This window comes from Rhodanobacter soli (assembly GCF_039523495.1).
Taxonomy (GTDB): Bacteria; Pseudomonadota; Gammaproteobacteria; order Xanthomonadales; family Rhodanobacteraceae; genus Rhodanobacter; species Rhodanobacter soli.
Genome location: NZ_BAAAFK010000001.1, coordinates 2148738 through 2205379 on the forward strand (window position 1 = coordinate 2148738; position 56642 = coordinate 2205379).

The following is a 56642-nucleotide window of genomic DNA, read 5'->3' on the forward strand; positions in this document are numbered from 1 at the left end:
CGCAAGAAATCCGGCTGATTCCAGCCCGGCCGACGGCGCGCATCGACGCGCCGTTCGTTTGTTTCCCACCGATCCGATCGCTGCAGCACAACACGTGCTGCCCTGCGGCATGATCAAGCCTCTGGAAGAACCGCCATGAGCCAATCCGCTCTGCCCAAGCGTGTCGCACTGGTCACCGGCGGCATCGGTGGCCTCGGTACGGAAATCTGCCGCCAGCTGGCCCAGGCCGGCCGCCGGGTGATCGCGCTGGACCTCGCTTCACGCGAAGACCGCGTGGCCGCATTCCACGCTGAAACCTCCGATTTCGGCGATGCCATCGCGTTCGAGCCGGCCGACGTCAGCGACTTCGACAGCTGCCAGCAACTGGTCGAACGCATCGAGCAACGTCACGGCAGCATCGACGTGCTGGTCAATGCCGCCGGCATCACCCGCGACGCCAGCCTGCGCAAGATGACGCCGCGGCAATGGCACGAACTGATGCGGGTGAACCTGGACGGCGTGTTCAACATGTGCCGCAACGTGGTCGAGGGCATGACCGCGCGCGGCTTCGGCCGCATCGTCAACATCAGCTCGGTCAACGGCCAGACCGGTCAGTTCGGCCAGACCAACTACTCCGCCGCCAAGGCCGGTGTGCACGCCTTCGGCATGGCGCTGGCACGCGAGACCGCGCGCAAGGGCGTCACCGTCAACACCGTTTCGCCCGGTTACTGCGACACCCCGATGGTCGCCGCCGTCTCCGCCGAAATCCGCGCCCAGATCGTTGCCGACATCCCGATCGGCCGGCTCGGTTCGCCCGCCGACATCGCCCGCGCCGTCGCCTTCCTCAGCGCCGATGACGCCGGCTACATCACCGGTGCCAACCTGCCGGTCAACGGCGGCTATTTCATGAGCTTCTGAGTACCGCGCCGCCCGTGCGGCAGCAGCCGGCCCGCAAACCGGAAACCCCAAACAGCGCACGTGGCCCCACGCCAGCGACCGACGGGTCAATGCACCAGCTGGTTGATTTCCATGATCGGCAGCAGTATGGCCATGACGATCACCAGCACGACGCCACCCATGACCAGGATCATGACCGGCTCGAGCAAGGTCAGCAGCACCGCCAGGCGTCGTTCGAGCGTCTGTGTTTCGAGTTGCGCCGCGCGTTCGAGCATGTGCTCGAGCTTGCCGCTGGCTTCGCCGCTACCCACCAGGTGAATCATCAGCGGCGGAAAGATGTGCGTCGTACCCAACGCCCGTGCCAGGGTGTCGCCTTCGCGCACGCGTTCGATGGCGGCCTTGATGCCGGTTTGCATGACCAGGTTGGACATCGCGTTGGCGCCGTAATCAAGCGCCGCCAGCAGTGGCACGCCACCGCCGACGAGGATGGCCAGCGTACTGGCGAAGCGTGAGGTGTTCAGACCCCGGATGACCAGCCCGAGCCACGGCAGGCGCAGCACGCAAGCGTGCCAGCGGCGCCGGTAGCGATCGTGCCGGAGCGCGGCGCGCGCACCGATCGCGGCGCAGATGCCGGCGGCGACCAGGTAAAGCCCGGCGCCGCGCAGGAAATCGGAGACCGCGATCAGGGCACGAGTGAGCAGCGGCAGGCTTTGTCGCGACTGCTGAAAAACCTGCACGATCTGCGGCACGACATAAACCAGCAACCCGGTCACCACGCAGATGGCCACGAAGGTCACCAAGCCCGGATACAGCAACGCGAGGCTGGTCTTCTGATGCAGCGACTGGCGTGCATCCAGATAGTCGGCCAGATGCTGCAGCACGTTCGGCAAGGCCCCCGATTCCTCGCCACCACGCACCAGTGCCCGGTAATAGTCGGGGAAGTTGCGGCCGTACACGCCCAGCGCGGCGGCAAGCGACAGCCCGGTGGTGACTTCGGATTTGACGCCACCCAGCACCTCCCGCGTTTTCGGGGCCGAGACTTCCTCGATCAACGCGGTCAGTGCGTGCTCCATGGTCAGACCGGATGCCAGCAGGGTCGCCAGCTGGCGCGTCAACAGGCTCAGCTCGGCCGCGGGGATACCGCGTGACCAGAGTTGCGTCGCACGTTCCCGGTTGCGGACGCGGTCGACGCGCTCCGGGTACAAGCCACGCGCGCGCAACTGCGTGCGCGCCTGACGTGGCGAATCAGCCTGCACTACGCCGGACTTGGCGCGTCCCGCGAGGTCGAGTGCCTGGTAGCGGAATGCCTCCATCACATCACCGCGCGCGGGTGACGCGCAGCACTTCTTCGAGACCCACCACGCCCTTGGCGGCCAGCCGCATGCCGTCCTCGCGCAACGACCCCATGCCACAGGCACTGGCGTGCTCGCGCAGCGTCTGTTCGTCGACGCGGTCATGAATGAGCCGGCGCAAATCATCATTGACCATGAGCAATTCGTAGATGCCGGTGCGCCCCTTGTAGCCGGAGCGGTTGCAGGCGGGGCATCCGCGCGATGCATGGAAGCTGCCCGCAGCGGACGTCAGTCCGAGGCTGTGCAGTTGCATGGCGTCGGCAGCGAGTGGCGTGCGACATGCCAGACACAGTTTGCGCACCAGTCGCTGCGCGCCGATGCCGATCAGGCTGGACGCCAGCAGAAAGGGTTCAACGCCCATGTCGACCAGGCGGGTAACGGCGCTCACCGCGTCGTTGGTGTGCAGCGTAGTGAGCACCAGATGGCCGGTAAGACTGGCCTGGATGGCGATCTGCGCGCTCTCCAGGTCGCGGATCTCGCCAATCATGATCACGTCCGGGTCCTGCCGCAGGATGGTGCGCAAGGCCCGCGCGAACGTCATGTCGATGCGGCTGTTGGTCTGCGTCTGGTTGATGCCGTCGAGGTCGTATTCGATCGGGTCCTCGACCGTCATGATGTTGAGCGCCTTGGGGTCCAGTCGCGACAGCGCGGCGTACAACGTGGTGGTCTTGCCGGAGCCGGTAGGGCCGGTCATCAGGATGATGCCGTGCGGCTCGCGGATCAGCGTATCCATCTGCGCCAGGGCGGCGGGATCCATGCCCAGGGCCGACAGATCAAGCCGTCCGGCCTGCTTGTCCAGCAGGCGCAGCACCACACGCTCGCCGTGCCCGGTGGGAATCGTCGACACGCGAACGTCGATCGGCTTGCCGGCCGCACGCAGCGCAATGCGGCCGTCCTGCGGCAGGCGTTTTTCCGCTATGTCGAGCTGCGCCATGATTTTCACGCGCGACACGATGGCTGTGTGCAGCGCGCGCGCCGGCTCGATCAGGTCGCGCAGCACGCCGTCGATGCGCAGGCGCACCACCGAGCGCGATTCGAACGGCTCGATATGAATGTCCGACGCCCCCTCGCGCAGCGCCTGGGTCAGCAGCGCGTTGATCAGCCGGATCAGCGGCGCGTCGTTCTGGCTGTCCAGCAGATCCTCGACTCGCGGAATTTCCTGCAGCAAACGGGACAGGTCCAGGTCTTGCGCCAGGTCATCCGCCAGCGCAGCCGCGCCTTCGCCAGCGCCGTTGTACAGCGTGGCGATGCGCTCGTCGAACTCGCCGGAACTGACGCGTTGCGCGCGAACCGGCACGCCCAGAATGCGGCGAAGCTCGGCCAGCGCGGCCGCCGACGCGCCGTTGCGCACGACGGCTTCGGCGACGCCTTCGCCCAGTCCGATGACCGCTACGCCATTGGCTTTCGCAAACGCGTACGGCACGGGTGGTTTGCTCAGCACGGCGAGATCACTGCCGGCTGCCGGCCGCAGCCGGCGGAGCCGGAAGGCTCGGCAACAGCGGCAGCGGATCGCTGCCATGGACCGCGCCACGCACCGGCTCGGCGTGGATCTGCTGGCCACGAATATAGTCGTAGCGTTCGCTGCTCACCGCATCGGCACGCTGCGCGTCACTCAAGACCGTCGGGCGCAGGAACACCATCAGATTGGTCTTGGTGCGCGAGTGGTTGTTGTAACGGAAAAGCCCACCCAGCAGCGGGAGATTCCCCAGCACCGGTACCTTGGAAACGCCACCATTGACGGCATCCTGGATCAGGCCACCCAGCACGATGATCTGCCCGTCGTTGACGAGGACGGTGGATTCGATCGAGCGCGTGTTGGTGATCACCCCGGCGGGGTTGGCGGTGTCGGCAACACTCGACACTTCCTGGTAGATCTGCAGCCGCACGACGCCGCCTTCGGAGATTTGCGGACGGATTTTCAGGGTCAGTCCGACATCCTTGCGCTCGATGGTCTGGAACGGCGATGGCGTGGTCGCCGAGCCCGAGACCGCGTACTGGCCGGTGATGAACGGCACGTTCTGGCCCACCACGATCTTCGCCTCCTCGTTGTCGAGGGTGAGCAGCGTCGGCGTCGACAGGATGTTGGCGTTGCTGTCCGTTTCCAGCGCACGCGCGAGCAGGCCCAGGTTCAGGATCTGCACCCCACCGATCGTCACGGTGCCGCGCATCGTGCCGATGTTCAGGCCGGGGCCGGCGCTGGCCGGGTTTTGCGCAATCCCGATGATGTTCTGCCCGGCGCCGCCGAAGTTGGTGCCGCCGAATACCTGCGTGCCCGCCTTGCCGATGCCGCCGAGGTCCTGCCACTGGATACCGAACTCGCCCGCCTTGCTCGCGGTGAGTTCGACGATCAGCGCCTCGACGTAGACTTGCAAGCGTCGCGCGTCGAGCTTTTCCACGACAGCGCGCAGGTTGTTGTAGAGCGCATCGGGCGCCGTGATGATGATCGAGTTGGTGGCCGCATCCGCCTGGATGATGCCTGGCACAGTCTCGGTGGCGGACTGTGCCGTTGCGTCGCCCAGCATCGGCTCCCTGCCGCTCCCTGCCGCCGTCTGCGTTCCGCTGCCGGTGTTGGCCATCGGACTCGATGCCGTCGTCTCTGCTGGCGCGCTCGCACCGAATGCCTGCGCCGACGACGCTGCGCTACCCGAATGGATGCCGCGCAAGGTTGCGGCGAGCTTCACCGCCTCCGCATTCTTCAAATAGATCACGTGCACGTTGCCGGCGGCACTGGTCGGTGAGTCGAGCATGGCCGCAAATTGCCGAATCTGTGCCAGCCGTGCGGGGTCTTCTGCGCGCACCAGCAGGCTGTTGGAACGCGCATCGGCGATCACGACCAGGCGCTGGGTCGGGTCGGCTCCCTGCAGCGTCTGCACCGCTTGCGGCGGCGCCGCGAACAGCCGATTGATGGTCTGTGCTGCATCCAGCGCAGAAGCGTAATGCAGGACGATCATCGCCGAACCGGCACCGTCCGGCTGATCGATTGCCGCGATGATACCCGCCAGCCGCTGCAGGTTGCTGGCGTAGTCGGTGACGATCAGCGTGTTGCTGTTCTGCAGCGCGGTGATCGTGTTGTTCGGTGCCACCAGCGGGCGCAACGTCGGCACCAGTTGTACTGCCGACTGGTGGGTCAGCGTGAATACCCGCGTCTGTATTCCGTCGCTGCCCGCGCGCTGGCCGTCCACGTCGTTGCGATGCAGCTTCGCGTCCGCTTCCGGCAGGATCTTGACCAGGCCGTGGCCCTCGACTGCCGTGAAACCTTGCAGGCGCAGCGCCGACAGAAAGACGTCATACACGTTGGCGCGCGCCACCGGTTGCGCCGAGATGATGTTGACGGTGCCCTTGACGCGCGGATCGATCACGAAATTCTTGCCGGTGATCTGCGCCATCGCCTTCACCACGCCCTCGATATCCGCGTTGACGAAGTTGAGCGTGACCGTGTTGTCCGCTGCCGAATTTTCCGTTGCCGGCACAGCAGCCAGCGACTGCGGCACATACATGCAAAACAGTGCGGCAGCGACGCAGGCAACCTGCAGCCAGTGATGTTTCATGCGTGTCGGCATGGAGAAAAAGATGGCCTGTGAATATTCATCGGGCTGGATTGTCCGGTGTAGTGGCGGGAGTCTGGGCCGGGTGCGGCCAGACCAGCGTTTCACGCGATCCATTGCGTTGCAGGATCACTCGTTGCGGAAGCACTCTTTCGACATGTATGCCGGGTGCGAGGTCTCCGCCAGCGCGCACCACACGGGTTTCCCTGGCGTCGAGTTGCAACAGCGCGTAACCGGAGCCTTCCGGCTGGCCGGCGATGACACCCAGCAACTTGACCGCCAGCCCGGTCGGCGCATCAGCATGCGCATCACCCTGCACCACGCCGAACAAGTTGCCCGCGGCGGCCAGATGAGCGGGCGGCGCGGGGATCTCCATGGCCCGCGGCAGCGGTGAGGGTGCACACCACGCCCAGGTCCAGTACGCCAGCACGAAACCAAGCAATGACAACGCGATGGCTTTCGACGCGGAAGCGATCACCGTTTGCGCAATGTCCGATCGTCCCGACGACATGTCTCTATTCCCTCTCTGTGCATGGGTTGGATGGTCGCGGGAAGAGCCGGGTTCCCGCGTCGATGGTTGGTCAGGGCTCTTTCAGCCCTCCAGGGGACAAGGCGCCGCCAAGTGGCGGGCCGAGCTGAAGCACAAAGTCACCGTCGCCACGTTCGACGGCAATCAGGCTCAACAGCGGTGTCAATTGCGATCGATAGCGAGCATCGACCCGCGCGGTGGCAGAAAGCCCCAGCGCGCCGCTGCCGCGCCACGAGCCATGACCATCCAGGCGCAATGGGCCGTTGAGGGTGCGCAGCGTCGCGCTCAATGCACCGGCAACGCTGTTGAAACGAAGTTCGTAGCTGCCCAGCGGCGCAACCGCGGTCACCGCAGAGCTGGCGTCCTTCCATGTCACCACGGCGTCGGCCGAGAGGGCTTCACCAACGCGCGAGAACTTCGCGATGTGGAAGACGAGCTCGCCACGCGGGCCGAGCGCTGCCATCTGGGGCATCGCCACACCGAGGGCACTGGCGGGCAACGAGAAGTCGGCACCGGACAGCTCGATCCCGCGCATCGACAGGCGCACCGGGAAAGCTTCTCCGGCGTGGTCGATGGCGACGGCGAAGTCGAGACGTCCACGCCACAGCGCATGCGTCTGCAGAGACCAGGACAGATCCTTGCCGACGGCGTGACCGGTCTCGTCACGAACCTCCAGCACCCCATCGCCGGACCACAACGTGCCGCGCGCCTGCGCCAGACGCAGTCGTCCCTCGGTGGCGTGTCGCAGGCCGACATCGAGCAACGTTGCCGGCGCCAGCGCAATCAGGAACAGCACGCCGGCACCGAGCACCACGCAGGTGCCGGCGATGATGCCTCGCCATGTGCGCCCGCGCTTCACCGCTGTGGCCGCTCGAGAGTAGTGGTCACGCTGACCTGCCCGTCTGCGGACTGCGCTTCGATCCGTACTGCGGCCAGGCGCAGGTGCTGGGCCTGCATGCTGTCCGCCCACGTCAGCCAGTCGGCGAACGCGACACTGCCGAATACGAGCTTCACATGGTCCGCGTCCACAAGCTCCACGCTCACCAGCGCGCGAGTCAGCCCGCCGGCGTCCACCTGCAGTTGCACAAGCTGACGCAGGTCCGTCGCCGACGACGGCGGCTTCGGCATCGCACGCAGACGGATGATCTCGTCTGCTTGCCCACTCTGATGGGTTGCTTGCTCGCGCAGCTGGGTAACCGCCGGGATCAGCTGACGGCGCGCATGCGTGGTTACCTGCAGCAGCCATGCGTAAAGCACGAGGCCAAGCCCAAGCGCCACCACGACGATCACCCGGCGCTCCTGCGGGGAACGCGATGCCCACCACTGGCGAAACACGTGCTTCATGGCGACCTCAGCGTCAGCGTGAGCGTGTCGTGACCGGGACGGCGCGCGGTTTGCGGAACTTCGAAGTCGAATCCGGCCTGGCTCAGGCGACCTTCGATCTGGCGCGCGAGCGTGTTGCCCGGATCCATGAACTCCAGCGTCAGGCGTCCGTCCTCGTACGACAGTGCGTGCAGCTTCGCGCCCTGCACGCCGGACAGTGCGGCAACGGCCTTGCCGAGCATGACCGGAAAATCACCGGCGTCCGATTGGCCGGCGGCGTGCCGCGCGTGGGCCAGTTGGCGACGCGTTTGCAGAACCGGATCGGCCACCGCGACGGCGACCGGGAACAGCGCGCGAAAGCGCGCCTCCATCTGCGCGTGCAACTGGCGCTGCTCGCCCCCCAACCGCACGCGATCAGTCAGCAGCGCGATCGAGTGCAACGCCAGCGCGGCCAGCAGAATCCAGCCGACGGAACGCCAGCGCGCGACTGCGGCAGGCGACGGACGCCAGTGGTGCTGGCCGCCCTGACTGACCCGGGGCCCGGTCATCGCCGGCGCGATGCGCCAGTCGTGCGCCGGCGCGAGGCGGAGATTGACGCCCAGACTGCGTTCCCATGCGTCGAGGTCGGGCTGGGCGGCGGGAGTGGCTGGATGAAGGGCGATCGACGTGGGCACCGCATCGCGTGTCCGCGCCTCTTCAAGCAGCAGTTGCAGCGCCAGCGGCGGTGTCTGCCGATCGCCGCAATCGGTGGCGCCGCCTTCGAACTCGCCGGTGCGCACATAACCGTCCTGCCCGTTCCAGGCCAGACTCCATTCGCCGCGTCGGATCGGCAGGGTCAGCGTCTCGCAGTACACGCCGTCGACGTGGAGGCCGATGGCGCCCAGCGCGTCGATCCAGCCCCGCAGCTGCTGCCGGTTGAAGGCCACAAGCACGTCGTCGCCATCCACCTGGCTCAGCCAGCCGACCTGATTGGCGTCCGGGTCGGAGGCCATCTTCTCTTCGGCCGCATAGGCCAGCAGCGCCGTGGACCGACGCTTGCCTGCCGCCGGCAGTTGCGCCCGCACGAGCAGCACCTGACTGGCGGCAAGCACCAACTGGACGCGTGTGGCACCTTGCGGCAATTGTGCCAGCGCGCCCTCACCCGGCTGGATACCGCCATGGTCATCGAGCAGCACCCACCCGCATGTCGTGGGTGCCGTGGCCAGCGGGCAGAAAATGCGCAGCACGCTCATCGGGTTTTCCGCCACACCACTTCGGGCCAGTGCGTCGCGTCGGTCCGCGCCAGCAGCAGCTGGCCGCGGGCCAGCGTCTTGCCGTAGGTCACCCGCAAGGTGACCAGAAAGTAGTCGCTGCCAACCCGGATGTCCGACTCGGGCACGGTCGCGTTCCGGCCGAGCTGACTCAGGAAGTCGGCGTTGTTGCGATAGAACATGCCACTGCGGGCCGCGACCAGCAGTCGTGCCGAGTCGAGATCCAGACCGTCGACCACGGCAGCGAGAACCTCGGCGGAAGCCGTGTTCACGTTGAGTGCGGTGGTTGTCGGCAACGCCGTCACGAAAGGCGCCAGTCGCGCGCGAACGTCCGGGTCGAACCCGCGCACCAGCGCCAGCTCATCCAGATCAATCAGCGGCCGGTTCGCGGTGAGATAGGGATGACCGAGTGCAGCGTAGTACGCATCCTCCGCTCCGCCCGCCGGTTGCGCCACGCCATCGGCGTCGATCCAGTCGGCGAGCGCATCCGCCAACGCCGCAGGCAGACCGAGGATCGACAACAGGCGTTGGAAATGCGCGTACTGCACGACGTCAAGCTTGCCGTTCTGCACCAGATTATTGAGATTGAAGAGGCCTTGCTGATCGTCGATGTGACCTGCGAGCTCGCCGTTCTCGAACGGCATCGGGGGCAGACGCAACGCCCAGGGTTCACCGGGATAGTCAACCTCGCCGCTGGCACGGCGGTCGTCGTAAAGCATGGCGCGGGTCCAGTCGCCGCCGGCGATAACCAACTCCTCCGCCTGGACGTGGTCGGCGGTCAGTCCGGACTGGCGCGACCACGTGCTCAACGCCACCAGCATCGCTGCGGCCGCCACCGCCGCAAACGCCATGATGGCCATCGCCATCAGCAAGGCTGCGCCGTGCGCATGGCGATTCACGAGTGCACCGCAAAGACGCGCACCACGGTTTCGCCCGAATCGAGGATCAATTCCAGACGCACGGCCAGCGGCAGCGGTGGATCACTCGACGCCATCGGCCAGGCGCTGTTCCAGGTGAGCGCGGGGCCAAGGTATTGCAGGCGCAGACGCTTCACGCCATCGAGCACCACGTAACGGGCTGCCAGCGTGCTGGCGGTGCGGTCGAGCGCCGGCCAGATCCACAATTCAATCTGGTGAGCGCCATTGATGCCGTAGCCGACACGATACGGCGTGTCGGCTTCGCCCGTTCCGGCAAAGCGGGTGAACTCCAGCAACGGCGCCTGCACCGCGTCGGGTTGGCCGAGCCAGGCCGGCAAGCTGACGGGCTGGCCACGCACGCGACGTGGCACCGCAAGTCGCACGTCGCGTTCGAAACGCGTGAAGAACGACGCCGCATGCCGCCACTGCGCAGATTCGGTCTGGATGCGGTCACGCGACGCCATGACCACGCCGAGTCCGCGATAGGCCATCAGGGAGAGCAGCGAAAGCACCAGTAGCGCCGTCAGCAATTCGATCAAGGTGAACCCGTCGGCTGGGCGAAATCGACCGGTGTTCACGGCGCGTGCCCCGCAGGATTCACCACGAAGCCCGCGACATGGGCGAGGAAATGCGCTGGTTGCGGCGGCGCGAATACATAGACGTCAACGCGGCGAAAGGCCGGGTTCGGCGTGCTGGATACTTCCTCGCGCCAACCGAGTTCGATACTCCCCTGACGCTGGGTGCCCGTCAGTACACCGACCGCCAGCCAGTCACCGCGTGCGTGATGTTCGGCCAGACGATCCGCCGCGACCCAGCCGGCAAACAGCCGCACACGCAGTTCATCGACATGGCTCGTGCTCTGCGTCGCGACCCGGAGCGCGGCGAGCAGCGACACCGCGACGATCGTCATCGCGACGAGCACCTCGACCAGGGTGAATCCGATCGACTTATCGCGCGGCCATGTCGTCACGGGCTTCCCCCTGCCTGGGCGCTATCCGCAGATCGCCGATCGGTGAGGCAGCGATGCCGTAGCCGTCCGAACCGAGCGCCAGATCCATCGAGAATGCCGCCATCAAACCGTCGGACGGAAACTCCAGACGCAAATCCGGCTGCGTCCTTCCGGCCTCGTTGCGCAGCTGCGAGATCACGATGCCGTCTGACAGAGTGCGCGCGCGCAACAGATCATCATCGCGGATCTCCGACCAGGCCTGGTCACGGCCCTGACGCCAGAACCGATACCGATGACCATCGGACGTCCACGCGATGGCGGTGCCGGTGATCTGCGCTTCCTGCGCCGCAAGTTCCATGAGTTGCGCCAGCCGCCCGGCCTCGACGCGCAACAGGTCGCGATTGCGCGGCTGCAACCTGGCGCTCACCGTTCCGACCAGGATGCCGATGATCAAAACCACGACCAGCATCTCCATCAGTGTGAAGCCGCCGGCATGCGCCGGGTGATCGCCTCGTATCCGGGCGCAGGCCTCTCTCACAACATCCACGAACCAATGTCGGCAGCGTTGCCTTCGCCGCCTGCCGCACCATCGGCGCCCAGCCCGTAGACATCAATTTCCCCATGCACACCCGGGTTCAGATACTGATAGGGGTGGCCCCAGGGGTCCTTGGGCAGACGTCCGACATAGCCCTCGGGCTTCCAGTTCGGCGGGATCGGATCGGACTCCGGCCGGGTCACCAACGCCTGCAATCCCTGTTCGGTCGTCGGGTAGCGCTGGTTGTCCAGCCGATACAGCTGCAAGGCCTGCATCAAGCTGGCCACGTCCTGTCGTGACGCGGTCGCCCGCGCCTCGTCCGGTCGGCTCATCACTTTCGGCACAACCAACGCCGCAAGGATGCCGAGTATGACCACAACCACCATCACTTCGAGCAGGGTGAAACCACGTTGAGATGAAACGCGAAATGGCATGGTGGCATCACCCAGGAATGTGCGCGGCGAAGAAAATCAGGTACCGCTGCGCAATGCGGATCGGTTGATTGCGGCGTCGATACCGTCGGAGCGGCCAACACGAGCGGGCCTTCGAAGTTGAGATGCAAGTCGGTGCTCGCAGGTTCCGCCTGCTTCGTGCGAACACCTCGACTCGGCTCACGAACGTTTCGTCGGCCGCATGAATTTTCTCGTCGATCGCCGCGACGACGGGAACCTTCCGCAAGCTGTTGCGTCGGTTGATGGACGGGCGCTGATATCCGGCATCCGGTCAAGTCAGGTGCCGTTATCGCGCATCGGGCAACGCGTTCGTCGACACGTCAAGAGGGATTCGAGTGTGGGTTTGTGCCGGCTGGCAGGGAGACCTGTGGCCGTAAAAATCAGACCGGCAGAAAAATCAGACCGGCAGAGCGTTTCGTTTTGACTTTCGGCATTCAACGAAGAGGAAAACACATGAGCACGTTCATACGCAGAAAATGGTTGCCAGTCACCGTGTCCCTTGCGCTCGGCGTGAGCCTCGCCGGTTGCGGCAGTTCCGGTCACAATAACGCGCCCGCCCCGCCGCAGGCAGCACCGGCCCCGACCGTGGTCTCCACCACGCCAGCCAACGCCGCCACCGGCGTCTTGAACACTGCGGAGGTCAGCGCAACATTCGATCAGGCGATGGATCCGGCAACGCTGAAGAGCGCCAACTTCAGCGTGAACTGCCCCACCGGCGCGGAGCCCTTTGGATCGGTCACCTATGACGCGACCACCAAAAAAGCCACGTTCGTGCGCATCGCCGAATCGCCCACCAACCCTGCACAGTCCGAGGTCGCCGAGCCGATGCCGGCAAACGTCACCTGCACGGCGACGATCAGCACGGCCGTCAAGGGTTCCGCGGGAGTGGCCCTGGCCAAGGATGTCGTATGGACGTTCTCGACCGTCACCGACACTGCGTTTCTTGATGAGGGCAAAAACATCTTCCGGTTCGACACGTTCGGCGACGAGACAACGTGGACCGACACGTTGAAAATGAACGATGTCATCGCTGCGGCCGTCGATCCGACCACGGCCTTGTCCGTTGGCCTGAAGGTGGACGCCGAAGCGCTGCCACCGGCTGTGGTGGCGGGCATCCAGGATGGCAGCATCAGCTTGACCAGCCCCGACACGACGCTGGCGCTGATCAGCCTCGACGCCGTGGTGGGCATCAAGGGCACGGTGGAGACGGTCAATGGCAAGAGCACGCTGACCCGCGTCGGCATCACCTGCGCGTTGTGCCACTCCACCGTCGACAATTCCTTTGCGCCCGGCATCGGCAAGCGACTCGACGGATGGCCCAACCGCGACCTGAACCCGGGCGCGATCATTGCCCTGTCGCCTGCGTTGACAACGGCGCAAAAAGCGGTCTACAACTCGTGGGGTCCGGGCATGTATGACCCGCGCTACAACCAGGATGGCATCAATGGGCCGCAGGTGATTTCGCCAGCGTACGGGTTGCAGAACATCCATAAAATCATCGCGACCGGCGACGGCGACGATCTGGCCTACTGGAACCGGTACGTCAGCGTGACCCAGATGGGTGGGCACGGCAATTTCACCGATACACGCATTGGCAGCAATGGCATCGACATCACCAATGGCACTGACGACCTGGTGACCGCAAAGCTGCCGGCGCTGCAGGCTTATCAGCTATCGATCGCGGCACCGGCAGCACCGGCCGGCAGCTTCGACACGGCGGCCGCAGCGCGCGGCAAAGTGCTCTTCGAAGGCAAGGCGGGATGCACCAGCTGCCACAGTGGTCCGGAGTTCACCGACGCCAACACGCGCCTGCACGACCCGAGCGAAGTCGCCAGCGAGCCGGAGGCTGCCGGCGTGCCGAGTTATGCCTCGCGCACCGCGACCAAAAAGTACCGCACAGCTCCGCTGAAGGGCGTCTGGCAGCACCCGCCGTACTTCCACAACGGCTCGGCGGCCACGCTCGAAGACGTGGTGGCGAAGTACAACACGAAGAAGTCGCTGGGGCTGACCAGTGCGGAGATCACCGACGTGGCGCAGTACGTGAAGTCGCTGTAGTGCATCTGTGATGGGTGAAGCGAGGCAGCGGCAACCTGCACGCAGGTTGCCGCTGCCATCGACGCTCGCCGCTACCGGCAACACGTCAGGTCAATCGTTCGTGTCGCTGCTTTCTTCCACGGCAAGCCAGGCCATCAGCACCGCCGTCATCCCTGCGCAGCGCATGCCCAGGAACGGAAAGGTGTCGCTCAGCATGGTACCCAGGGTTTCGTCGAGCGATTGGCGCAGCAGACGACGCGCGCGGTGCAGCCGGGTCTTCACGGTCTGCGGCTTGAGAGCGAGGCGAGCAGCAGTTTCTTCCACACTGCACTCTTCAAGTTCACGCAAGCGGTAGACCGCGCGATACGCGCCCGGCAACCGCTCGATGGCGCCTGCGAGCAGCCGATGGATTTCGGCGCGGGCGGCGAGCGACACCGGGTCGCCAGCGCCGACATCGGAGCGCGTCTGGCTCGCCCAGTACGGATCCAGCACCGACGAATCGATCTGGTCCAGCCGAACCATCAGGTGCCGCTTGCGCAACTGGCTGCGTGCCTCGTTGAGCAGGATGCTGAGCAGCCAGGTCCGCAACGGTGCGTCACCACGGAAGGTATCGAGCTTGCGATACGCCCGCAGGAAGGTTTCCTGCACGATGTCCTCGGCTTCCGCGTCGTCGTCGACCACCCCGCGGGCAACCCGGAACAGGAGTCGGCCGAAGCGCTGCATGATGTGCCGGAATGCCTCGTGGTCACCCCGTCCGACCAGCCCGACCAATGCGTTGTCGTCCAGCACGGCATAGTCGATCAACACCGCAATGGCAGACGGAGGCATGGGACCTTGCATGCCCTTTGGATGCAAAAGCGGCCCGGCGGTTCCTAGGTCGACCCTTGCTGCTACCCGCAACCGGCCAGTTTCGTCGGCCGCTCCAGTGCATCCTGCGTCCGCGGCACTCGTCCATCCATGGACAGCGCTGGCTAAGAAATATGGGCATTGACCCGGACTAGGTGTGGCCGTAGTTTCCTGCGATCCGGTCGCCCATCTGTCCTGGGGGGGACTTCTCGCGCGCCGGACCGCAAGACGCACCCAGCCGGGGAAACCGGCCGGAGCGTCTTTCCAATTCACGAGGAGGGGAAACACTGATGATGCACAAACCACTTGCCGCTGCGCTGCTGGGCGCCATCGGCCTGGCTGCCATGTCCGACGCCGGTGCCGCCACGCACACGCGCGTCCAGGCTCAATCCATGGGCAAGATCGCGCCCGCAGCCCTCGCCAGCCGCATCGGCCTGGACGCCGATGCCTCGCTGTCGCCACGCCTGCAGGCACACACCGCCCACGGGACCCTGAAAACCCGTGAGCAGCAGACATTCCGCGGCGTGCCCGTGTACGGCCGCCATGTCGTGGTGGAGCACGACGGCAGCGGCAACGTACTCGGCGTCAGCGGCGAAATTTCCCGCGGGATCGGCCATGACATCGCCTCGGTCGCTCCCGCCATCAGCGGCGCCCGCGCCACCGCCCTGCTGCGTGCTCACGCCGGCCTGCTGCCGTTCGGCATCGGCGTCAACGGCATCCAGGACAGCGACATCCAGAACGCGAAGAGCGATCTGTACGTCTACGCCGAGGGCAACCGCGCGCGTCTTGCCTACGTCACCTCATTCTTCGTCGACCGCAATGGCGCGCCGACACGCCCGATGGCCATCATCGACGCCAATTCCGGGGAAGTGATCCAGTCCTGGGAGGGCCTCACCACCAAGGGCAAGCCGGGTGGCGGCGGCACGACCGGCACCCCCGCCCTCGCCACCGGCGCCGGCGGCAACCTGAAGACCGGCCAGTACTTCTACGGTACCGACTATGCGGCGCTCGCCGTCACCCAGTCCGGCTCCACCTGCACCATGCAGAATCCGGACGTGAAGACCAACAACATGGCCGGCAGCACGCGCCGGGGCACGCTGTGGAGCTTCATCTGCCCGACCAGCAGCGGCGACGCCGCGAACGGTGCCTATTCGCCGATCAATGACGCACACCACTTCGGCAGCGTCGTGCACGACATGTACAACAACTGGCTCGGTGCGCCACCGCTGAGCTTTTCGCTGGTGATGAACGTGCACTACGGCCGCAACTACGAGAACGCGTTCTGGAACGGCTCGTCGATGAACTTCGGCGACGGCGCCAGCTACTTCTATCCGCTGACCTCGCTGGACGTCACCAGCCACGAGATCAGCCATGGCTTCACCGAACAGAACTCCAACCTGCAGTACTCCGGCCAGTCCGGCGGCATGAACGAGGCGTTCTCGGACATGGCCGGCGAAGCGGCCGAGTACTTCGACCGCGGCCACAACGACTGGCTGGTGGGTGCCGAGATCATCAAGAACGGCACCGCGCTGCGCTGGATGTGCACGCCGACACTGGACGGCGGCTCGATCGACAACGCGGCGAACTACACCAGTTCGCTGGACGTGCACTATTCCAGCGGTGTCTACAACAAGGCGTTCTGCACGCTGGCGAAGTCGTCGAACTGGAACACGAAGAAGGCCTTCGAGGTCTTCGCGCGCGCCAACGCGATGTACTGGACGGCCACTTCCACGTTCAACGCCGGCGCCTGCGGCGTGGAAACCGCGGCGGACGACTACGGCTACTCGCGCAGTGACGTGGTGGCGGCATTCAACGCCGTCGGCGTGACCTGCCAGTAAGCAACAAGGAAGTACGTGGTCAGGAAGGGCCGGCCCGCCAGGGTCGGCCCTTCTTGTTGCCTTCGAGAGACCGCGGCACCCATGCCGACTTCATCGGCGCCGCACGCGAACACCTTGCACGGCGACGCCTTTGCAGCACGAAATGGGCCGCCCGGGATTGCAGTCCCGCTTCGCTTGCGGAACAGTGGGCGGATTCCTTTCACGGATCGCAGCATGGCGCAGCAACCCATCACCCTCATCGGCGGCGGCCTGGTCGGCGCGCTGCTGGCGCAGCAGCTGGCGCAACGCGGCTTCGCCGTCGAGGTTTTCGAGAAACGACCTGATCCGCGGCTGGCTGGTTTCCTTGGTGGCCGCTCGATCAACCTGGCACTGGCCGAGCGCGGACTGCAGGCGTTGCGCACGGCCGGTCTGGCCGACGACGTGTTGCAGCGCGCGGTGATGATGCGCGGGCGCATGGTGCACGACCGTGACGGCAACAGCGGCCTGCAGCGCTACGGCGTGGACGACAGCGAGGTGATCTGGTCGGTTTCGCGCGGCGCGCTGAACATGCTGCTGCTGGATGCGGCCGAGGCGGTCGGCGTGCGTTTTCATTTCGGCCAGTCGCTGGTCGGCGCCGACTTCGGGCGGCAGCGCATCCGGCTCGCCGACGAGGCGGGCGTGCAGCGCGAACTGGATGCCGGGCTGCTGATCGGCGCCGACGGCGCCGGCTCCGCGGTGCGTGCGGCGATGAACGCGCATGCGCCGCTGGGCGAGCGGATCGAATCGCTCGGCCACGGCTACAAGGAACTGGAGATTCCGCCGGCCGGTGCATTGCCCGCTGCCGTGCTGCGGCTCAGCGGCGGTCGCGACCAGTTCGCGCTGGAGCCGCACGCGCTGCACATCTGGCCGCGCGGCGGCTACATGTGCATTGCACTGCCGAATACCGAGGGCAGCTTCACGGTGACCTTGTTCCTGCCGGCACAGGGCGCCGCGCCGAGCTTCGCCAGCCTGCCCGACGCCACGGCCGCGGCCGCGTTCTTCCGCGAACAGTTCCCGGGCCTGCTGCCGCTGATCCCGCGTTTCGACGAGGATTTCGACAGCCATCCGGTCGGCACGCTGTCCACGCTGTACCTCGACCGTTGGCACCTGGACGGCCGCGCGCTGCTGCTTGGCGACGCGGCGCACGCAATCGTGCCGTTCCACGGCCAAGGCATGAACTGCGGCTTCGAGGACACCGTGGTGCTGGCGAACCTGCTGGCCGAGGCGCCGGACGACAGCGCCGAAGTGTTCGCCGAATTCCAGCGCGTGCGCCAGCCGAACGCCGACGCGATCGCCACGATGGCGCTGGAAAACTACGTGGAGATGCGCGATTCGGTGGCCGACCCGCACTACCTGGCCAAGCGCGAACTGGGCGCCTTGCTGGCTGAACGCATCCCCGGCCATTACATGGCACGCTATCGCCTGGTGACGTTCACCCACGTGCCCTATGCCTACGCGCTCGAACGCGGTCGTGCGCAGGACCGACTGCTGGAACAGCTGCTGCGCGACACGCCGAACGTGGCGGATATCGACATCGAAGCCGCCGCGCGGCTGTTCCAGTCGAAGCTGGCGCCACTGCCGGGACTGCGCCATGGATGAGGCCCTGCTCGAGGCGTTTCACGCCACCGCCTACCATGTCTGCCTGGACACCGTGACCTGGGCAACGATACGCGTGGATCTGCCCTTGCCGGCCCAGCTTGCAGGCGCGGTCGGCTCGCGCCCGTGGGCTTTCATCACGGCATGGAACCCGCACGCGCGCCGACGCCCGCCGGCAGAGAACCTGGCCGCACAACGCGAACTGCTGGCCGCGCTGCAGAACCAGCCCGGTGTCACCGTCCATCCGGCCCTCGGGGTGGGTACTTCCGGCTGGAGCGAGCCCAGCCTGTTCGTCGTGGGAGCGGGCATCCAGGCGCTGGACAAGCTGGCCAGAATCCATGGGCAACTGGCCTACGTGCACGGCGAAGCTGACGGCGCCGCCCTGCTGCGGGTGCTGGACTGACCCGCTCAGCGGCAGCGCGCCGCATGGACAAGCGCCACCGGCATTGCGGACAATCAGGGCAATGACTGCCAGCCGCACCGCCACGCCCCTGCTCGAAGCGCGGGCCTTGAGTTTCCATCGCCAGGACGAACCGGTGTTTGCGCCGCTGGATTTCCAGTTGCATGCGGGCGAACTGGCCCTGGTCGAGGGCGACAACGGCAGCGGCAAGACCACCTTGCTGCGCATGCTGGCCGGCCTGCTCCACATCGACGCCGGCGAACTGCACTGGCGCGGCGAGCCGCTGCAGCGCGACCGCTGCGCCGGCGAGATCCTGTTTCTGGGCCATCAGCTCGGCCTCAAGGCGGATCTCAGCTCACGCGAGAACCTGCGCATCGCCGCCGGCCTGCACGGCTACCGCGACGACGCCCGCGTGGCGACGGTGCTGGCCCGGATCGGCCTGCGCGGTTACGAGGACGAGCCGGTGCGCCGGCTGTCCGCCGGCCAGAAGAAGCGCGCCGCGCTGGCCCGCCTGCTGTTGCTGCCGGCCACCCTGTGGCTGCTCGACGAGCCGTACGCGAACCTCGACCGCATCGGTATCGCGCTGGTGAACGACTTGCTGGAAAGCCACACCGACGCCGGTGGCGCAGCCATGGTCACCAGTCACGGCACGGTGAGTTTCCACGGCGGCGAACCGCGACGGATCCGCATGCATGACTGACGCACAACACCTCATGCATGGGCTCCTCTTCCTGCCGGCGGGAGCAAAGCCATGAGCCGTCCGGACCTCGCCACCGCCTGCGCCGCGATGCTGCGGCGCGACCTCACCCTCGCCTGGCGGCGGCGTGGCGACATCGCGATGCCGGTGCTGTACGCGCTGATCGTGACCATGCTGTTCCCGTTCGCGCTGGGGCCGGAGGACACTCTGCTGCAACGGATCGCCGGCGGCGTGGTGCTGGTCACCGTGTTGCTGGCGATGCTGCTGGCGCTGGACGCGATGTTCTCCAGCGACATCGAGGACGGCTCGCTGGAACAGCTGGTGCTGGCGCCACAGCCGCTGGCGCTGCTGCTGGGCATGAAGATCCTCGCCCACTGGATCACCACGGCGTTGCCGCTGATCGTGATCGCGCCGTTGATGGCCGCGATGCTGCACCTGCCCGGCGCGGTGATCCCGGTGCTGTTGCTGGCGCTGCTGCTGGCCACGCCGCTGCTCAGCCTGCTCGGCGCGGTGCTGGTGGCGCTGACGGCCGGCACCCGGCGCTCTGGTATGCTGCTCGCTTTGATGTTGCTGCCGCTTTGCGTGCCAGCCGTGATCTTCGCCGCCGGCGCTGTCGCGGCCGCCCAACAGGGTTTGCCATGGCTCGCACCGATCGCCTGGCTCGCTGCCGCGCTGGTGCTGGCCGTGGTACTGGCGCCACTGGCCTGCGCGGCAGCTCTTCGTATTGCCCTGGACGCATGACTGATCATGGCTGACTGGATCCCGCTCTGGTTGCACAAGCTCGGCTCGCCGCCGACGTTCTACCGCTTCGCCGGCACGCTGCAGCCATGGGCGATGACGCTGGCGTTGCTGCTCGGCGCGGTCGCGCTGTACGGCGGCCTGGTGCTGGCACCGGCCGACTACCAGCAAGGCGATGCCTACCGCATCATCTACATCCACGTGCCCAGCGCCGAGATGAGCATGTTCATCTACGCGGTCATGGGCGTGGCCTCGTTCATCGCGCTGGTGTGGCGGATCAAGCTGGCCGAGGTGGTGGCGATGGAATCGGCGCCGATCGGCGCGGCATTCACCTTCATCACTTTGGTCACCGGCTCGCTGTGGGGCAAACCGATGTGGGGCACCTGGTGGACCTGGGACGCGCGGCTCACTTCCGAGCTGGTGCTGCTGTTCCTGTTCCTGGGCGTGATCGGGCTGTACCACGCGTTCGAGGATCGCCGCCAGGGCGCGCGCGCCGCGGCGTTCCTGGCGATCATCGGCATCATCAACGTGCCGATCGTGCACTTCTCGGTGAACTGGTGGAACACCTTGCACCAGGGCAGCACGGTCAACGTGTTCGGCCAGTCCAAGATGTCCTGGGACATGCTGTGGCCGCTGCTGACCATGATGCTGGCCACCAAGTTCTATTACGCCGCCAGCCTGTTCCGCCGCGTGCGCAGCGACCTGCTGGCGCTGGAAGGCGGCAAGGACTGGGTGCGCAAGATCGCCGAAGACGAGGCCTACCGATGAGCGCCCTGCAGCACTTTTTTGCGATGGGCGGTTATGCCGCCTATGTATGGCCGGCCTACGCGGTGTTCTTCATCGTGCTGATCGCCGACACTGTCGCGCCGCGCGTGCGCCGTCACCGCGTGCTGCGGGAACTCCGCGCACGGCTGGCACGTCAACAAGTACGCCAGGATCGCGCCGGCAGCACCTCCATCCCCACTCCACCATCCCCTTGAGGGGGCGGCTCCCGACATGCCCATGAACCCCACCCGCAAACGCCGACTCACCATCGTGCTGTCGATCCTCGCCGCGGCCGCCGTCGCGGCCGTGCTGGTCGTGCTGGCGCTGCAGAACAACATGAACTACCTGCTCACCCCGAGCCAGGTGCAGTCGGGCGAGGCGGCCAGCTACAACACGTTCCGGCTCGGCGGCATGGTCAAGGCCGGTTCGATCCAGCGCTCGAGCGACTCGCTCAAGGTCACCTTCACCGTGGTCGACGCCGGTGGCGCGATGCCGGTGGAGTACACCGGCATCCTGCCCGACCTGTTCCGCGACAACCAGTCGGTGATCGCCACCGGCCACATGGACGGCGCCCGCTTCGTCGCCACCGAAGTGCTGGCCAAGCATGACGAGACCTACATGCCGAAGGAGCTGAAGGACGCCATGGCGAAGGCGCACGAAGGGAAGCAGGTTGAAGAAGCCGCCGCGGCGCAGGACAAGATGCCATGACCCCCGAACTCGGCCAACTCGCGTTGATCCTCGCCATGCTGCTGGCGCTGGCGCAGAGCGTCCTGCCGCTGGTCGGCGCGTGGCGCGGCAATCGCGCGCTGATGGCAGTGGCGCGCCCGGCTGCGGCCGGTCAGGCGGTGTTCGTCGCCATGGCCTTCGGCATCCTGGCCTGGGCGTTCCTGCGCTTCGACTTCTCCGTGCAGTACGTGGCCGACAACTCGAACCTGGCATTGCCCTGGTACTACCGCATCGCCGCGGTGTGGGGCGCGCACGAGGGTTCGTTGCTGCTGTGGATCCTGATCCTCAACGTGTGGACGGTGGCGCTGGCCGCGTTCAGCCAGAAGCTGCCCGAGGTGTTCGCCTCGCGCGTGATCGCGGTGATGGGCCTGATCGCGGTGGGCTTCCTCGCCTTCATCATCTTCACTTCCAACCCGTTCGGGCGGCTGCTGCCGATGCCGGGCGACGGCGCGGATCTCAACCCGGTGCTGCAGGACCCGGGCATGACCTTCCATCCGCCGATGCTGTACATGGGTTACGTCGGTTTCTCGGTGGCGTTCGCGTTCTCGATCGCCGCCCTGCTCGGCGGCGAGCTGGAGCAGGCGTGGGTGCGCTGGGCGCGGCCGTGGACGAACGTCGCCTGGGCCTTCCTCACCTGCGGCATCGTTGCCGGCAGCTGGTGGGCGTATGCCGAACTGGGCTGGGGCGGCTGGTGGTTCTGGGATCCGGTCGAGAACGCCAGCTTCATGCCGTGGCTGGTCGGCGTGGCGCTGATCCACGCGCAGGCGGTCACCGAGAAGCGCGGCTCGCTGCGCGCGTGGACGATCCTGCTGTCGATCTTCGCGTTCTCGCTGTCCCTGCTCGGTACCTTCCTGGTGCGCTCGGGCGTGCTCACCTCGGTGCATGCGTTCGCCTCCGATCCGCGCCGCGGCGTGTTCATCCTGGCCTTCCTGACCATCGTGGTCGGCGGCTCGCTGCTGCTGTACGCGCTGCGCGCACCGAAGGTGCTCGGCGGCAAGTCGTTCAAGGTGGTATCGCGTGAAACCGCGCTGCTGATCAGCAACCTGATGTTCGCAGTGGCCGCGGCGATGGTGCTGCTGGGCACGCTGTTCCCGCTGATCGGCGATGCGCTGAACCTGGGCCGGATCTCGGTCGGGCCGCCCTATTTCGGCTTCCTGTTCCCGCTGCTCATGCTGCCGGTGGTGCTGTTGCTGCCGTTCGGCCCGTTCCTGCGCTGGGGCAAGGGTGACACGCCGGTGCTGAAGCAATTGCTGCTGCGTGCCGGCATCGCCGCGGCAGCCTGCGCGATCGTGGCGGCGTTCTTCGTCGACGGCCAGCCCAAGGCGATTGCCGGCGTGGCAGCGCTGGTCTGGCTCACCGTCGGCGTGCTGCTGTACGCGCTCAAGCGCTGGCGCGAGATGCCGCGCGGCCGCCGTTACCCGGCCGAGATGGCCGGCATGCTGCTGGCGCACCTGGGCGTAGGCGTGTTCGTGGCCGGCGTGCTGTTGTCCGAGTCGCTCAGCGTGACCCGCGACGTGCGCATGGCGCCGGGCGAGACCCAGCACATCGGCAACTACGACTTCCGCTTCGACGGCGTGCACCACACGACCGGGCCGAACTGGACCGCCGACCAGGGCGTGGTTACGGTCACCCGCAACGGCAATGAGACCACCGTGATGCACCCGCAGAAGCGCACCTACCCGCGCGGCCAGGTGCAGACCGAATCCGCGGTGGACGCCGGCATCACCCGCGACCTCTACGTGGCGCTGGGCGAGCCGATGGACGCGAACGACATCGAGGGCGCCTGGGCGCTGCGGCTGTACTACAAGCCGTTCATCCGCTGGATCTGGGCCGGCGGCCTGCTGATGATGCTGGGCGGCCTGGTCTGCGCCACCGACAAGCGCTTCCGCATCAAGCGCAGCGCCAGGGCCGAAGCCGGCGCCGAAGCTGCCGACGGCCTGCAGATACAGGAAACGCGCGCATGAGTCGCCTGCTTCCGTTCATCGGTTTCATGCTGCTGGTGGGACTATTCGGCTTCGGCATCTGGTGGAACACCCAGCACGACCCGAATGCGATCCCGACGCCGCTGCTGGACAAGCCGGCGCCCGCGTTCAACCTGCCCAAGCTGTATGAGCCGACCCAGATGGTCAGCAAGGCCGACTTGCTGGGCAAGCCCTACCTGCTCAACGTGTTCGCCAGCTGGTGCATCGAATGCGGTGTGGAACACCCGGTGCTGACCGCCGAAGGCCCGACCCTGGGCGTGCAGCTGGTTGGTTACAACTACAAGGACGCGCCGGACGACGCCAAGGGCTGGCTGGCGAAACACGGCAATCCGTACGACCTGCTGATCGCCGACGAGCCGGGTCAGACCGCCATCGACTTCGGCGTGTACGGCGCGCCGGAGAGCTTCCTGATCGATGCCAAGGGCGTGATCCGCTACAAGCACATCGGCCCGTTGACGCCCGACGTGATGGCGAAGGAACTGAAACCGGCGATCGCGGCGATGCTGAAGGAGGCGCCGTGATGCGGCTGCTCCTGCAGGTGCTGTTCGTGGCATTGCTCACGTTTGCCGGCGTCGCGCACGCACAGGCGATCGAGCCGATGCCGTTCAAGGACCACGCCCAGGAGTTGCGCTTCCAGCAGCTCACCCACCAGCTGCGTTGCCCGATGTGCCAGAACGAGACGCTGGCCGATTCCAACGCGCCGATCGCGCGCGACCTGCGCAACCAGATCTTCCAGATGATGCAGCAAGGCAAGAGCGACGAGGAGATCAAGCAGTACCTGGTCGCGCGCTATTCCAAATTCGTGCTGTACGACCCGCCGCTGACGCCGGGTACCTGGCTGCTATGGTTCGGCCCGCTGCTGATCCTGCTCGGCGGCGCCGGCGTGGTGCTCGTGGCGATCCGCAAGCGCAGCCGCATCGGCAGTACCGCCACTGAAGCACCGACCGACAACGGGGACGACTGGTGAAGACCGCTTTTTTGATTGCCGCCGCCGCGATGGTCGCGGTAGCGCTGGCCGTGCTGTTGCTGCCGCTGGTGCGCCAGGGCCGCAAGTCCGGCCGCTCGCGTGGCGTATTCGCCGTGACCCTGCTGATCGCGCTCGTGCTGCCGCTGGGCACCGGCGCGCTGTATCTGCTGGTGGGCACGCCGGCCGCATTGAACGGGGTGACCGCCGCGGCCGCTGCGCCGATCAGCATGCAGCAGGCACTCGCCGAATTGCGCACGCATCTGCAACAGCAACCGGACGACCTGCAGGGCTGGATGCTGCTGGCCCAGACCAGCAGCATGCTGCGCCAGCCGGCCGAGGCACGCGACGCGTTCGACCACGCGCTGAAGCTCGCCCCGAACAACGCCGAAGCGATGATCGGCTGGGCCGAGAACGACTCGATGACGCGCGGCGACCATCGCATCGAGGGTCGCGGACTGGAGCTGCTCAAGCGCGCCGTGCAATTGCATCCGGACAGCCAGCGTGGCCTGTGGCTGCTCGGCATCGGCAACTTCCAGCGCGGCGAGTACCGCGAGGCCGCCGCCACCTGGCGCCTGCTGCAGCCGCAGCTGGAGCCGGGCTCGAACGTGGCCAAGGCCGTCGCTGAACAGATTACCGTGGCCGACGCCCGTGCCGGTGGCGCACCCCCCGCCGCCGCGTCGAGCAGTGCCGCCGCTGCCCCGCAGGGCGCTACGTTGCAGGTGCAGGTAACGCTGGCACCGGCGCTCAAGGACAAGCTCGCCCCCGGCGATGCCTTGTTCGTCTACGCCCGCGCGGAGAACGGACCCCCGATGCCACTGGCGGTGGCCAAGCTCGATCCTGCCCAGTTGCCCACCACCGTCACGCTGACCGATGCGATGGCGATGACGCCGGCGTTCAAGCTGTCCTCGGTCGAGCGCGTCTTCGTCGGCGCACGGATCAGCCACAGCGGCCAGCCGGTTGCCCAGCCCGGCGACCTGGAAGGCGACGCCGGCGTGGTCGCGGTGGAGCGCAAGACGCCGGTCAAGATCAGCATCGACAAGGTGCATTGACCGTGGGCGACGCGCGCCGCTATTTCGCCCTGCCCTCGCCGTTCCCGATGAAGCGCGGCGGCGAATTGCACGGCGCGCACGTCGCCTACGAAACCTGGGGTACCTTGAACGCGGCGCGCGACAACGCCGTGCTGGTGCTCACCGGCCTGTCGCCCAGCGCGCACATGACCTCGTGCGAGGAAGATCCCGCGCCGGGCTGGTGGGAAGGCATGGTCGGTCCCGGCAAGGCGATCGACACCACGCGCTGGTTCGTGATCTGCGTGAATTCGCTGGGTAGCGACAAGGGCTCGACCTGCCCCGCCTCGATTGACCCGGCCAGCGGCGAGCCGTACCGGCTGGCGTTTCCCGAACTGGCGCTGGAAGACGTTGCCAACGCCGCGCATGGCGTCGCCAGCAGCCTCGGCATCAGCCAGCTGGCCTGCCTGATCGGCTGCTCGATGGGCGGCATGAGCGCGCTGGCCTACATGCTGCTGCACCCGCACAGCGTGCGCGCGCACATCAGCGTGGATACCGCGCCGCAGGCACAGCCGTTCGCGATCGCGATCCGCTCGCTGCAGCGTGAGGCGATCCGGCTCGATCCGCACTGGAACGAGGGCCGCTACGACGACACCAGCTACCCCGACATCGGCATGAGCATCGCGCGCAAGCTCGGCGTGATCACCTATCGCTCGGCGATGGAATGGAACGGCCGCTTCGCGCGGATCCGGCTCGATCCCGAGCAGCGCGAGGACGAGCCGTTCGGCCGCGAGTTCCAGGTCGAGTCGTACCTGGAAGGCCACGCCCAGCGCTTCGTGCGCCACTTCGATCCGAACAGCTACCTCTACCTGTCGCGCGCCAGCGACTGGTTCGACATCGCCGAATACGGCCATGGCAGCGTGCTGGAAGGACTCAAGCGCATCCGCATCGAGCAGGCGATGGTGATCGGCGTCAGCACCGACATCCTGTTCCCGCTGCAGCAGCAGGAACAGATCGCCGAAGGTCTGCAGGCCGCCGGCGCCCGGGTGGAATTCGTGGCGCTGGATTCGCCGCAGGGCCACGACGCGTTCCTGGTCGACATCGACAACTACAGCCGCGCCATCGGCGGCTTCCTGAACCGACTGGCGGCCGCCTGACGTCCGCGCTGCTAAGCTAGGCAGCTTCCCGCGCCACCCGAGACCATCATGCTTACCCTGGATTTCCCCGGCAGCCGCACCCTGATCGACGCGATCGACGCCGCCGTGGTCAAGCCGACCACCCACGAACTCACCGACAGCCTGCGCAACAGCCTGTGCAAGCTGATCCGCGAGAATGCGGTGACCCTGCCCGACTGCGTGTTCGAGGCGAACCCCGAGCACTACGCCCGCCGCGAGCTGTACCGCAGCGAGCAGTACGGCTACTGCGTGGTGGCGATGACTTGGGGGCCGGGCCAGGGCACGCCGATCCACGACCACGACGGCATGTGGTGCGTCGAAGGCGTGTGGAACGGCGCGCTGGAAATCGTGCAGTACGAACTGCTGGAACACGACGCGCAGCGCTACTGCTTCCAGCCGGTAGGCTCGATCCAGGCCGGCGCCGGCTCGGCCGGCAGCCTGATCCCGCCGCACGAATACCACAGCATCCGCAATCCCAGCGACAGCGCGGTCACCGTCAGCCTGCACATCTATTCCGGCCCGATGCTCCGCTGCTCGGTGTTCCAGCCGCTGCCGGAAGACCGCTGGTACGGCCGCGACGTGCGCCAGCTGGGACTCGACCGCGTGCACTGAACCCGGCATAATCCCCTGCTCGCACATGCCGGTGTGGCGGAATGGTAGACGCGGCGGACTCAAAATCCGCTTGTGGTGACACAGTGGAGGTTCGAGTCCTCTCACCGGTACCAATGCAATGAAAACCCCGCCTTGCGCGGGGTTTTTCATGTCCGCCTACAACTCCCGCACCACGCGAAAACCCACGCGGCCGCTGCGCAGGTCACCGTCGGCGCCCTGGCGGTAGGCCGAGTCCACCTGGTCCGGCGAGCTGCCCCACGAGCCGCCGCGCACCACGCGGGAACGGCAGCCCGGGTTGATCCAGGCGCTGCCATCGTTTGGCGCACGGACATAGTTGTCGTGCCAGCAATCCTGCGTCCACTCGGACACGTTGCCGTTGATGTCATACAAGCCGAACGGGTTCGCGGCGAAGCTCATCACCGGTGCCGGCCCCCAGTAACCGTCGCGGTAATTGCGGAAGGCATGGCTCCAGCGTCGGCCGCTGCGCGAGCGGTCGCCGGAACCGGTCAGGTTCTCCACCGGACGGGGCGGCATGCCGTCACCCCACCAGTATCGGGTGCCGGTGCCACCGCGCAACGCGTACTCGAACTCGGCCTCGCTGGGCAGCCGGTAGGTCTTGCCGGTGCGCTGGCCGAGCCAGTCGGCATACGCCTTGGCGTCGTTCCACGAAACGTTCACCACCGGCAGCCTGTCGTCGGCCTTGCGACCGGCGTAATCGTCCTGCCAGGTCGCATTCGAATCGTCGTGCAGCGCGCCGCTGCGCTCGTCGTACACGCTGGCGCCGCCGAGCTTGACCGAGTCGGGCACGTAGCCGCTGGCGCGCACGAATTCGCGGAACTCCGCCACCGTCACCGCCGTCCGTGCCATCGCGAAACCCTTGCTGACGGTGACCGTATGCTGTGGCTGCGCGGCGTCGACGCGGTCCTCGTCGGCAGCGGATACGCCCATCTGGAAACTGCCGGTGGGAATCACCACCATCGTCGGCGCCTTGCCCGGCAAGTCGACGTAGCGGTCGGTGAATAGCTGGCCCGGCTTGTAGCTGGCATACAGGCGTGCATTGGTCAGCTGTTCGTCGAACGCCGCCAGCGCCGCCAGATCCGGGGCGATCGCCCGCACCTGCGCCGCCAGCTTCGTCGCCAACCCGACATTGCCGGCGTCCAGTGCCGAGTGCGCCTGCGCCAGCATGCCGCTCGCGCGCTGCTCGCGCATGTCGTCCACGCGCTTGTGCACGTCGCGCATCTGCTGCGAGCCGGGGCGGATCGCCTGCGCCGTGGCCAGCTCGCGATCGGCGCCGGCAAAATCGTTCTGCGCCACCGCCGCCAGCGCGCGGTCGAGCACCGCACGCTGCACCTGGAAGATGCCCTGCTCGGCCACCGCATTCTGCGGGTCGAGTGTCTGCACCTCGCGGTACAGGTCCAGCGCACTGCCACCGGCGGGCCGGTCGGCCTTGCCCTGTTGCAGCAGGCCGGCCGCCTTCGCCAGCATCGGCCGCACCTTCTCCAGGATCTTCAGGCTCGCCTCCAGCTGGGTCACTTCCGCTTCGGCATTCGGCAGCGTGCGCAACGCGTCGAGCAGGTCCCGCGCCGCGTCGACGTCGCCCACCGCGATATCCTGGTCGGTCTCCGCCACCAGCCGCGCGCGCACGTCGAACAGGCCCTGCACCGCGCGACGGCTGTCCGGCTTGTCCTTCAGCGCCTGCTGGAACAACGCCGCAGCGCTGTTCCCGTCGCCGACCAGCTGGCCGGCATGCAACGCCTTGGTCGCCCGCTCCAGCAGCGCCTGCACCTCGGGCGGGTCCGCGCTCAACTGCTCGGGCAGGTTCGCGTTCTTGCTTTTGCGCGCGGCAATCACCGCTGTCGGCGCCAGCGTCAGCGGTGGCCCGGCGTTGAGTTCGCTGATCGCCGACACCCGCTCCGGCTGCAGGCCGCTGCCCGGCGTGGCGGCACCCAGCGACATCGAACGGCGCGGTGCCTGAATCGGATTGACATGAAACAGTCGCGGAAAGAAGTGGTACGTCAGCGCGAACCCCAGCACGATCACCCCGAACGCCCCACCGAGAGTGCGCTGACGGCGCAGGGTTGCGTTGTTCGGCATAGATGGGCGTCCTTGGTGCGGCCTGTTATCGTGCGCTGCTCACCATAGGCACAAACCGCCGGCAGGGCAATCCGCCCGGCGTCTTTCAAGGAGTACCGATGTCACTGCCCGAAACCGCTGCCGCCGACTGGATCGACCGCCCCGACGCACTGCAGGCATGGCTGGCTGCGATACCCGCCGACGCCGCCGTCGGCCTGGATACCGAGTTCATGCGTCGCAACACGTTCTATCCGCAACTGGCGCTGCTGCAGCTGGGCTGGAACGGACGCTACGCCTTGATCGACCCGCTCGCGTTCGACATCGGCGCCGCGTTGCAGCCGTCGCTCGGCGCCGGTCCGGCGGTCACCATCATGCACAGCGCCGGCGAGGACCTCGAAACCCTCGCGCCGTTGCTGCCGGACGGCCCGCACCAGTTGTTCGACACCCAGATCGCCGCCGCCTTCGCCGGCATGGGCTTGGGCATGAGCTACCGCGCACTGGTCACCGAACTGACCGGGGTGGACCTGGACAAGGGCGAGACCCGCTCGGACTGGCTGCAACGCCCGCTCACCGATTCGCAGCGCAGCTATGCCGCGCTGGACGTTGTATACCTGAAAACCATCCACGAACAGCTGGCCGAACGCCTGCAGCAGCGCGACCGCAGCGCGTGGCATGCCGAGGATTGCGCACGCCTGAAGCAGCGCGCCAGCCACCGCGACGGCGACCCGCAGCCGCAACGCGCGCTGCGTGGCGCCGCCGACTGGCCGGTCGCGCAACAGGCTCTGCTGCGCCGCCTGCTGCTGTGGCGCGACCGCAGCGCGCGCCGCCTCGACGTGCCGCGCCCCTGGCTACTCGACGACACCCTGGCGCTGAGCCTCGCGCAACAGCCGCCGGCCAGCCTTGGCGATCTCGAACAGCGCAGTCGCGGCCAGCGCGCGCTGCGTGCCGCCCAGCGCAGCGAGCTGCTCGAACTGCTGGCACCCGCGATCAGCGCCGAGGAAATCGCCGCCACCGCGCGCATCCCCGGCCATCCGCAAGGCGAGGCGAAGAAAGCCCTCGGCGACATGAAACAGCTGATCGACAGCCTCGCCGGCGAACTCGACTTGCCGCCCGGCCTGCTGTGCCCGCGCAAGGTGCTGGAGGAATACGTGGTCACCGCCGAGTGGCCCGACTTCCTCGAAGGCTGGCGCCGCGACGTGCTGCACGACCGCCTGGCCAACCTGCTGCCCGGCTGATCCCGACCGGAACCGCACGCAGGGCTTGGCGAAAACCGGCACACGCTGCTAATATTCGCGGCTTCCGTGGGGCGGTAGCTCAGCTGGGAGAGCGCCACGTTCGCATCGTGGAGGTCGTGGGTTCGATCCCCATCCGCTCCACCACGGATTTTACGATCGACGGAAAGCCGGCCTTGCGCCGGCTTTTTCGCGTGTACAGAAAGCCGCGATTACCTCACTCAGTGCGCGCTGCCGGCCCCCGCCCCGCACAGCTTCTCCATCAGCTCGGCCTGCACATCATGGACGGCCTCGTTATCGGCGGGTGCCGAATGCAGATATTCGCCATCCGCCTGCAACAGTGACGCGCCGACGTTGTCGTCGAGGTACCGCTGCAGGGTGTTGCGCACGCGGTGCTGCAGCTTCTTGCCCTCGATCGGGAACGCGGTTTCAACGCGGCGGTCCAGGTTGCGTTCCATCAGGTCGGCGCTGGACAGGTACAACTGCGGCTCGCCGTCGTTGGCAAACCAGTAGGCGCGGCTGTGTTCGAGGAAGCGGCCGATGATCGAACGCACGCGGATGTTTTCGGAGACGCCGGCCACGCCGGGACGCAGGCAGCAGATGCCGCGCACGATCAGGTCCACCTGCACGCCGGCGATGCTGGCCTTGTACAGCGCGCGGATGATCTTCGGCTCGGTCAGCGCGTTGACCTTGAGGATGATCTGCGCCGGCTTGCCGGCAGCGGCGTGCACGGTCTCCTGCGCGATCAGTTCCAGCAAGGCCTTCTTCAGCGTGAACGGCGCATGCAGCAGCTTCTTCATGTGCAGCACCTTGCCCATGCCGGTGAGCTGGCTGAACAGCTTGTGCACGTCTTCGCACAACGCCTCGTCGGAGGTGAGCAGGCTGTAGTCGGTGTACAGGCGGGCATTGCCGGTGTGGTAGTTGCCGGTGCCGAGATGGGCGTAACGCACCAGCTCGCTGCCCTCGCGGCGCTGGATCAACACCAGCTTGGCGTGCGTCTTGATGCCGACCACGCCGTAGATCACCATCGCGCCGGCCTGCTGCAGGCGCGAGGCAAGCGTGAGGTTGGATTCCTCGTCGAAGCGCGCGCGCAGTTCGACCACCGCGGTCACTTCCTTGCCGGCGCGGGCGGCATCGACCAGCGCGTCGACAATCTCCGAATTCGCGTTAGTGCGGTACAGCGTCTGCTTGATCGCCAGCACCTGCGGGTCCTTCGCCGCCTGGCGCAGCAGGTCGACCACCGGCGCGAACGACTCGTACGGGTGCAGCAACAGCACGTCCTGTTTGCCGATCACCTCGAACAGGTCTTCGGCGTGCAGCAACGCCTTCGGCAGCACCGGCGTGAACGGTGGGTATTGCAGTTGCGGATAGCTCACGTTGTTGGCGATGCGGAACAGTCGCGCCAGGTTCACCGGACCGTTCACTTCATACAGTTCGGACTCGGCGAGGCCGAACTGCTTGAGCAGGTGGTCGGTCAGATCCTTCGGGCAGTTGTCGGCCACCTCCAGCCGCACCGCGTCGCCGAAGCGGCGCGAATACAGCTCGCCGCGCAACGCCAGCGCCAGGTCCTCGACGTCCTCGGGGTCGAGCGTGAGGTCGGCGTTGCGGGTCAGCCGGAACTGGTAGCAGCCAAGCACCTGCATGCCGGGGAACAGTTCCTCCGCATGGGCGTGGAGGATCGAGGACAGCAGCACGTAGTTGTCGCCACCCTCGCAGATTTCCAGCGGCATGCGGATCAGCCGCGGCAGCACCCGCGGCGCCGGCACGATGGCCAGGCCGGAGTCGCGGCCGAACGCATCCACGCCATCCAGCCGCACGATGAAGTTGAGGCTCTTGTTGACCAGCAGCGGGAACGGATGGGTCGGGTCGAGCCCGATCGGGGTGACCAGCGGGGCCACTTCCTCGCGGAAATAACGGCGCACCCACAGCTTCTGCTTGTGCGTCCACTGCGTGCGCCGCACGATGCGGATGCCCTGCGTGGCCAGCTCCGGCAGGATGCGCTCGTTGAGGATTGCGTACTGCCGTGCGATCTGCCGGTGCGCGATATCGCTGATCTCGGCCAGCGCACGCTTGGGCGGGATGCCGTCCGGGCCGATCATCTCGTGGTCCAGCGCGATCTGGCCCTTCAGCCCGGCCACCCGGATCTCGAAGAACTCGTCCATGTTCGCGGAGAAGATCAGCAGGAACTTCAGCCGCTCCAGCAGCGGCGTGCGTTCGTCCAGTGCCTGGTCCAGCACGCGGATGTTGAACTGCAGCTGCGACAGCTCGCGATGGATGTACAGCCGGCTGTCGCTGAGGTCCGGCTCGGGTGTCGACGGTGCGGCATCGTTGGCGGCGGGCGCGGCAGCGTCGCTCGGCAAGGTCTCGCGAATCAGGCGGCTGTTCATCGGTACACCGGGTCCGGCAAAGGTGGATATGGCATTCCTGCATGGTAGCCCGCCGCGGACGGGGCCGGGCCGGCGCGCCGGCAGCGGGTCAGGCATTGCTCAGCCTGCGGCATTTTGCTGACCGCAGGATGACACTTGCACCCGCGGCCGAACGATCGGCACATGCGGGCCGATAGGCGTTTGCCCTATGGTTGACGCTCCCCATCGGTCCTGCCGCTGCGCCCGCCCTGTCCATCGAACGCCCCATGCAGACCCGCATCGAAAGCGCCCCGCTGTCTCCTGCCGCCATTCCGTCGCCGATCGGAACACCCGCCACGGAGCGCACCCAGTTCGCGGTGCTCGGCGGGATCAGCTTCGCGCACATGCTCAACGACATGATCCAGTCGCTGATCCTGGCGATCTACCCGATCCTGAAGCACGACTTCCATCTCAGCTTTGCGCAGGTCGGCCTGATCACGCTGACCTACCAGCTCACCGCCTCGCTGCTGCAACCGCTGGTCGGCACGGTCACCGATCGCCGGCCGATGCCGTACTCGCTGCCGGTCGGCATGGGCTTCACCCTGTGTGGCCTGCTGCTGCTTGCCACCGCGCCGAACTTTCCGGTGCTGCTGCTGGCCGCCGCGCTGGTCGGCACCGGCTCGTCGGTGTTCCACCCCGAATCCTCGCGGGTGGCACGGATGGCATCCGGTGGGCGGCACGGCCTGGCGCAGTCGCTGTTCCAGGTCGGCGGCAACACCGGCTCGTCGCTGGGGCCGCTGCTGGCCGCGTGGATCATCGTGCCGCACGGGCGCGGCAGCGTGGCGTGGTTTTCGCTCGCCGCGTTGCTGGCGATCGTGGTGTTGCTGCAAGTGGGCCGCTGGTACAGCCACCATCACATCACTCACGGCAAGTCGGCGGCGCGGCACCTCGCGGCGGTGGCGCTGTCGCGCAAGCAGATCATCGGCGCGCTGGCGATCCTCGGCCTGCTGATCTTCTCCAAGTATTTCTACCTGGCCAGTCTCAGCAGCTATTACACCTTCTACCTGATCCACAAATTCGGCGTGTCGGTGCAGAGCGCGCAGGTGCACCTGTTCGTGTTCCTGTTCGCGGTGGCCGCCGGCTCGCTGATCGGCGGCCCGGTCGGCGACCGGATCGGACGCAAGTGGGTGATCTGGGTGTCCATCCTCGGCGTGGCGCCGTTCACCCTGCTGCTGCCGCACGCGAACCTGATGTGGACTGGCGCGCTGACGGTGGTCATCGGCCTGGTGCTGGCCTCGGCGTTCTCGGCGATTCTGGTCTACGCGCAGGAATTGCTGCCCGGCCGCGTCGGGATGATCTCGGGGCTGTTCTTCGGGCTGGCCTTCGGCATGGGCGGCATCGGCGCCGCCGTGCTCGGCGGACTGGCCGACGTGCACGGAATCGAATACGTCTACCGGCTGTGCGCGTACCTGCCGCTGATGGGGCTGATCACGGTGTTCCTGCCGAATCTGGAACGCCCGGTTCGCGCATGATTTTTCGCAGGAGCCCGCTGGCGGGCGATGCTCCCGGCTCCATCAAAGAGCAAGAGCATCGCCCGCGAGCGGGCTCCTACACGGGGTCGATCACGACCGGTTCCGGCTCCAGCCGCACACCGAATTTCGCTTCGACATCTGCAATCACCCGCTGTGCCAGTGCCCACAGTTGCGGCCCGCTCGCCTTGCCGTGATTCACCAGCACCAGCGCATGCCGATTCGAAATACCGGCGTCGCCTTCGCGCACACCCTTGAGACCGGCGGCCTCGATCATCCATGCGGCGGACACCTTGCAGCGGCCGTCGGGCTGCGGCCAGGCAGCGAGGTCGGGATGTCCGCGCTTCAGCGCATCGGCCAGCGCGGCGTCGACGATTGGGTTCTTGAAGAAGCTGCCGGCGTTGCCGATCACCGCGGGATCGGGCAGCTTGCGCGTGCGCAGATGCACCACCGCCTCGGCGACATGGAACGGCGCGGGCTTGTCCACACCCATGCGCGCCAGCTCTTCGGCGATGCCGGCGTAATCGGTGCGCAGCGCACGGCTGCGCGGCAGCACGAAGCGTACGGCGGTGACGATGTAGCGGCCCGGCTCGTGCTTGAACAGCGAGTCGCGATAGGCGAACGCGCAGGTGGCTTGGTCCAGCGTCACCACGCGACGTTCGCGCGTATCCCACGCCTCGACGCTCTCGACGAACTCGGCCACTTCGCAGCCGTAGGCGCCGATGTTCTGGATCGGCGCGGCGCCGACGGTGCCGGGAATCAGGATCAGGTTCTCCAGGCCGGCGTAGCCCTGGCCCAGGGTCCAGCGCACGAAGTCGTCCCAGCGTTCGCCGGCGGCCACTGCGATGCGCGCACTGGCGCCGTCGCTCTCCACCTGCACGCCGCGGGTGGCCATCGCCAGCACGGTGCCGTCGAAGTCGCCGGTGAACAGCAGGTTGCTGCCCTCGCCCAGCACCAGGAGGCGCCCGTTGCGCACCGCGGGGAAGTCGAGCAGTTCAGGCAGCTTGCTGGCATCGCGGATCTCGGCCAGCAGCTTCGCCCGTGCGTCGACGCGCAACGTGTTGCGCGTCGCCAGCGAGGCGTTTTCGGTGAGCGTGTAACCGCCCATATCTATGCGCTCCGCGGGCATGGGGGTGGGTTCAAGCGACATCGGCGGCCTCGCGCTGACGGCGGATTTCATTGACGCACTCGGCGACCAGCTGCGGCCCGCGATAGATCAGGCCCGAGTAAAGCTGCACCAGCGACGCACCCATCTCCATCTTCTCGGCGGCATCGCTGCCGTCGAGGATGCCGCCCACGCCGACCAGCGGAATGCGGCCTTGCAGACGCCGGTGCATGCCGGACAGCACCGCGGTGGAACGGTCGAACAGCGGCTTGCCGGACAACCCGCCGACTTCGTTGCCGTGCGGGTCGTCGGCCACCGCCGCATGGTCGATCGTGGTGTTGGTGCAGATCACCCCGTCGATGCCGGTATGCAGCAGCACCTCGGCGATCGCGTCGAGCTCCGCTTCGGAAAGGTCCGGCGCGATCTTCAGCAGCATCGGCTTGCGCCGTCCGTGCTGCGAACCGAGCCGCTCCTGTGCCTCGCGCAGCACCGAGATGAAGCGGCGCAGCGTGGCTTCTTCCTGCAAGTCGCGCAGGCCCTGGGTGTTCGGCGAGGAAATATTCACCGTGACATAGCTGGCCAACTCGTACACGCGGGTCAGGCAGAGCAGATAGTCGCTGACCGCCTTCTCGTTCGGCGTGTCCTTGTTCTTGCCGATGTTGATGCCGAGCACGCCGTGGTAGCTGGACTGCTGCACGTTGCGCACCAGCGCGTCGACGCCGGCGTTGTTGAAGCCCATGCGGTTGATGATCGCCTCGTGCCGCGGCAACCGGAACAGGCGCGGCCGGTCGTTGCCCGGTTGCGGCTTCGGCGTCACCGTGCCGACCTCGATGAAACCGAAACCCAGCGCATCGAGCGCGTCCAGATGTTCGGCATTCTTGTCCAGGCCGGCAGCGAGCCCGACCGGATTCGGAAAGGTGATGCCGAACACCTTGGTCGGCAGGTCCGCCGGCGGCTTGGCGATCCACTGGGAAAAACCGCTGCGCTGGGCCACGCCCAACGCATACAGGGTGGCGCGATGCGCGGCCTCGGCATCGAGCTTGAACAGCAGCGGGCGCAGGATGTCGTACATGGATCAGGCCAGGTGACCCGCGAAAATGCGGGTGTCGTAATCGAAGCTTACCGTGCCGTTTTCGGCACAGCTGTCGAACAGTTCGCGCAGCGCGCGCAGCATCGGTTCGTGCCGGGGATCGCCGGCCTTGGGCGCATACGACGACGACATCAGGCGCCCGCGCAAGGCCTCGAAATCCAGCTGCTGCGCGTGTTCGAAACGGGCCGCGCCGCGGAAGCCGGCGCCGAACCAGGCGCGCATGCGCGCGTCGTCGGCATAGCGCTCGGCCACGCTGGTGTAGTCGGTGCCATAGGCCAGCAGCAGCGCCTCGTAACCTTCCAGGAATCGGGTGCCGGCGAGTCGGCGCGAGTTCCACCAGATCGCTGCCAGTCCGCGCGGGCGCAGGATGCGCGCGAACTCGCGCCGCGCCGCGTCCTCGTCGAACCAGTGGAACGCCTGCGCCACGGTGACCAGATCCACGCTGGCACCGGGCAAGCCGGTGGCGTCGGCGCCGCCGTCGACCGCATCGAAGCCCGCGTACGCCTGCAGCCAGTGTTCCGCGGCGGTGCGCATCGGCGCATTCGGCTCCACGGCGGTCACCCGATAGCCGGCGTCGAGGAACAGCTTCGAGGAGATGCCGGTACCCGCGCCTATGTCCGCCACTCGCCAGTTGCTGTCCACGCCCTGCTCGCGCTGCAGCCAGTCCAGCAACGCTGCCGGATAGTCCGGCCGGTAGCGCACGTAATCGTCGACGCGGTCGCTGAAGCGCGCGGTGGATGGCAGGGAAGCGCTCTCGTCAGCCATGGAGCATCTGTCCGCCATCGACGACCAGGGTGTGGCCGGTGATCCAGCCCGCCCACGGCGAGGCCAGGAACAGCGCGGCGTGGGCGACCTCTTCCGGCGTGCCGAAGCGGCCGAACGGGATCTTCGCCAGGGTGGCGCGGTAGAGCTCCGGCTGTTCCAGCTTGCGGCGCTCCCACAGGCCATCGGCAAACGCGATCGAACCCGGCGCGATCGCATTGACGCGGATGCGATGTTCCGCCAGTGCCAGTGCCTGCGAGGTGGTGTACTGGCTCAGCGCCGCCTTCACCGCCGCATACGCCGCGCCGTTCGCGCGCGGGCGGAACGCAGCGATCGAACTGGTGTGCAGGATGCATCCGTGCGGCGAGGCCTTCAGGTGCGGCAAGGCCACACGCGACGCGCGTACTGCGGCCATCAGGTCCACGTTGAAGCCGGCGCTCCACGCCTCGTCGCTGTCGTCGAAACCGTAGCCGCTGGCGTTGTTGACCAGCACGTCGATGCCGCCGAGCGCGGCAGACGCCTCTGCCACATAGGCGTCGATGGCGCGGGCATCGGCCAAGTCGCAGCTCTGCGCATGCGCCGGCGCGCCGTGGGCGGCCAGCGCCTGGCGGGTCTCCTCCAGCGCCGCGATGCCACGTGCACAGATCGACACCGCTGCGCCGGCTTCGGCGAAGCCCAGCGCGATGCTGCGGCCGATGCCGCGGCTGCCGCCGGCGACGACGACACGATACCCGTGGAAATCGAAAGGCGTGCGCGGCATCAATGCCAGTTCGATAAGGCGAAACCGAAGATCAGTGCAGCGATGACCACGAACATCAGCAGCACGCCCAGCAACAGTTGCACGTAGCCGAGCACCAGCCCGGCCACGGCCATGCCGTCGCCCTCGGTGCGGGCATCGGGCGGACTGCGGCGGATCTCGCCGCGCGCCAGGTGGCCGCAGATGATCGCCACGATTGCGCCCACGAACGGCAGCACGCACCAGGCCAGGATGCCGAACACCAGGCTCACCACGGCCAGCGAACTGGTGCCGGTGCCCGGACGGTAGGACGGTTGGTAGCTCATCGGATCGCTCGCTCATGTCGAGGTGGTGGATCAGCGCCGTCATGCATTGCCGTCGGCCGCGGGCAGCGAACCGCCCGCGGCCGGTTCATCAGAAGTCGAACTTGATGCCTTGTGCCAGCGGCAACGCGTCGGAGTAGTTGATGGTATTGGTCTGCCGGCGCATGTAGACCTTCCAGGCGTCCGAACCCGATTCGCGACCGCCGCCGGTTTCCTTCTCGCCGCCGAACGCACCACCGATCTCCGCGCCGCTGGTGCCGATGTTGACGTTGGCAATGCCGCAGTCCGAACCGGCCGCCGACAGGAATTGCTCGGCCGAGCGCAGGTTGTTGGTGAAGATCGACGAGGACAGGCCCTGCGGCACGTCGTTCTGCATGTCGATCGCCTCGTCCAGCGTCTTGAACGGCATCACGTAGAGGATCGGCGCGAACGTCTCGGTCTGCACGACTTCATGCGTGTTCGCGATGCCGGTGATGATGGTCGGCAGCACGAAGTTGCCCTTGCGCTCGGTCAGCGCCTTGCCGCCGGTGCGCACGTTGCCGCCGGCGGCCTTGGCCTTCTCGACGGCGTTGAGGAATCCCTGTACCGCTTCCTGGCTGTTCAGCGGCCCCATCAGCGTGGTGGCGAGCGTCGGATCACCGATCTTGCCCTCGACCTGCTGGTACGCCTTGACCAGGGTGTCGAGCACGCCGTCGAAGATCGACTCGTGCACGAACAACCGGCGCGTGGTGGTGCAGCGCTGGCCGGCGGTACCGACGGCGCCGAACACGATGCCCGGGATCGCCAGCTTCAGGTCGGCCGTCTCGTCCAGGATGATCGCGTTGTTGCCGCCCAGTTCCAGCAGCGAGCGGCCCATGCGCTGCGCCACGCGCTCGCCGACCATGCGACCGACCTTGGTCGAGCCGGTGAAGCTGATCAGCGCGATGCGCTTGTCGTCGACGAAGGCCTGCGCCAGGTCGCTGCCGGCGTCGTTGAACAGGAAGAACAGGTCGGGGAAGCCGCCGGCCTTCAACGCCTCGTTGCAGATCTTCATGGTGGCAATCGCCGACAGCGGCGTCTTCGGCGACGGCTTCCAGATGCAGATGTCACCGGCGATGGTGGCGAGCATGGCGTTCCACGCCCACACCGCGACCGGGAAGTTGAACGCGCTGATGATGCCGACCAAGCCGAGCGGATGGTACTGGTCGTACATGCGATGGCCCGGGCGCTCCGAGTGCATCGTGGCGCCGTACATCATGCGGCTCTGGCCCACCGCGAAATCGGCGATGTCGATCATCTCCTGCACTTCGCCGTCGCCCTCGGGCTTGATCTTGCCCATCTCCAGCGCGACCAGCGAACCGAGCGCATCCTTGTGCTTGCGCAGCGCTTCACCGCACAGCCGCACGGCTTCGCCGCGACGCGGTGCCGGGGTGGTGCGCCACACCTTGAACGCTTCCTGCGCGCGCTTGACGATCACCGCGTAATCGGCGGCACTGGACGCATGCACGGTACCGAGCACGTCGCCGGTAGCCGGGTTCACCGGCTGCAGCGCGCCCGCGTCGGTGGTCTTCGACCACTCGCCCTGGCCGAGGTAGCTGCCGGACTGCTCGCCGGCGAGGCCAAGCGCATTGAGGATTGCATGGGACATGGATGTCTCCTGGACTTGCGGCGCTTGCGGGCACCGTGAAGGGAAAGCGGTAATTGCCCATTCTAGCAGGGGCGGCGGGCGTGGCTCCCGCTTTGGCTTGCAGCGGGGGGAGAACAACGCAATCGCACCGCCGCGTGATCCATGCGAAAATCCCGCCGCTGCCCTCGTAGCTCAGTTGGATAGAGCGGCCCCCTCCTAAGGGGCAGGTCGGACGTTCGAATCGTCTCGAGGGCACCAGTTCCCTAACGCGAGGGCCGGCCATGCCGGCCTTCGTGCCTTCAGGCTCACGAGCTGCACGACAGCATCGAGCAACCGGCCTTGTGCCGCACCCAGTCCGGGCGCTTCTGCGCGAACGCCTCGCGACCGGGCTGGTCGTCGTAAGGGTGGCGCATCACCTCGAGCAGCTCGGCGATACCGTGGGGGTCACCCTGCTCCGCGCGGTCGATCGCCTGCTGCGCCAGGTAGTTGCGCAGCACGTAGCGCGGGTTCGCCAGGCGCATCCGCTCGCGGCGCTGGGCCAGCGCCAGCGGATCGTCGGCCAGCCGCGCCGCATAACGGGCCAGCCAGCCGTCGAGCGCCGGCTCGGCCTCGCGCCGCTTCGCCTCGTCGTAGAACGCTTCGCCGAACGGCGCCAGCGTGGGCGCCTGCACGTCCACATCGGCCAGCGCACGGAACCACAGCGTCATGTCGATCTCGGCCTGCTGCATCAGCGCCTGCAGCGACTGCATCAGCGCCACGTCGTCGTCGCGGCATTCGGCCAGGCCCAGCTTGGCGGCGATATTGGCGCGGTCGGCGGCGGCATACACGGCGGCGTAATGCTGCAGCCCGGCTTCCAGCGACGCAACGCCATCGAACAGCGGCGCCAGCGCACCGGCCAGGCAGCTGAGATTCCACCGCGCCACGTTCGGCTGCTGGCCGAAACGGTAGCGACGGCGCTGCGCGTCGGTGGTGTTCGGCGTCCAGTCCGGATCGTAGTTGTCGACCCAGCCGTACGGGCCGTAGTCGATGGTGAGGCTAAGGATGGACATGTTGTCGGTGTTCATCACGCCGTGCACGAAACCCACGCGCATCCAGTGCGCCACCATCGTGGCGGTGCGCTCGCACACTTGGGTGAACCACGCCGCATACAGCGCCTCGCCTTCCCCGCCGAGCTCCGGGAAATCGCGGCGGATGGTGAACTCGACCAGCTGGCGCAGCAACGCAATGTCGCCGCGCGAGGTGGGCAGTTCGAAATTGCCGAAGCGGATGAACGACGGCGCCACGCGGCACACGATCGCACCCGGTTCCGGCGCGGCGTGGCCGTCGTAGAACATGTCGCGCACGACCGCTTCGCCGGTGTCGATCAGGCACAACGCGCGCGTGGTCGGCACGCCCAGGTGGTGCATCGCCTCGCTGCACAGGAACTCGCGTACCGACGAGCGCAGCACCGCGCGGCCATCCGCGCCGCGCGAATACGGCGTCAGCCCGGCGCCCTTCAGCTGCAGCTCCCAGCGTTCGCCGGCGGCGTTGATGACTTCGCCCAGCGAAATCGCGCGACCGTCGCCGAGTTGTCCGGCCCAGTTGCCGAACTGGTGCCCGCCGTAGTTCGCCGCATACGGCTGCATGCCGTCGAGCACGACATTGCCGCCGAACAGTTGCGCGAACTCGGGCGTGGCCACGTCCGCTGCGCTGAAGCCGAGCGTCGTCGCCATCTCGGCCGAATGCGCCAGCAGCCGCGGCGCCGCCACCGGCGTGGGGTCGACCCGCGAGTACAGCGCGCCGCCGACCTGGCGCAGTCGCGCGCCCTGCTCCGGATCACCGGGCAGCTCGCGCACGAACGCATTGTCGAAACGAAGATCGAACATCAGGGTGCCTCGCGGGACTGCAGCCTATATCCGGGCGCCATCGGCGCGATGCAAGGCCGGATCATGGTGTGCGACCCGCCTTCTCCCAACGGCTAGCGCGCCACGGCTTGCCCGCGGTGCGCCGGACGATGGATCGCCTTCAGGCGCTGGTAGACGGTCAGCACGGCGGTGCCGTAATTCCTGGCCAGGGCCGGCGTGTGACTGTGGTAGTAACCCACGCCAAGGACCCGGTCGGGCGTCTGCCGCATGCCGTCGCGCAGGATTTTCGCCGCGACGCTGATATTCGTGTGCGGATTCAGCAGCGTCAGCGGATCGCGCACGGCATCGCGGTGCATCGGGTAGTAGACCTGCATGATGCCGACGTCCTGCACCGCCGCCCCACCGAACTGACTCGCCGCCGCCATCGCCAGTTGCACGTCGTGGCGGTCGCCGCGCACCAGATGATCGTCGACGCGGAACAGCCACGGCGTGGGCGCAACCTTGCCATCCGGATACAACGCCTTCGATTCCACCAGGGCGATGCTGTACAGCAGCAGCGGGTCGACGCCGGAGGCCTTGCCGACCTGCGACCACAGGCTGTGCTGCGAGCGGATGTCCAGATCGGGCTCCGCGATCGGCATCATCAGGTCCATCGTGCTGACGTCGGACAACAGCTTGCGACCGGTTTCCGCCGGCCCGGAGCGAACGGCCGACGCCACCGTTGGCGCGCTTGCCGGAGCCGACATTGGCGCAGGCCTGGCCGGCAAGGACGGTGCACGCATGACAGATGCTGGCCCTGCCGATGCGGCAACCACCGCCCTGACCGGCGTTGATCCCGCGCCGGGATGCAGCATGCCGGAGCGCAGCAACACCAGGGCAGCGCCCGCGATGGCGCCCATGGCGACGCCTGCCGCAAGCCGGCGCCAATGCGCCCTCGCCCATCCAAGCCACGACGGCATACGTGCCCGCGCCCACGGCACGATCCGGGCGTCGACGAGCCGGCGCAAACCGGCGACTGCGGTCACGTGCCATCCATCCAGCGGCCATGCAGGAGGCAGCAGCCAGCGCTCCGCTGCCGGGTGCGGTGCGCTCGGGGGCAACCGGCTGCGCACGACCCGTGAACGGATCCACTGGGCAGGTGCCGGCATCAGGACGGCCGGGGCGACCGGCCGGCGACGGGCCGACGAGTCTCCTGATTTCCAGCGCGCCGGCGCCATCAAATACACCCGGCCCGGTTCCCGAGGGGCGCCACGCACGGTCACGGAGTCCGTGGGCTTGCCCGAGCCCGCTGCCGTGCCCGCTTCAGCAGGGGCTTGTTCCCACGCCGGCACATCGCACGTATCGCCGGGCGCGGCCAGGCAACCATCGACTTCGGAGTACCCGTGGCTCTCGCCGTGCAAGGTATCTGCAGTCGTTGGGGTCAAACCATCCACGAGCGAATCCTGTTCAAAGGCGCGGCCGCCGCCGATCCGGTGGGGTCGGGGCGGCGAGCTCCCCGTGTCGGGGGTCGCCATTAAATCAGGTTTGCGAAGCCGATTCCCGTATCGGCGCCAGGACGTTCTCGCACGAACCCGACGCAAACCGCACACCTTGTCCGCGAAACATCGGCACGGTGTGCACGGGCCGGTGCGCCAGTCAGCCGCTATAGTCGGCTGCCGCACCCTCTGCGAAAACCGCATGAACCCGACGTCTGCCGACCACCTCAACGCCGACGCGCTGCCCGAGGACGCGCCCTACCTCGCCGCCACCACGCGCTGGCTGGAGCGCGCGGTGATCGGGCTGAACCTGTGCCCGTTCGCCCGCGCGCCGCATGTGCAGGGCAAGTTGCGCCTGCGGATCAGCCATGCGCGCGACACCGATACGCTGCTCGACGACCTCTGCGGCGAACTGCAGTCGCTCAACGCGATGACTCCTGACGAGTGCGAGACCGGCCTGCTGATCCACCCATTCGTGCTCGGCGACTTCCTCGACTACAACGACTTCCTCGACGTGGCCGACGCCGCCGTGCAGACGCTGGGGCTGGAGGGCGAATGGCAGGTGGCCAGCTTCCATCCCCACTACCAGTTCGCCGACACCGCGCCGGACGACGTCGAGAACCTCAGCAACCGCTCGCCGTATCCCACGCTGCACCTGCTGCGCGAATCCAGCATCGAGCGCGCGATGGATTCGATGAGCGACACCGACAGCATCTACCGTCGCAACATGGAAACCCTGCGTCGGCTTGGCCCGGAAGGCTGGCAGGCACTATGGCGCGACGACGCCGGCTGACGCGCTGCGCGCAACGGCAGATTCACACTCGCGCGTGGCGAAGCTGTCATGCTGACGAGTGAATATCCCCTACTCCAGCGCCCCCGATCCCTACGCCGAAAGCGTCGACCCGAGCGTGCAATGCACGACCTGCGAAGCCGTGTGCTGTCGCCTCACCGTCGTGCTGATGCCTGAAGATCATGTGCCGACGTGGCTGATCGCCCGCGACGAAAACGGCATGGAAACCCTGGCCAAGGGCGAGGATGGCTGGTGCGCCGCGGTCGATCCGCACACCTTCGGCTGCACCATCTACGAAGACCGCCCCACCATCTGCCGCAAGTTCGCGATGGGCAGCCCGAGCTGTCGCGATGAACGACACAAGTGGTTCGGTGCGACGATTCCCACGGCCGTGCATATGCTGTAGTTGGAGCAACTCACCTGACCGTACCGTTCAGGGTCCCGTCCACGTAAAACCTCCCATCCGGTTTCAACGTGAACGTGGATGACGCTACCGGGCACCCGAGTGGGTTCCGGCGAATCGTGAACGTCATGGATGCCGTCTTGCCATCCCCTTCTTCAATGGTCGACCCAGCCACTTCGACCTCGGCGGCACCCGTCGCCCAGAGGTAGCCGCCCACCGGCGTTTCGCCCAAGTCCCCCATCCGGGCATAGACCAGCCCCACCGCGTGTGCGCCACCGCGGCTCGGACGATCTTCCACATCGAAGAACCTGAAGATGACGGTTCCGGCACCGCCTTCGGTGGACTTCACGTCCACGGCCAAACGCCCAAAATCCTGCAGCGGGATGACTTGCCTGCGTTCAAAACTCAGTCTTGGGCAGTTTGCGGCGCCCTCTTTCGCGATGACAGGTTGCACAACAAGGGTTAGCACGCCAACACATGCACCGAGCAAGTAACGCAGCACGACGGTCCCTTGAAATTCGTGGATGGTGATTACGGATTGTCGAAAATCAGTGCGGTCTCGTCGGCATCGAGTGCGCGCCACTCGCCCAGCGGCAAGTCGCCGAGGGTGAGCTTGCCGACGGAAATGCGCTGCAAGGTCTCGACGTTGTTGCCGGTGGCGGCAAACATCCGGCGCACCTGGTGGTAGCGGCCTTCGGTGACACTGAGCCGGGCATGCCGCGGCCCCGGCACTTCAAGCGCGGCCGGTGCCAGCGGCTCCTTCTCCGATTCCAGCATCAGCGTGCCGCTGGCGAATAGCTCGCCCTCGTCGCCGCGCAGGTCCTGCGCCAGCGTCGCCTCGTAGACCTTGGTCACCTGCGCCTTCGGCGAGATGATCCGGTGCAGCAGCGCGCCGTCGTCGGTGAACAGCAGCAGCCCCGAGGTGTCGCGGTCGAGCCGGCCCACGCTGGACAGCGCCGGCGAGCGCACGTTGTAGCGCGGCGGCAACAGGTCGTAGACCACGCGGCCCGGATCCTTGCGCGAACAGGTGACGCCGAGCGGCTTGTTCAGCATCAGCACCAGGCCGGGCGGCGGATCGAGCGGCTCGTCGTCGACGCGGATGGTCTCGTACGGCACCACGTCGTCGGCATACAGCACCTCGCCGTCCGCATCGGTGATGCGCCCGGCGCGGAACAGCTGGGTCACGTCCTTGCGGCTGCCGTAGCCCAGGTTCGCAATCAACTTGACCAATTTCATCCGCGCACCCCGACCGCCTCGATCACCTTGAACCCTTCCCGCACGACCAGCGTGCGCACGTCATGAAAACGCGAGGCCAGCACGGCCTCGTACGGCAGATGCCGGTTCGCCACGATCAACAGCCGGCCATCCGGCACCAGCGCTTCGGCCGCGCTGACGATGAATGCGCGGCCCAGCTCGGGCAAGTCGGCGCGCCCCTGATGGAACGGCGGGTTGCTGACGATGGCGTCGTAGCGCTGCGCCAGGCCGCGGGTGACGTCGTGCCAGTGCACCGCCACCGCCACCTCGCGCCCGCATTCGCGCTGCGCCCGCGCCAGGTTGAGCCGTGCCGGTTCCAGCGCGCGCGCTTCGGCTTCGTACAGGTCGAGAGCGTCGACCCGTGGGCAACGTGCAATGACCTGCGCGGAAAGATAACCGTAGCCGGCACCGAGATCGGCCACGCGGCCGTGCAGGTCTGCCGGCAAGTGTTCCGCCAACAGCGCCGAAGCCCGGTCGACGCGGTCCCAGGCGAACAGGCCGGGGCGGCTGACGTAGCCATCGGCAATATCGCGTGGCGCATCCAGCGCCAGCCAGTCGGCCAGCAGGTCCTGGTCGACGTCGGCCGGCTGCGGCGAGCTCCAGAACACCCGGCATTTGTGCTTGGACTGGTGCTGCACGGCGCCGGCCAGTTTCGCCAGATCCGCCTCGCCCGACTTCGCGCCCTCGGCATTCGGCATCGCGACCAGCAGCGTGCCGCGCGGCGCCAGGTGCTGCAGCGCGCGGGCGAACAGGGCGCGTGCCTCATCGCGCTGGCGCGGCGGCAGCAGCAACACCAGTGGAAATTTTTCATCGGCCGCCGGTTCGCCCACGCGCAAGCCGTTGCGACCCAGTTCGTCGGCAAACGGCAGGAAGCCCTGCTCGCACAGCCAGCCGGGTTGCGCCATCTCGCGCAGGCGCACGCCGGCGCGCGCGCGCAGGAACAGCACGCGACCATCCGCCGGCAGCGTCAACTCGCCGGTGTCGAACGGCACGAACAGGGCCCCCAGCGCCGCATCCGGCGCGGCGGCGGAAACTCCGGCAGCCGTCACGTCATCTCCCGACCATCAAAAACGATGCGGCATTGTACGTGGCGGCAGACGGGATCCGCGCCGGTGGGACTCAACCGGCGCTGTGCGCGCTGACGGCGTCCATCGCACGAGCGGAAAACACCAGCGCGGCACCGGCATTCATCGCCACGGCCACACCCAGCGCCTCGGCGATTTCCTCGCGGGTCGCGCCGTGTTTCAACGCCTCGCCCACGTGCACCGTGATGCAGCCGTCGCAGCGCGTGGTCACAGCTACCGCCAGCGAGATCAGCTCGCGGGTCTTCGCATCCAGGTGGCCAGTCTTCTGGCCGGCATCGGTCAGGATCTGGTACCCCTTCACCGTATCCGGGTTGAGCTTGCCGATTTCGCCAATCCGGCCCAGCAGTTCCGTGCGGTATTGCAGCCAATCCAGCATGGGACTCTCCTCGCAGTCGTGGCGGCCGGGCGACGCGTCCGACCTTGACGAGGATGCTGCGCCAGCGGATGTAAAATCCGCATGCGGGCGGTTTCCCGGCGGCAGGAAAAGCGGCGGAGCTGCCGCACCCCGCCGCGGGAACATCACCCGGTTACGCCGCGGCCGTGGTCCGCCCCAGCCCGGCCACCCAGCGGTACAGCGCCACATTGACCGCGACGAAGGCGATGCCGCCGATCCAGATCGCCGCCGTGCCGAAGCCGTCGCCGACCAGCGCCAACGGCGCGCCCTTGCCGGAGAACACCACGATCGCCGCGATGATCACGCCGATGATGCTTTCGCCCACGATCATGCCGGAGGCCAGCAGCACGCCGAGCTGTTTGGTGGCCTCGGGTTTCGGGCCGCGTTCGGCACGCTTGTCGAAATACCAGCCGACGACGGCGCCGACCACGATCATCAGCGTGGTCGAGGTCGGCAGGTAGATGCCCAGGCCCACCGCCAGCGGCGGCAGCGCGGCCGATCTGGTGGTGCGGCCAAGAACGGCGTCCAGCACGATCAGCGCCACGCCGATCGCGCCGCCGAGGATGATCAGGCTCCAGTCGATATTGCCCTGGATCACGCCCTGCGCTAGCGCGGAGATCAGCCCCGCCTGCGGCGCGGCCAACGCACGCGCCGGATCGACTCCGGGCATGCCGGCGAAGCCGTAGGCCTCGTTCAGCAGGTCCAGCACCGGCGGGATCACCGCAGCACCGACCAGCACGCCGACCACCAGCGCCACCTGCTGCTTCCACGGGGTGGCGTCGACCAGCTGACCGGTTTTCAGATCCTGCAAATTGTTGTTGGCGATGGTGGCCACCGCGAACACCACCGAGGTGGCGAACAGTGCGAACGCCACCAGCCCCTTGCCGGCATCGCCGGACAGCTCCGACTTCACGCCGGCCATCAGCAGCAGCAACGCCGCGATGATCACCACCAGGATGCCCACGCCCGACAGCGGACTGTTCGACGAACCGATCAGGCCCGCCATGTAGCCGCACACCGCCGAAACCAGGAAGCCCATGATCACCACGAAGACCAGACCGCCGCCCACCAGCAGCCACAGGTGCGCACCGAGCCCGGTGACGATGCTGAAATCGCCCAGCAGCCAGCCGATCGGCAGCAGGCACAACAGGCTGATCAGGCCGACGATGCCGATCGGCATGTCGTGCTCGGTCCGCGGCAAGGTCGCGCCCTGCCCGGACTTGCGCGCCCGCGACGACGCCATCGCCGAGGAAAGCCCGCTGATCACCGGCTTGACCAGTTTGGCCAGCGTCCAGATCGCCGCCACGCCGATCGTGCCGGCGCCGATGAAGCGCACCTTGTTGCCCCAGGCCGCCTGCGCCACGTCCGCGGCGGCGCCGGTGGCTGCCGCCAGCATCGTGTAATGCGGTACCGCCCAGCCCCAGGCGATCAACGCACCAAGCAGCATCGCCAAGCCGACCCACAGGCCGACCAGGTGGCCTACCGCCAACAGTGCGAACGACAGGCTGAAGTCATAACCGCTGGCCCCGCCGCGGTCGCCGACGTGGAAATACTGCGCCACGCTGCCGGCGAATACCTTGGTGGCGACCACCACCGCGAACACCGCCGAGACGATGGTGCCGGCGGTAACGGCCAGCAGGCCCGACTTGCTGCTCTCGGCCGAGGCCGCGACCGCATCGTCGCCGCCGCCCACCTTGAGCACCTCGGCACAGGCCACGCCTTCCGGGTACGGCAGGTCGGAATCGGTCACCAGCGCGCGGCGCAACGGGATCGTGTACATCACGCCGAGGATACCGCCGGTGGCGCAGATGCCGAACGTCACCCAGAACGGGAAGCCGGTCCACCAGCCGATCATCACCAGGCCGGGCAGCACGAAGATGATCGCCGACAGCGTGCCGGCCGATGAGGCGACCGTCTGCACGATGTTGTTTTCCTGCATGGTGGAGTTCTTGAACCCGCGCAGGATCGCCATCGAGATCACCGCCGCCGGAATCGAGGTGGCGAAAGTGAGGCCGGCCTTGAGGCCGAAGAACACGTTGGCGGCGGTGAACACCAGGGTGATCACGACGCCGATGATCAGGCCGCGTACGGTCAACTCGGTGCGCGGCGTGGCGCTGGACAAAGGTTTTGCAGTCACGAATGGCTCTCCCCCGGATGAATGCTGCGGTGGAAGATAGCGTGGAATCGCTGCCCATGGTTATTTCCATGCCGCTGCCGGAAAACTGGCAGGCGACGCCCGCTCTGCGGGAAGCGGCGGCAGGCGGGCACCGCCCGCCAGCTCCTGCACGTCGCCCCTCACAACATCAACCGGCTCTCGAATCTCCGCCACTCGCCGGACAACGGATCGACAAAGGCCAGGCTGTGCGCGAGAAGCTTCAACGGATGCCGGTCATCGTCGACAGACGCTTCTGCAAGTGACGGGTACAACCGGTCGCCCATGATCGGTGCACCCAGCGCGGCCATGTGTACGCGCAACTGGTGCTTCTTTCCGCTGACCGGACAAAGCGCGTAGCGCCACAGTTTCTCGCCACGCGCGATCACCTCGATCCGCGTCTCGGTGTTCGGCTCGCCATCGACCTCCTGCATGCGGAAGAACGGTTCGCCCGCCACGATGCGCGAGCGACGCAGCAGTGGAAACGACGCGTCCGGCAGTGCAGGTGCCAGCGCCTCGTAGCGCTTGTCGATCCGCCGCTCGCGGAACAGCGCCTGGTACGCCGCGCGGCTGGCCGGGTTCGCCGAGAACAGCACCAGCCCCGCGGTAAGCCGATCGATCCGGTGCAGCGGCACTAGCTCGGGATTGCCTAGCCGGCGCATCAACCGGCGCAGCAGGGTCTGCTCGACGAAGCCGCCGGCCGGGGTCACTGGCAGGAAATGCGGCTTGTCGGCCACCACCAGATGCTCGTCGACATGCAGCACGGTTTCGGTGAACGGAATCACCGTCTCGTCCGCCACCTCGCGGTAATAGTGGATGCGCATGCCCGCGTAGTACGGCGTCTGCGGCGTGATCGCGACGCCCTGCCCGTCCAGCACGCGCCCGCGCACGATGCGGTCCAGCCACTGCTCGCGGCTGACCGTGGCGAAGTGATCGCACAGCGTATCGAGCACACTGATCCAGTTGCCGCTCGGCAGATGCACGGTGCTGGCATGGGCGTCGCGGGCGAAGGATGGTGTGGATTGGTGCATGCGTGCACCAGTCTAATCTGCCACCGGCGCCGGGTGGCAGGTGCAGCCGCGACGGACATCGAAAGTCTCGTTCGGACGAGTGATGAAACGCGCCTCGCGGAAAGCGGGTTTTCGCAGTTCCCGGAAGCGCGTGCCTGGCACTTTTGATGCGCTTTTGCGTTTGCTCTATGGTGAGCGCCGGGGCGGCGTCCGCAACCGCTGGAACCTGGGGGAAACCATGAACATAGCGACCGTTGTCCAAACGACACTCCTTGCCGTGCTGCTGCTTGGCACCGCTACGGCCAGCGCCGCCGATGTCCGCGGCAGTGCCGATCATCCGCTGCTGCCGCGCTACCAGGACGCCGAGATCGTGCGTTACGAGCAGCACGCGTTTGCCAGCCACGCGTTGTTGAAGGCACCGGCCAGGACTCATGGCGGCCTGCAGAAAAACCTGTCGTCGACGTTGCCGCTGGAAGGCCGGCTCACCCGCATCAGCTACCGCGCGCCGGCCGAGCGCGCCACGCTGGAAGTGTTCCGCAATATCGAACAGGCACTGCAGGCGGCCGGCTTCAAGCCGCTGTTCGAGTGCGCGGCCGAAGCCTGCGGCGGACGCAATTTCAACCTGGCGGCCAGTGGCGGCGAGCTGTACTCGCTGTTCGGCGACTATCCGCAGGAGCAGCGTTATGTTGCCTCCCGCTTGCAGCGCGCCGAAGGCGACGTGTATGCCTCGGTCTATGTGGTCTTCAACAAGTCCGGCGGCGGTCCCAACCGCCATCGCGCGATGGTCCAGCTGGACGTGGTCGAGCTGAAGCCGATGGAGCAGCGCATGGTGGTGCTGGACGCCGGCGACCTGCAGCGCAAGCTCGACCAGGAAGGCCGCGTGGCGATCTACGGCATCCTGTTCGACACCGGCAAGGACAGCATGCGCAGCGACTCCGCCGCGCAACTGCAGCAGATCGCCGCCCTGCTCAAGCGGCAGCCGCGGCTGAAAGTGCTGGTGGTGGGCCACACCGATGCGCAGGGCAGCATGGAGCACAACCGCGATCTGTCGACGCGGCGCGCGCAATCGATCGCGACCGCGCTGACCACGCAACACGGGATCGACCGCGCACGGTTGACACCCATCGGCATCGGCATGGCGGCACCGGTGGCCAGCAACCGCAGCGAAGCCGGCCGCGCGCAGAACCGGCGGGTGGAACTGGTGGATATCGCGACGTCGTCGCAGGCCCGCTGAACCTCGTGACCGGAGCCTGGCGCCGTGCGCTGACCACCGCGGGCCGGGCTCCGATCATCGTCAGCGCGTAGAATGGGCGGCTTGTTGTCTCAAGGCACGCCCATGGCCCTCAATGCCACCATCTACAAAGTCGAACTGCAGATCAGCGATATGGACCGGCATTACTACGCCACCCATGCGCTGACCGTGGCGCGGCATCCGTCGGAAACCGAAGAGCGCCTGATGGTGCGCCTGCTCGCGTTTGCGCTGTACGCCGAAGACCGGCTGGAGTTCGGCAAGGGCATCAGCGACGAGGACGAGCCGGCGCTGTGGCGCAAGGCGTATACCGACGAGATCGAACTGTGGATCGAGGTCGGTCTGCCCGACGAGACGCGCATCCGCAAGGCCTGCGGTCGTTCGCGCCAGGTCGTGATACTCAACTACGGCGGCAACGCCGCAGAGATCTGGTGGCAAAAGAACGCCGCCGCGCTGGGCCGCAACCGCAACCTCAGCGTGCTCGATATCCCCGCCTCCACCGTGACTGCACTGACCGGACTGCTGCAGCGTGGCATGCGCCTGCAGGCATTGGTCCAGGACGGCCAGTTGCAGTTGATGAACGACACCGACGCGGTGGCGGTCGATCCGGTCAAGCGGATGGTCACTGCGGAACTGGTGAGCTGAGCGCCTCGCGTCATCGCGTTTACCGCATAATCCCCGATCCCATGCCTTCCCGGAGTCACCCATGCGCTGGTTGTTGCCTTTGCTCGCCGTCTTCGCCCTCACCGCCTGCAGCACCCCGCCCGCGGCGCACGCCAACGGCAGCGTGGACAAACTCACCGTGATCGACCAGAAGATCGGCACCGGTGCCGAAGCGCAGGCCGGCATGGACGTGCTGGTGCACTACACCGGTTGGCTCTACGACGAAAACGCGAAGGACAAGCACGGCGCCAAGTTCGACAGCTCACGCGACCACGGCGCACCGTTCAACTTTACGCTGGGCGCCGGCCGGGTCATCGACGGCTGGGACCAGGGTGTGGCCGGCATGAAGGTCGGCGGCAAGCGCACCCTGCTTATTCCCGCCGAGCTCGGCTACGGCGCGCGCGGCGCCGGCGGCGACATCCCGCCGAACGCTTCGCTGGTGTTCGACGTGGAGCTGATCGACGTCAGCACACCCTGATCGCTTGCGCGCGATCATAGGTTGGGGTGAGCACAGCGAACCCCAACAATCCATGCCCCGCCGTCGCTGTTGGGGTTCGCTGCGCTCACCCCAACCTACCTGGAAATCGCTCAGTCTTCCTGCGCCGCGGCTTCGCGCCCCTGCTGGCGGATGATCGCTTCTTCGCGCGCATCGATGATCGACTGCATCACGCTGTCCACGTCGGCGATGGTTTCGTCGAACTCGAACTGACCGGTGAGTTCGCTGTCCGGGTGCAATTCACCCAGCTCGAACAGCGCCCACATTTCCTCGCCGTAGTGGGTGTCCAGCAGCTCCGGCGCGAAGCGCGACAGGCTGATGGTGATGTTGCCCACGTCACGGCGCAGCATGGTGCGCGCTGCGTTGTTGCCGGAAGCGCTGACTACCTGCGGCAGGTCGATGATCACCGGGCCGGCCGGCCCCACCAGCACGTTGTACTCGGACAAGTCGCCGTGGATCAGGCCCACGCACAACATGCGCGCCACCTGCTGCATCAGGAAACGGTGGTAGTCGCGCGCCGTATCCGCCGACAGTTCCACCTCGCCCAGCCGCGGCGCCGAATAGCCGTTCGCATCGGTGACCAGCTCCATCACCAGCACGCCGTTGAAGTAGCCGTAGGGCTTGGGCACGCGCACGCCGGCGGCGGCAAGCTGGTACAACGCGTCGACCTCGGCGTTCTTCCAGGCGGCCTCGGCCTCCTTGCGACCGAACTTGGTGGCCTTGCCCATCGCGCGCGCCTGCCGGCTGCCGCGCACTTTGCGACCTTCCTGGTACTGCACGCGCGCCTGGAAGCTGCGTTGCGCCATGTCCTTGTAGACCTTGGCGCAGCGGACGTCCTCGCCCGAACGCACGACGTAGACGGACGCTTCCTTGCCGCTCTTCAGCGGTCGCAGCACCTGGTCGATCACGCCTTCGTCGATCAGGTCCTGCAGGCCCTTGGGGGTTTTCATGCGTGGGGGAGCTTCAAGATTTCGTGGAATAACGCCCATTATGGCCGATCGGCGGCCTTGGCCGGGCTTTCGCGGCCGCGGCGTCTAGTTGGCAGCCCACAGCCGATCGCGCGCCGCCGCCGCGATCTCGAACGACTGCCGCCGCGCGGCATGCTCGAACACGTTGGCGGTGAGCAGCAGCTCGTCCGGCCGGTGCCTGGCGATGAACGCCGCGATGCCGTCCTGCACCGTGCCGGCAGCGCCGACCACCGCGCAGGCCAGCGCACGCTCCACCATCAGTTTTTCCGGCGGCGTCCAGTACGACTCGATGTCGTCGATCGGCGGCGGAATCAGCCCCGGCCGGCCACGCCGCAGGCTGATGAAGCTTTGCTGCTGGGTGGTGAACAGGCGCCGCGCCTCGGCGTCGCTGTCGGCCGCAACCACGTTCAACCCCAGCATCGCGTACGGCTGCTGCAATCGTGTGGAAGGGCGGAAATCACGGCGGTACAGCGCCAACGCCTCGTCCATCGCGTCCGGCGCGAAGTGCGAGGCGAACGCAAACGGCAGGCCGAGCTGCGCCGACAGCTTCGCACTGAACAGGCTGGAGCCGAGCAGCCACACCGGCACGTCCAGGCCAGCGCCGGGCACGGCGCGTACCTGCTGGCCGGGTACGGCCGGCTCGAAATAGCCGAGCAACTCCAGCACATCGTGCGGGAACGCTTCGGCGCTGTCGAAATAGCGGCGCAGGGCCTTCGCGGTGGGTTGGTCGGTGCCGGGCGCACGCCCCAGGCCGAGATCGATCCGGCCCGGATACAGCGAGGCCAGCGTGCCGAACGCCTCGGCCACCTGCAGCGGCGCGTGGTTCGGCAGCATGATGCCGCCCGCGCCGACGCGGATGGTCGAGGTGCCGCCGGCCACATGGCCAATCAGCACCGCCGTTGCCGCGCTGGCGATGCCGGGCATGTTGTGGTGTTCGGCCAGCCAGTAGCGCCGGTAGCCCAGTCGCTCGGCCAGCCGGGCCATGTCCAGCGTGTTGCGGAACGCCTGGCTGGCATCGCTGCCTTCGGTGACCGGCGCCAGGTCGAGGACGGAAAACGGGATCATGTCGGACTCTCGCCAAGTGGATGGCCACGATGTGGGGGCTGCCGAGCGGATTGCCACCGGCGCCTGCGCCTACAATGGCCCACCCTTATCCCACGGCATCCCGATGACCGAACCCGTCCGCCTCGCCAAACATGTCGTCGCGCTGGCCCAGTGCTCGCGGCGCGAGGCCGAGCAATATATCGAGGGCGGCTGGGTGCGGGTGGACGGCGTCGTGGTGGAGGAACCGCAGTTCATGGTCGATGCGCAGCACGTCGAACTCGACCCGCAGGCCAAGCTGGCGCCCACCGAACCGGCCACCCTGGTGCTGCACAAGCCGGCCGGCTACGACGCCGGCAACGGCCCGAACCCGGCCAGCGCGCTGGTCACCCCGCAGACGCGCTGGCCCGACGACGGCTCCGGCGTGCGCCCGCTGCGGCGGCATATGCAGCGGCTCATCACGCCATTGGTGCTGCCGACCCAGGCCAGCGGCCTGCTGATCTTCACCCAGGACTGGCGCGTCACCCGCAAGCTCACCGAAGACATCGACCGGATCGAACAGGAGTTCGTGGTCGAGGTCAGCGGTGCACTGATCCCGAATGGACTGGCCCTGCTCAACCACGGCCTGCGCTTCAACAACTACGCGATGCCGCCGATCAAGGTCAGCTGGCAGAGCGAGCAACGCCTGCGCTTCGCGTTCAAGGTCTTGCAGCCGAGCCAGATCGAGCCGATGTGCGACGCGGTCGGCCTGAAGGTGCTGGCGATGAAATGCCTGCGCGTGGGCCGCATCCCGCTGGCGAAACTGCCGCCGGGGCAATGGCGCTACCTCGCGCCGCACGAACGCATCTGAGCCCGCCGCCAGCTGCCACCTCGCCCCCTTGCCAAATAGCCACCGGAACGGCTTAGACTCACCCATGTGTCACGTGTCGCAAATCTACCCACACCGGAGAACAGCATGAGCAAGGGCATGGATTCAAAGAAGAGCGAGAAGAAAAAACCGGCCAAGACCATGAAGGAAAAGAAGGCCGCCAAGCAGGAAAAGAAAAAGAACAAGTAGGCCCTGGCCCCTACGCGCCGCGACACGGAGGCAGCCGCGGGGCGCGACCGGTTGCTCTGCGATGCACTTGCCGGCCGCGCCTGCAGACAAGAGTCGGCTGCTTCCTCTTTTCCGCTAAATTTTCCCGGCCAGCTGCCGATAGCCCGAGACGGGCTGCCCGGGGACCGGCGCGCTGGAATGAGGGAAACGGAATATGGGGAATATGTGGCGGCGCATTTTTCGCAGCCGGAAGCCCACGGCGTCAGCGAACCGCGCGCAGCCAGCCGCCGTGATGTCCGTGCGTGCGCCGCCGATCGCGCCAGTCGTTCGATCGGCATTGCCGCTGGCGGAAATCGAGGATCGTTTCCACCGCTTCGTACTCAGCGTCCCCGACAGCAACGCAGACGAACTCAGCGCGTTCGAGCTCGCCACGCTCAAACAGCTCGAACTGCTCAGTACCCACTTCGACATGCGCAGCCTGCCCCGCCTGCCGACGGTACTGCCGCAATTGCTGCGCGCACTGAAGAACGACAAGGCCGGCGGCGGCGAACTGGCCAGGCTGATCGGCCGCGACCCCCTGATGGTCGGCGAGATCATGCGGGTCACCGGCAGCGTGCATTACCGCGCGGCGCAGCCGATCACCAGTCTGCAGCAGGCGGTGGTGCTGCTGGGCCAGGACGGCCTGCGCCGGGTGCTTACCCAGCACGTGATGAAACCCATCCTGCAAGCCAATACCGGCGCGCTGGGCCACGCCGCCGGCGAACGCCTGTGGAATCATGCCGAACGTTGCGCCCACGCCTGTGCCTGGCTCGGCAAGAACAACGGTTGCGATGCGTTCGAAGCCTATCTGGCCGG

56 protein-coding genes and 3 tRNA genes (1 of these 59 only partly in view) are annotated in these 56642 nt (G+C 67.1%); 28 read left to right on the forward strand and 31 right to left on the reverse strand.

What is annotated here, in order from left to right:
- Positions 1-135: 135 nt before the first annotated feature.
- Positions 136-897 carry an acetoacetyl-CoA reductase gene (phbB, locus tag ABD024_RS09810; RefSeq protein ID WP_343852064.1) on the forward strand — a complete coding sequence of 254 codons (762 nt, stop codon included), beginning with the start codon at positions 136-138 and terminating at the stop codon, positions 895-897.
- An 86-nt stretch (positions 898-983) separates the two neighbouring features.
- On the opposite strand, the gene gspF is transcribed toward phbB, so the two are convergent.
- From gspF to gspG, 12 genes are all read right to left on the reverse strand, one after another.
- Positions 984-2189: a type II secretion system inner membrane protein GspF gene (gene gspF / locus ABD024_RS09815; protein ID WP_343852066.1), complete on the reverse strand. Its 1206-nt coding sequence runs from the start codon at positions 2187-2189 to the stop codon at positions 984-986.
- A gap of 4 nt (positions 2190-2193) precedes the next feature.
- Entirely contained in the window at positions 2194-3669 is a 1476-nt protein-coding gene (gene gspE / locus ABD024_RS09820; protein WP_343852068.1) for a type II secretion system ATPase GspE, read from the reverse strand.
- Positions 3670-3676: 7 nt separating this feature from the next.
- Positions 3677-5776 carry a type II secretion system secretin GspD gene (gene gspD, locus ABD024_RS09825; RefSeq protein ID WP_343852070.1) on the reverse strand — a complete coding sequence of 700 codons (2100 nt, stop codon included), beginning with the start codon at positions 5774-5776 and terminating at the stop codon, positions 3677-3679.
- Positions 5777-5813: 37 nt separating this feature from the next.
- Entirely contained in the window at positions 5814-6251 is a 438-nt protein-coding gene (locus ABD024_RS09830; RefSeq protein WP_343852072.1) for a type II secretion system protein N, read from the reverse strand.
- 103 nt (positions 6252-6354) lie between these two features.
- Entirely contained in the window at positions 6355-7161 is an 807-nt protein-coding gene (gene gspN / locus ABD024_RS09835) for a type II secretion system protein N (protein WP_343852075.1), read from the reverse strand.
- Entirely contained in the window at positions 7158-7646 is a 489-nt protein-coding gene (gspM, locus tag ABD024_RS09840) for a type II secretion system protein GspM (RefSeq protein WP_343852077.1), read from the reverse strand. Before gspM ends, gspN begins: the two co-directional genes overlap by 4 nt.
- Positions 7643-8857 carry a type II secretion system protein GspL gene (gene gspL, locus ABD024_RS09845; protein WP_343852079.1) on the reverse strand — a complete coding sequence of 405 codons (1215 nt, stop codon included), beginning with the start codon at positions 8855-8857 and terminating at the stop codon, positions 7643-7645. Before gspL ends, gspM begins: the two co-directional genes overlap by 4 nt.
- On the reverse strand, positions 8854-9774 hold the full coding sequence (gene gspK / locus ABD024_RS09850) for a type II secretion system minor pseudopilin GspK (RefSeq protein ID WP_343852081.1): 921 nt from the start codon (positions 9772-9774) through the stop codon (positions 8854-8856). Before gspK ends, gspL begins: the two co-directional genes overlap by 4 nt.
- Positions 9771-10370, reverse strand: a complete 600-nt coding sequence (locus ABD024_RS09855) for a type II secretion system protein GspJ (protein ID WP_343852083.1) — start codon at positions 10368-10370, stop codon at positions 9771-9773. Before ABD024_RS09855 ends, gspK begins: the two co-directional genes overlap by 4 nt.
- Positions 10367-10762 (reverse strand): type II secretion system minor pseudopilin GspI, encoded by a 396-nt coding sequence (gene gspI / locus ABD024_RS09860; protein ID WP_343852085.1) that lies wholly within the window; start codon positions 10760-10762, stop codon positions 10367-10369. Before gspI ends, ABD024_RS09855 begins: the two co-directional genes overlap by 4 nt.
- A complete protein-coding gene (locus ABD024_RS09865; RefSeq protein WP_343852087.1) occupies positions 10740-11288 on the reverse strand; it encodes a GspH/FimT family pseudopilin in 549 nt (182 codons plus the stop codon). Before ABD024_RS09865 ends, gspI begins: the two co-directional genes overlap by 23 nt.
- Positions 11276-11710, reverse strand: coding sequence for a type II secretion system major pseudopilin GspG (gene gspG, locus ABD024_RS09870; protein ID WP_343852089.1), 435 nt, complete (start codon positions 11708-11710; stop codon positions 11276-11278). Before gspG ends, ABD024_RS09865 begins: the two co-directional genes overlap by 13 nt.
- Before the next feature lie 471 nt (positions 11711-12181).
- Between gspG and ABD024_RS09875 the strand changes: the two genes are divergently transcribed.
- Complete coding sequence (locus ABD024_RS09875; protein WP_343852091.1) at positions 12182-13783, forward strand: Ig-like domain-containing protein; 1602 nt, start codon at positions 12182-12184, stop codon at positions 13781-13783.
- A gap of 90 nt (positions 13784-13873) precedes the next feature.
- Here ABD024_RS09875 and ABD024_RS09880 read toward each other — a convergent pair whose 3' ends face one another.
- On the reverse strand, positions 13874-14590 hold the full coding sequence (locus tag ABD024_RS09880; protein ID WP_343852093.1) for an RNA polymerase sigma factor: 717 nt from the start codon (positions 14588-14590) through the stop codon (positions 13874-13876).
- A 308-nt stretch (positions 14591-14898) separates the two neighbouring features.
- Between ABD024_RS09880 and ABD024_RS09885 the strand changes: the two genes are divergently transcribed.
- The 15 genes from ABD024_RS09885 (at position 14899) to ABD024_RS09955 (ending at position 27239) form a co-directional block, all read left to right on the forward strand.
- Positions 14899-16446 (forward strand): M4 family metallopeptidase, encoded by a 1548-nt coding sequence (locus ABD024_RS09885; protein WP_343852095.1) that lies wholly within the window; start codon positions 14899-14901, stop codon positions 16444-16446.
- Positions 16447-16659: 213 nt separating this feature from the next.
- Positions 16660-18063 carry an FAD-dependent oxidoreductase gene (locus tag ABD024_RS09890; protein ID WP_343852097.1) on the forward strand — a complete coding sequence of 468 codons (1404 nt, stop codon included), beginning with the start codon at positions 16660-16662 and terminating at the stop codon, positions 18061-18063.
- Positions 18056-18463, forward strand: a complete 408-nt coding sequence (locus tag ABD024_RS09895) for a DUF3293 domain-containing protein (protein WP_343852099.1) — start codon at positions 18056-18058, stop codon at positions 18461-18463. Before ABD024_RS09890 ends, ABD024_RS09895 begins: the two co-directional genes overlap by 8 nt.
- Before the next feature lie 61 nt (positions 18464-18524).
- Positions 18525-19160 (forward strand): cytochrome c biogenesis heme-transporting ATPase CcmA, encoded by a 636-nt coding sequence (ccmA, locus tag ABD024_RS09900; protein ID WP_343852101.1) that lies wholly within the window; start codon positions 18525-18527, stop codon positions 19158-19160.
- A gap of 51 nt (positions 19161-19211) precedes the next feature.
- Positions 19212-19898 carry a heme exporter protein CcmB gene (ccmB, locus tag ABD024_RS09905; protein WP_343852103.1) on the forward strand — a complete coding sequence of 229 codons (687 nt, stop codon included), beginning with the start codon at positions 19212-19214 and terminating at the stop codon, positions 19896-19898.
- 6 nt (positions 19899-19904) lie between these two features.
- Positions 19905-20663, forward strand: a complete 759-nt coding sequence (locus ABD024_RS09910; protein ID WP_343852105.1) for a heme ABC transporter permease — start codon at positions 19905-19907, stop codon at positions 20661-20663.
- Positions 20660-20875: a heme exporter protein CcmD gene (ccmD, locus tag ABD024_RS09915; RefSeq protein ID WP_343852107.1), complete on the forward strand. Its 216-nt coding sequence runs from the start codon at positions 20660-20662 to the stop codon at positions 20873-20875. The genes ABD024_RS09910 and ccmD overlap by 4 nt, the downstream gene beginning before the upstream one ends.
- 22 nt (positions 20876-20897) lie before the next feature.
- The gene (gene ccmE, locus ABD024_RS09920; RefSeq protein ID WP_343852109.1) at positions 20898-21368 is read left to right on the forward strand and encodes a cytochrome c maturation protein CcmE; all 471 of its coding nucleotides are present in this window, start codon (positions 20898-20900) and stop codon (positions 21366-21368) included.
- The gene (locus tag ABD024_RS09925) at positions 21365-23350 is read left to right on the forward strand and encodes a heme lyase CcmF/NrfE family subunit (protein ID WP_343852111.1); all 1986 of its coding nucleotides are present in this window, start codon (positions 21365-21367) and stop codon (positions 23348-23350) included. Before ccmE ends, ABD024_RS09925 begins: the two co-directional genes overlap by 4 nt.
- The gene (locus tag ABD024_RS09930; RefSeq protein ID WP_343852113.1) at positions 23347-23889 is read left to right on the forward strand and encodes a DsbE family thiol:disulfide interchange protein; all 543 of its coding nucleotides are present in this window, start codon (positions 23347-23349) and stop codon (positions 23887-23889) included. The genes ABD024_RS09925 and ABD024_RS09930 overlap by 4 nt, the downstream gene beginning before the upstream one ends.
- On the forward strand, positions 23889-24335 hold the full coding sequence (locus ABD024_RS09935) for a cytochrome c-type biogenesis protein (protein WP_343854622.1): 447 nt from the start codon (positions 23889-23891) through the stop codon (positions 24333-24335). Before ABD024_RS09930 ends, ABD024_RS09935 begins: the two co-directional genes overlap by 1 nt.
- Positions 24332-25384, forward strand: coding sequence for a tetratricopeptide repeat protein (locus ABD024_RS09940; RefSeq protein ID WP_343852115.1), 1053 nt, complete (start codon positions 24332-24334; stop codon positions 25382-25384). Before ABD024_RS09935 ends, ABD024_RS09940 begins: the two co-directional genes overlap by 4 nt.
- Before the next feature lie 2 nt (positions 25385-25386).
- On the forward strand, positions 25387-26496 hold the full coding sequence (metX, locus tag ABD024_RS09945; protein WP_343852117.1) for a homoserine O-acetyltransferase MetX: 1110 nt from the start codon (positions 25387-25389) through the stop codon (positions 26494-26496).
- Between the two features lie 48 nt (positions 26497-26544).
- Positions 26545-27126 carry a cysteine dioxygenase family protein gene (locus ABD024_RS09950; RefSeq protein WP_343852119.1) on the forward strand — a complete coding sequence of 194 codons (582 nt, stop codon included), beginning with the start codon at positions 26545-26547 and terminating at the stop codon, positions 27124-27126.
- Between the two features lie 27 nt (positions 27127-27153).
- Positions 27154-27239, forward strand: a tRNA-Leu gene (locus tag ABD024_RS09955).
- A 43-nt stretch (positions 27240-27282) separates the two neighbouring features.
- Here ABD024_RS09955 and ABD024_RS09960 read toward each other — a convergent pair.
- Positions 27283-29220, reverse strand: a complete 1938-nt coding sequence (locus ABD024_RS09960) for an SUMF1/EgtB/PvdO family nonheme iron enzyme (RefSeq protein WP_343852121.1) — start codon at positions 29218-29220, stop codon at positions 27283-27285.
- Positions 29221-29318: 98 nt separating this feature from the next.
- Between ABD024_RS09960 and rnd the strand changes: the two genes are divergently transcribed.
- Together rnd and ABD024_RS09970 are read left to right on the forward strand one after the other, a co-directional pair.
- Positions 29319-30434 (forward strand): ribonuclease D, encoded by a 1116-nt coding sequence (gene rnd, locus ABD024_RS09965; protein ID WP_343852123.1) that lies wholly within the window; start codon positions 29319-29321, stop codon positions 30432-30434.
- Positions 30435-30502: 68 nt separating this feature from the next.
- Positions 30503-30578, forward strand: a tRNA-Ala gene (locus ABD024_RS09970).
- Between the two features lie 74 nt (positions 30579-30652).
- Here ABD024_RS09970 and ppk1 read toward each other — a convergent pair.
- Positions 30653-32818 (reverse strand): polyphosphate kinase 1, encoded by a 2166-nt coding sequence (ppk1, locus tag ABD024_RS09975; RefSeq protein WP_343852125.1) that lies wholly within the window; start codon positions 32816-32818, stop codon positions 30653-30655.
- A 245-nt stretch (positions 32819-33063) separates the two neighbouring features.
- On the opposite strand from ppk1, the gene ABD024_RS09980 reads away from it, so the two are divergent.
- Entirely contained in the window at positions 33064-34308 is a 1245-nt protein-coding gene (locus ABD024_RS09980) for an MFS transporter (RefSeq protein ID WP_343852127.1), read from the forward strand.
- Positions 34309-34384: 76 nt separating this feature from the next.
- Here ABD024_RS09980 and murB read toward each other — a convergent pair whose 3' ends face one another.
- The 6 genes from murB to amaB all read right to left on the reverse strand — a co-directional run bounded on the left by murB (position 34385) and on the right by amaB (position 39948).
- On the reverse strand, positions 34385-35413 hold the full coding sequence (murB, locus tag ABD024_RS09985; RefSeq protein WP_343854626.1) for a UDP-N-acetylmuramate dehydrogenase: 1029 nt from the start codon (positions 35411-35413) through the stop codon (positions 34385-34387).
- A 31-nt stretch (positions 35414-35444) separates the two neighbouring features.
- On the reverse strand, positions 35445-36482 hold the full coding sequence (locus ABD024_RS09990) for a quinone-dependent dihydroorotate dehydrogenase (protein WP_343852129.1): 1038 nt from the start codon (positions 36480-36482) through the stop codon (positions 35445-35447).
- 3 nt (positions 36483-36485) lie between these two features.
- Positions 36486-37265, reverse strand: coding sequence for a class I SAM-dependent methyltransferase (locus ABD024_RS09995; RefSeq protein WP_343852131.1), 780 nt, complete (start codon positions 37263-37265; stop codon positions 36486-36488).
- Positions 37258-38022 carry an SDR family NAD(P)-dependent oxidoreductase gene (locus ABD024_RS10000; protein ID WP_343852133.1) on the reverse strand — a complete coding sequence of 255 codons (765 nt, stop codon included), beginning with the start codon at positions 38020-38022 and terminating at the stop codon, positions 37258-37260. The genes ABD024_RS09995 and ABD024_RS10000 overlap by 8 nt, the downstream gene beginning before the upstream one ends.
- A complete protein-coding gene (locus ABD024_RS10005) occupies positions 38022-38324 on the reverse strand; it encodes a DUF4190 domain-containing protein (RefSeq protein WP_343852135.1) in 303 nt (100 codons plus the stop codon). Before ABD024_RS10005 ends, ABD024_RS10000 begins: the two co-directional genes overlap by 1 nt.
- A gap of 88 nt (positions 38325-38412) precedes the next feature.
- Entirely contained in the window at positions 38413-39948 is a 1536-nt protein-coding gene (gene amaB, locus ABD024_RS10010; protein ID WP_343852137.1) for an L-piperidine-6-carboxylate dehydrogenase, read from the reverse strand.
- A 160-nt stretch (positions 39949-40108) separates the two neighbouring features.
- Here amaB and ABD024_RS10015 point away from each other — a divergent pair.
- Positions 40109-40185, forward strand: a tRNA-Arg gene (locus ABD024_RS10015).
- 47 nt (positions 40186-40232) lie between these two features.
- Here the strand turns inward: ABD024_RS10015 and ABD024_RS10020 are convergent.
- Together ABD024_RS10020 and ABD024_RS10025 are read right to left on the reverse strand one after the other, a co-directional pair.
- Positions 40233-41792 (reverse strand): protein adenylyltransferase SelO, encoded by a 1560-nt coding sequence (locus ABD024_RS10020; RefSeq protein ID WP_343852139.1) that lies wholly within the window; start codon positions 41790-41792, stop codon positions 40233-40235.
- 92 nt (positions 41793-41884) lie between these two features.
- Positions 41885-43285, reverse strand: a complete 1401-nt coding sequence (locus tag ABD024_RS10025) for a hypothetical protein (protein ID WP_343852142.1) — start codon at positions 43283-43285, stop codon at positions 41885-41887.
- 163 nt (positions 43286-43448) lie between these two features.
- On the opposite strand from ABD024_RS10025, the gene ABD024_RS10030 reads away from it, so the two are divergent.
- On the forward strand, positions 43449-44039 hold the full coding sequence (locus ABD024_RS10030) for a DUF1415 domain-containing protein (RefSeq protein ID WP_343852144.1): 591 nt from the start codon (positions 43449-43451) through the stop codon (positions 44037-44039).
- Positions 44040-44097: 58 nt separating this feature from the next.
- Positions 44098-44442: a YkgJ family cysteine cluster protein gene (locus ABD024_RS10035; protein ID WP_343852146.1), complete on the forward strand. Its 345-nt coding sequence runs from the start codon at positions 44098-44100 to the stop codon at positions 44440-44442.
- A 10-nt stretch (positions 44443-44452) separates the two neighbouring features.
- Here the strand turns inward: ABD024_RS10035 and ABD024_RS10040 are convergent, their stop codons facing one another.
- The 6 genes from ABD024_RS10040 to ABD024_RS10065 all read right to left on the reverse strand — a co-directional run bounded on the left by ABD024_RS10040 (position 44453) and on the right by ABD024_RS10065 (position 50355).
- The gene (locus ABD024_RS10040; RefSeq protein ID WP_343852148.1) at positions 44453-44941 is read right to left on the reverse strand and encodes a hypothetical protein; all 489 of its coding nucleotides are present in this window, start codon (positions 44939-44941) and stop codon (positions 44453-44455) included.
- Positions 44942-44970: 29 nt separating this feature from the next.
- Complete coding sequence (locus ABD024_RS10045) at positions 44971-45675, reverse strand: pseudouridine synthase (protein WP_343852150.1); 705 nt, start codon at positions 45673-45675, stop codon at positions 44971-44973.
- Positions 45672-46742: a class I SAM-dependent methyltransferase gene (locus tag ABD024_RS10050; protein WP_343852152.1), complete on the reverse strand. Its 1071-nt coding sequence runs from the start codon at positions 46740-46742 to the stop codon at positions 45672-45674. The genes ABD024_RS10045 and ABD024_RS10050 overlap by 4 nt, the downstream gene beginning before the upstream one ends.
- Positions 46743-46812: 70 nt before the next feature.
- Positions 46813-47154, reverse strand: a complete 342-nt coding sequence (locus tag ABD024_RS10055) for a carboxymuconolactone decarboxylase family protein (RefSeq protein WP_343852154.1) — start codon at positions 47152-47154, stop codon at positions 46813-46815.
- Between the two features lie 151 nt (positions 47155-47305).
- Positions 47306-49309: an OPT family oligopeptide transporter gene (locus tag ABD024_RS10060; RefSeq protein WP_343852156.1), complete on the reverse strand. Its 2004-nt coding sequence runs from the start codon at positions 49307-49309 to the stop codon at positions 47306-47308.
- Positions 49310-49467: 158 nt separating this feature from the next.
- Positions 49468-50355, reverse strand: a complete 888-nt coding sequence (locus ABD024_RS10065; RefSeq protein ID WP_343852158.1) for a pseudouridine synthase — start codon at positions 50353-50355, stop codon at positions 49468-49470.
- A 217-nt stretch (positions 50356-50572) separates the two neighbouring features.
- Here ABD024_RS10065 and ABD024_RS10070 point away from each other — a divergent pair, with 217 nt between their 5' ends.
- The 3 genes from ABD024_RS10070 to ABD024_RS10080 all read left to right on the forward strand — a co-directional run bounded on the left by ABD024_RS10070 (position 50573) and on the right by ABD024_RS10080 (position 52724).
- Positions 50573-51568: an OmpA family protein gene (locus ABD024_RS10070; RefSeq protein ID WP_343852160.1), complete on the forward strand. Its 996-nt coding sequence runs from the start codon at positions 50573-50575 to the stop codon at positions 51566-51568.
- Between the two features lie 102 nt (positions 51569-51670).
- Entirely contained in the window at positions 51671-52228 is a 558-nt protein-coding gene (locus ABD024_RS10075) for a YaeQ family protein (protein ID WP_343852162.1), read from the forward strand.
- 61 nt (positions 52229-52289) lie between these two features.
- A complete protein-coding gene (locus tag ABD024_RS10080; RefSeq protein ID WP_343852164.1) occupies positions 52290-52724 on the forward strand; it encodes an FKBP-type peptidyl-prolyl cis-trans isomerase in 435 nt (144 codons plus the stop codon).
- A gap of 110 nt (positions 52725-52834) precedes the next feature.
- Here ABD024_RS10080 and ABD024_RS10085 read toward each other — a convergent pair whose 3' ends face one another.
- Positions 52835-53692 (reverse strand): PA4780 family RIO1-like protein kinase, encoded by an 858-nt coding sequence (locus ABD024_RS10085; protein ID WP_343852166.1) that lies wholly within the window; start codon positions 53690-53692, stop codon positions 52835-52837.
- Positions 53693-53776: 84 nt separating this feature from the next.
- Positions 53777-54775: an LLM class flavin-dependent oxidoreductase gene (locus ABD024_RS10090; protein WP_343852169.1), complete on the reverse strand. Its 999-nt coding sequence runs from the start codon at positions 54773-54775 to the stop codon at positions 53777-53779.
- A gap of 103 nt (positions 54776-54878) precedes the next feature.
- Here ABD024_RS10090 and ABD024_RS10095 point away from each other — a divergent pair, with 103 nt between their 5' ends.
- Positions 54879-55601, forward strand: coding sequence for an rRNA pseudouridine synthase (locus ABD024_RS10095; protein WP_343852171.1), 723 nt, complete (start codon positions 54879-54881; stop codon positions 55599-55601).
- Positions 55602-56079: 478 nt separating this feature from the next.
- On the forward strand, positions 56080-56642 hold the 5' portion of the coding sequence (locus ABD024_RS10100; protein ID WP_343852173.1) for an HDOD domain-containing protein. 397 nt of this gene lie beyond the right edge of the window; the window shows 563 of its 960 coding nt (coding positions 1-563); its start codon is at positions 56080-56082; its stop codon lies off the right edge, out of view.

Coding starts and splice junctions, on each gene's coding strand:
- phbB (WP_343852064.1), top strand. CDS start 136: ATGAGCCAATCCGCTCTGCCCAAGCGTGTCGCACTGGTCACCGGCGGC.
- gspF (WP_343852066.1), bottom strand. CDS start 2,189: ATGGAGGCATTCCGCTACCAGGCACTCGACCTCGCGGGACGCGCCAAG.
- gspD (WP_343852070.1), bottom strand. CDS start 5,776: ATGAAACATCACTGGCTGCAGGTTGCCTGCGTCGCTGCCGCACTGTTT.
- gspM (WP_343852077.1), bottom strand. CDS start 7,646: ATGAAGCACGTGTTTCGCCAGTGGTGGGCATCGCGTTCCCCGCAGGAG.
- gspL (WP_343852079.1), bottom strand. CDS start 8,857: ATGAGCGTGCTGCGCATTTTCTGCCCGCTGGCCACGGCACCCACGACA.
- gspG (WP_343852089.1), bottom strand. CDS start 11,710: ATGCCATTTCGCGTTTCATCTCAACGTGGTTTCACCCTGCTCGAAGTG.
- ABD024_RS09875 (WP_343852091.1), top strand. CDS start 12,182: ATGAGCACGTTCATACGCAGAAAATGGTTGCCAGTCACCGTGTCCCTT.
- ABD024_RS09880 (WP_343852093.1), bottom strand. CDS start 14,590: ATGCCTCCGTCTGCCATTGCGGTGTTGATCGACTATGCCGTGCTGGAC.
- ABD024_RS09885 (WP_343852095.1), top strand. CDS start 14,899: ATGATGCACAAACCACTTGCCGCTGCGCTGCTGGGCGCCATCGGCCTG.
- ABD024_RS09890 (WP_343852097.1), top strand. CDS start 16,660: ATGGCGCAGCAACCCATCACCCTCATCGGCGGCGGCCTGGTCGGCGCG.
- ABD024_RS09895 (WP_343852099.1), top strand. CDS start 18,056: ATGGATGAGGCCCTGCTCGAGGCGTTTCACGCCACCGCCTACCATGTC.
- ccmA (WP_343852101.1), top strand. CDS start 18,525: ATGACTGCCAGCCGCACCGCCACGCCCCTGCTCGAAGCGCGGGCCTTG.
- ccmB (WP_343852103.1), top strand. CDS start 19,212: ATGAGCCGTCCGGACCTCGCCACCGCCTGCGCCGCGATGCTGCGGCGC.
- ABD024_RS09910 (WP_343852105.1), top strand. CDS start 19,905: ATGGCTGACTGGATCCCGCTCTGGTTGCACAAGCTCGGCTCGCCGCCG.
- ccmD (WP_343852107.1), top strand. CDS start 20,660: ATGAGCGCCCTGCAGCACTTTTTTGCGATGGGCGGTTATGCCGCCTAT.
- ccmE (WP_343852109.1), top strand. CDS start 20,898: ATGAACCCCACCCGCAAACGCCGACTCACCATCGTGCTGTCGATCCTC.
- ABD024_RS09925 (WP_343852111.1), top strand. CDS start 21,365: ATGACCCCCGAACTCGGCCAACTCGCGTTGATCCTCGCCATGCTGCTG.
- ABD024_RS09930 (WP_343852113.1), top strand. CDS start 23,347: ATGAGTCGCCTGCTTCCGTTCATCGGTTTCATGCTGCTGGTGGGACTA.
- ABD024_RS09935 (WP_343854622.1), top strand. CDS start 23,889: ATGCGGCTGCTCCTGCAGGTGCTGTTCGTGGCATTGCTCACGTTTGCC.
- ABD024_RS09950 (WP_343852119.1), top strand. CDS start 26,545: ATGCTTACCCTGGATTTCCCCGGCAGCCGCACCCTGATCGACGCGATC.
- ABD024_RS09960 (WP_343852121.1), bottom strand. CDS start 29,220: ATGCCGAACAACGCAACCCTGCGCCGTCAGCGCACTCTCGGTGGGGCG.
- rnd (WP_343852123.1), top strand. CDS start 29,319: ATGTCACTGCCCGAAACCGCTGCCGCCGACTGGATCGACCGCCCCGAC.
- ppk1 (WP_343852125.1), bottom strand. CDS start 32,818: ATGAACAGCCGCCTGATTCGCGAGACCTTGCCGAGCGACGCTGCCGCG.
- ABD024_RS09980 (WP_343852127.1), top strand. CDS start 33,064: ATGCAGACCCGCATCGAAAGCGCCCCGCTGTCTCCTGCCGCCATTCCG.
- murB (WP_343854626.1), bottom strand. CDS start 35,413: ATGGGCGGTTACACGCTCACCGAAAACGCCTCGCTGGCGACGCGCAAC.
- ABD024_RS09990 (WP_343852129.1), bottom strand. CDS start 36,482: ATGTACGACATCCTGCGCCCGCTGCTGTTCAAGCTCGATGCCGAGGCC.
- ABD024_RS09995 (WP_343852131.1), bottom strand. CDS start 37,265: ATGGCTGACGAGAGCGCTTCCCTGCCATCCACCGCGCGCTTCAGCGAC.
- ABD024_RS10000 (WP_343852133.1), bottom strand. CDS start 38,022: ATGCCGCGCACGCCTTTCGATTTCCACGGGTATCGTGTCGTCGTCGCC.
- ABD024_RS10005 (WP_343852135.1), bottom strand. CDS start 38,324: ATGAGCTACCAACCGTCCTACCGTCCGGGCACCGGCACCAGTTCGCTG.
- amaB (WP_343852137.1), bottom strand. CDS start 39,948: ATGTCCCATGCAATCCTCAATGCGCTTGGCCTCGCCGGCGAGCAGTCC.
- ABD024_RS10020 (WP_343852139.1), bottom strand. CDS start 41,792: ATGTTCGATCTTCGTTTCGACAATGCGTTCGTGCGCGAGCTGCCCGGT.
- ABD024_RS10025 (WP_343852142.1), bottom strand. CDS start 43,285: ATGGCGACCCCCGACACGGGGAGCTCGCCGCCCCGACCCCACCGGATC.
- ABD024_RS10030 (WP_343852144.1), top strand. CDS start 43,449: ATGAACCCGACGTCTGCCGACCACCTCAACGCCGACGCGCTGCCCGAG.
- ABD024_RS10045 (WP_343852150.1), bottom strand. CDS start 45,675: ATGAAATTGGTCAAGTTGATTGCGAACCTGGGCTACGGCAGCCGCAAG.
- ABD024_RS10055 (WP_343852154.1), bottom strand. CDS start 47,154: ATGCTGGATTGGCTGCAATACCGCACGGAACTGCTGGGCCGGATTGGC.
- ABD024_RS10065 (WP_343852158.1), bottom strand. CDS start 50,355: ATGCACCAATCCACACCATCCTTCGCCCGCGACGCCCATGCCAGCACC.
- ABD024_RS10070 (WP_343852160.1), top strand. CDS start 50,573: ATGAACATAGCGACCGTTGTCCAAACGACACTCCTTGCCGTGCTGCTG.
- ABD024_RS10075 (WP_343852162.1), top strand. CDS start 51,671: ATGGCCCTCAATGCCACCATCTACAAAGTCGAACTGCAGATCAGCGAT.
- ABD024_RS10080 (WP_343852164.1), top strand. CDS start 52,290: ATGCGCTGGTTGTTGCCTTTGCTCGCCGTCTTCGCCCTCACCGCCTGC.
- ABD024_RS10085 (WP_343852166.1), bottom strand. CDS start 53,692: ATGAAAACCCCCAAGGGCCTGCAGGACCTGATCGACGAAGGCGTGATC.
- ABD024_RS10090 (WP_343852169.1), bottom strand. CDS start 54,775: ATGATCCCGTTTTCCGTCCTCGACCTGGCGCCGGTCACCGAAGGCAGC.
- ABD024_RS10095 (WP_343852171.1), top strand. CDS start 54,879: ATGACCGAACCCGTCCGCCTCGCCAAACATGTCGTCGCGCTGGCCCAG.